60 protein-coding genes, 1 riboswitch and 1 other annotated feature (2 of these 62 running past the window's edge) are annotated in these 57671 nt (G+C 41.1%); of the genes, 10 read left to right on the top strand and 50 right to left on the bottom strand.

Annotated features, from left to right (window positions below):
* Positions 1-65, bottom strand: the beginning of a protein-coding gene (locus ACPUYX_RS00820; protein ID WP_426377858.1) for a urocanate hydratase. The gene continues 1981 nt to the left of window position 1, outside the view; only the first 65 of its 2046 coding nucleotides appear in the window; the start codon lies at positions 63-65; its stop codon lies off the left edge, out of view.
* A complete protein-coding gene (locus ACPUYX_RS00815) occupies positions 55-195 on the bottom strand; it encodes a hypothetical protein (protein WP_426377857.1) in 141 nt (46 codons plus the stop codon). The genes ACPUYX_RS00820 and ACPUYX_RS00815 overlap by 11 nt, the downstream gene beginning before the upstream one ends.
* 271 nt (positions 196-466) lie before the next feature.
* Between ACPUYX_RS00815 and ACPUYX_RS00810 the strand changes: the two genes are divergently transcribed.
* Positions 467-1201: an SGNH/GDSL hydrolase family protein gene (locus ACPUYX_RS00810; RefSeq protein ID WP_426377855.1), complete on the top strand. Its 735-nt coding sequence runs from the start codon at positions 467-469 to the stop codon at positions 1199-1201.
* An 89-nt stretch (positions 1202-1290) separates the two neighbouring features.
* Here the strand turns inward: ACPUYX_RS00810 and yhbY are convergent, their stop codons facing one another.
* From yhbY to ACPUYX_RS00700, 22 genes are all read right to left on the bottom strand, one after another.
* Entirely contained in the window at positions 1291-1584 is a 294-nt protein-coding gene (gene yhbY / locus ACPUYX_RS00805; protein WP_426377854.1) for a ribosome assembly RNA-binding protein YhbY, read from the bottom strand.
* Positions 1585-1709: 125 nt separating this feature from the next.
* Positions 1710-2909, bottom strand: a complete 1200-nt coding sequence (locus ACPUYX_RS00800) for an ABC transporter permease (protein ID WP_426377853.1) — start codon at positions 2907-2909, stop codon at positions 1710-1712.
* Complete coding sequence (locus ACPUYX_RS00795) at positions 2906-4159, bottom strand: efflux RND transporter periplasmic adaptor subunit (protein ID WP_426377851.1); 1254 nt, start codon at positions 4157-4159, stop codon at positions 2906-2908. Before ACPUYX_RS00795 ends, ACPUYX_RS00800 begins: the two co-directional genes overlap by 4 nt.
* Positions 4160-4195: 36 nt before the next feature.
* Entirely contained in the window at positions 4196-5470 is a 1275-nt protein-coding gene (gene obgE / locus ACPUYX_RS00790) for a GTPase ObgE (RefSeq protein WP_426377850.1), read from the bottom strand.
* Positions 5471-5472: 2 nt separating this feature from the next.
* Positions 5473-5979, bottom strand: coding sequence for a Spo0B domain-containing protein (locus ACPUYX_RS00785; protein ID WP_426377849.1), 507 nt, complete (start codon positions 5977-5979; stop codon positions 5473-5475).
* 340 nt (positions 5980-6319) lie between these two features.
* On the bottom strand, positions 6320-6625 hold the full coding sequence (rpmA, locus tag ACPUYX_RS00780) for a 50S ribosomal protein L27 (protein ID WP_088228859.1): 306 nt from the start codon (positions 6623-6625) through the stop codon (positions 6320-6322).
* Complete coding sequence (locus ACPUYX_RS00775) at positions 6619-7065, bottom strand: ribosomal-processing cysteine protease Prp (protein WP_426377848.1); 447 nt, start codon at positions 7063-7065, stop codon at positions 6619-6621. Before ACPUYX_RS00775 ends, rpmA begins: the two co-directional genes overlap by 7 nt.
* A complete protein-coding gene (gene rplU / locus ACPUYX_RS00770; protein ID WP_426377847.1) occupies positions 6971-7282 on the bottom strand; it encodes a 50S ribosomal protein L21 in 312 nt (103 codons plus the stop codon). Before rplU ends, ACPUYX_RS00775 begins: the two co-directional genes overlap by 95 nt.
* Before the next feature lie 15 nt (positions 7283-7297).
* Positions 7298-7380, bottom strand: a sequence feature (ribosomal protein L21 leader region).
* A gap of 736 nt (positions 7381-8116) precedes the next feature.
* Positions 8117-8596 (bottom strand): MarR family winged helix-turn-helix transcriptional regulator, encoded by a 480-nt coding sequence (locus ACPUYX_RS00765; protein WP_426377846.1) that lies wholly within the window; start codon positions 8594-8596, stop codon positions 8117-8119.
* Entirely contained in the window at positions 8559-10187 is a 1629-nt protein-coding gene (locus ACPUYX_RS00760) for a DHA2 family efflux MFS transporter permease subunit (protein WP_426377845.1), read from the bottom strand. The genes ACPUYX_RS00765 and ACPUYX_RS00760 overlap by 38 nt, the downstream gene beginning before the upstream one ends.
* 15 nt (positions 10188-10202) lie before the next feature.
* On the bottom strand, positions 10203-10856 hold the full coding sequence (locus ACPUYX_RS00755; protein ID WP_426377844.1) for an HlyD family secretion protein: 654 nt from the start codon (positions 10854-10856) through the stop codon (positions 10203-10205).
* A 17-nt stretch (positions 10857-10873) separates the two neighbouring features.
* Positions 10874-11857: an efflux RND transporter periplasmic adaptor subunit gene (locus ACPUYX_RS00750; RefSeq protein WP_426377843.1), complete on the bottom strand. Its 984-nt coding sequence runs from the start codon at positions 11855-11857 to the stop codon at positions 10874-10876.
* Between the two features lie 235 nt (positions 11858-12092).
* Complete coding sequence (locus ACPUYX_RS00745; RefSeq protein WP_426377842.1) at positions 12093-12281, bottom strand: hypothetical protein; 189 nt, start codon at positions 12279-12281, stop codon at positions 12093-12095.
* The gene (locus ACPUYX_RS00740; RefSeq protein WP_426377841.1) at positions 12274-14142 is read right to left on the bottom strand and encodes a hypothetical protein; all 1869 of its coding nucleotides are present in this window, start codon (positions 14140-14142) and stop codon (positions 12274-12276) included. The genes ACPUYX_RS00745 and ACPUYX_RS00740 overlap by 8 nt, the downstream gene beginning before the upstream one ends.
* A 236-nt stretch (positions 14143-14378) precedes the next feature.
* On the bottom strand, positions 14379-15926 hold the full coding sequence (locus tag ACPUYX_RS00735; RefSeq protein WP_426377840.1) for a cell wall-binding repeat-containing protein: 1548 nt from the start codon (positions 15924-15926) through the stop codon (positions 14379-14381).
* Positions 15927-16054: 128 nt separating this feature from the next.
* Positions 16055-16582, bottom strand: coding sequence for a hypothetical protein (locus ACPUYX_RS00730; protein ID WP_426377839.1), 528 nt, complete (start codon positions 16580-16582; stop codon positions 16055-16057).
* Between the two features lie 328 nt (positions 16583-16910).
* Positions 16911-17954, bottom strand: coding sequence for a hypothetical protein (locus ACPUYX_RS00725; RefSeq protein WP_426377838.1), 1044 nt, complete (start codon positions 17952-17954; stop codon positions 16911-16913).
* Positions 17955-18053: 99 nt separating this feature from the next.
* Positions 18054-18722 carry a TasA family protein gene (locus tag ACPUYX_RS00720; RefSeq protein WP_426377837.1) on the bottom strand — a complete coding sequence of 223 codons (669 nt, stop codon included), beginning with the start codon at positions 18720-18722 and terminating at the stop codon, positions 18054-18056.
* Between the two features lie 110 nt (positions 18723-18832).
* The gene (locus ACPUYX_RS00715; protein ID WP_426377836.1) at positions 18833-19354 is read right to left on the bottom strand and encodes a TasA family protein; all 522 of its coding nucleotides are present in this window, start codon (positions 19352-19354) and stop codon (positions 18833-18835) included.
* 133 nt (positions 19355-19487) lie between these two features.
* Entirely contained in the window at positions 19488-20090 is a 603-nt protein-coding gene (locus ACPUYX_RS00710) for a signal peptidase I (RefSeq protein ID WP_426377835.1), read from the bottom strand.
* 454 nt (positions 20091-20544) lie between these two features.
* Complete coding sequence (locus tag ACPUYX_RS00705) at positions 20545-21165, bottom strand: response regulator (protein WP_426377834.1); 621 nt, start codon at positions 21163-21165, stop codon at positions 20545-20547.
* Complete coding sequence (locus ACPUYX_RS00700) at positions 21162-22922, bottom strand: sensor histidine kinase (RefSeq protein WP_426377833.1); 1761 nt, start codon at positions 22920-22922, stop codon at positions 21162-21164. Before ACPUYX_RS00700 ends, ACPUYX_RS00705 begins: the two co-directional genes overlap by 4 nt.
* 662 nt (positions 22923-23584) lie before the next feature.
* Between ACPUYX_RS00700 and ACPUYX_RS00695 the strand changes: the two genes are divergently transcribed.
* The 3 genes from ACPUYX_RS00695 to ACPUYX_RS00685 all read left to right on the top strand — a co-directional run bounded on the left by ACPUYX_RS00695 (position 23585) and on the right by ACPUYX_RS00685 (position 24492).
* Positions 23585-23800, top strand: coding sequence for a helix-turn-helix domain-containing protein (locus tag ACPUYX_RS00695; protein WP_426377832.1), 216 nt, complete (start codon positions 23585-23587; stop codon positions 23798-23800).
* Positions 23801-23942: 142 nt separating this feature from the next.
* Positions 23943-24197 (top strand): DUF1659 domain-containing protein, encoded by a 255-nt coding sequence (locus ACPUYX_RS00690; protein WP_426377831.1) that lies wholly within the window; start codon positions 23943-23945, stop codon positions 24195-24197.
* 67 nt (positions 24198-24264) lie between these two features.
* Positions 24265-24492, top strand: coding sequence for a DUF2922 domain-containing protein (locus ACPUYX_RS00685; protein WP_426378292.1), 228 nt, complete (start codon positions 24265-24267; stop codon positions 24490-24492).
* Between the two features lie 55 nt (positions 24493-24547).
* On the opposite strand, the gene ACPUYX_RS00680 is transcribed toward ACPUYX_RS00685, so the two are convergent.
* Complete coding sequence (locus tag ACPUYX_RS00680; protein ID WP_426377830.1) at positions 24548-24991, bottom strand: DUF134 domain-containing protein; 444 nt, start codon at positions 24989-24991, stop codon at positions 24548-24550.
* A gap of 152 nt (positions 24992-25143) precedes the next feature.
* Here ACPUYX_RS00680 and ACPUYX_RS00675 point away from each other — a divergent pair, with 152 nt between their 5' ends.
* Positions 25144-26796 carry an FAD-dependent oxidoreductase gene (locus ACPUYX_RS00675; protein ID WP_426377829.1) on the top strand — a complete coding sequence of 551 codons (1653 nt, stop codon included), beginning with the start codon at positions 25144-25146 and terminating at the stop codon, positions 26794-26796.
* 276 nt (positions 26797-27072) lie between these two features.
* On the opposite strand, the gene ACPUYX_RS00670 is transcribed toward ACPUYX_RS00675, so the two are convergent.
* A complete protein-coding gene (locus ACPUYX_RS00670) occupies positions 27073-27639 on the bottom strand; it encodes a hypothetical protein (RefSeq protein ID WP_426377828.1) in 567 nt (188 codons plus the stop codon).
* Positions 27640-27744: 105 nt separating this feature from the next.
* Positions 27745-27966, bottom strand: a complete 222-nt coding sequence (locus ACPUYX_RS00665) for a helix-turn-helix domain-containing protein (RefSeq protein ID WP_426377827.1) — start codon at positions 27964-27966, stop codon at positions 27745-27747.
* Positions 27967-28155: 189 nt separating this feature from the next.
* Here ACPUYX_RS00665 and ACPUYX_RS00660 point away from each other — a divergent pair, with 189 nt between their 5' ends.
* Positions 28156-28572 carry a helix-turn-helix domain-containing protein gene (locus ACPUYX_RS00660; protein ID WP_426377826.1) on the top strand — a complete coding sequence of 139 codons (417 nt, stop codon included), beginning with the start codon at positions 28156-28158 and terminating at the stop codon, positions 28570-28572.
* Positions 28573-28852: 280 nt separating this feature from the next.
* Here ACPUYX_RS00660 and ACPUYX_RS00655 read toward each other — a convergent pair whose 3' ends face one another.
* The 10 genes from ACPUYX_RS00655 to ACPUYX_RS00610 form a co-directional block, all read right to left on the bottom strand.
* Positions 28853-29017 (bottom strand): hypothetical protein, encoded by a 165-nt coding sequence (locus ACPUYX_RS00655; RefSeq protein ID WP_426377825.1) that lies wholly within the window; start codon positions 29015-29017, stop codon positions 28853-28855.
* Positions 29018-29109: 92 nt separating this feature from the next.
* Positions 29110-29194, bottom strand: a riboswitch (cyclic di-GMP riboswitch).
* Between the two features lie 718 nt (positions 29195-29912).
* Positions 29913-30083 carry a 4Fe-4S dicluster domain-containing protein gene (locus ACPUYX_RS00650; RefSeq protein ID WP_426377824.1) on the bottom strand — a complete coding sequence of 57 codons (171 nt, stop codon included), beginning with the start codon at positions 30081-30083 and terminating at the stop codon, positions 29913-29915.
* The gene (locus ACPUYX_RS00645; RefSeq protein WP_426377823.1) at positions 30080-31498 is read right to left on the bottom strand and encodes a lipopolysaccharide biosynthesis protein; all 1419 of its coding nucleotides are present in this window, start codon (positions 31496-31498) and stop codon (positions 30080-30082) included. Before ACPUYX_RS00645 ends, ACPUYX_RS00650 begins: the two co-directional genes overlap by 4 nt.
* A gap of 42 nt (positions 31499-31540) precedes the next feature.
* The gene (locus ACPUYX_RS00640) at positions 31541-32275 is read right to left on the bottom strand and encodes an acyltransferase (protein ID WP_426377822.1); all 735 of its coding nucleotides are present in this window, start codon (positions 32273-32275) and stop codon (positions 31541-31543) included.
* On the bottom strand, positions 32266-33462 hold the full coding sequence (locus ACPUYX_RS00635; protein ID WP_426377821.1) for an O-antigen ligase family protein: 1197 nt from the start codon (positions 33460-33462) through the stop codon (positions 32266-32268). Before ACPUYX_RS00635 ends, ACPUYX_RS00640 begins: the two co-directional genes overlap by 10 nt.
* A gap of 127 nt (positions 33463-33589) precedes the next feature.
* A complete protein-coding gene (locus ACPUYX_RS00630) occupies positions 33590-34810 on the bottom strand; it encodes a polysaccharide pyruvyl transferase family protein (protein ID WP_426377820.1) in 1221 nt (406 codons plus the stop codon).
* Positions 34807-36021, bottom strand: coding sequence for a glycosyltransferase family 4 protein (locus tag ACPUYX_RS00625; protein WP_426377819.1), 1215 nt, complete (start codon positions 36019-36021; stop codon positions 34807-34809). The genes ACPUYX_RS00630 and ACPUYX_RS00625 overlap by 4 nt, the downstream gene beginning before the upstream one ends.
* Before the next feature lie 6 nt (positions 36022-36027).
* On the bottom strand, positions 36028-37083 hold the full coding sequence (locus ACPUYX_RS00620) for a glycosyltransferase family 4 protein (protein WP_426377818.1): 1056 nt from the start codon (positions 37081-37083) through the stop codon (positions 36028-36030).
* 17 nt (positions 37084-37100) lie between these two features.
* Positions 37101-38165 carry a glycosyltransferase family 4 protein gene (locus tag ACPUYX_RS00615; protein ID WP_426377817.1) on the bottom strand — a complete coding sequence of 355 codons (1065 nt, stop codon included), beginning with the start codon at positions 38163-38165 and terminating at the stop codon, positions 37101-37103.
* 13 nt (positions 38166-38178) lie between these two features.
* Positions 38179-39336: a glycosyltransferase gene (locus ACPUYX_RS00610; protein WP_426377816.1), complete on the bottom strand. Its 1158-nt coding sequence runs from the start codon at positions 39334-39336 to the stop codon at positions 38179-38181.
* A gap of 233 nt (positions 39337-39569) precedes the next feature.
* On the opposite strand from ACPUYX_RS00610, the gene ACPUYX_RS00605 reads away from it, so the two are divergent.
* Positions 39570-39773 carry a hypothetical protein gene (locus ACPUYX_RS00605; RefSeq protein ID WP_426377815.1) on the top strand — a complete coding sequence of 68 codons (204 nt, stop codon included), beginning with the start codon at positions 39570-39572 and terminating at the stop codon, positions 39771-39773.
* Positions 39774-40365: 592 nt separating this feature from the next.
* On the opposite strand, the gene ACPUYX_RS00600 is transcribed toward ACPUYX_RS00605, so the two are convergent.
* The 9 genes from ACPUYX_RS00600 to ACPUYX_RS00560 form a co-directional block, all read right to left on the bottom strand.
* Entirely contained in the window at positions 40366-41295 is a 930-nt protein-coding gene (locus ACPUYX_RS00600; protein WP_426377814.1) for a GDP-mannose 4,6-dehydratase, read from the bottom strand.
* Between the two features lie 103 nt (positions 41296-41398).
* A complete protein-coding gene (gmd, locus tag ACPUYX_RS00595) occupies positions 41399-42439 on the bottom strand; it encodes a GDP-mannose 4,6-dehydratase (RefSeq protein WP_426377813.1) in 1041 nt (346 codons plus the stop codon).
* Between the two features lie 70 nt (positions 42440-42509).
* Positions 42510-43472 (bottom strand): type I phosphomannose isomerase catalytic subunit, encoded by a 963-nt coding sequence (locus tag ACPUYX_RS00590; RefSeq protein ID WP_426377812.1) that lies wholly within the window; start codon positions 43470-43472, stop codon positions 42510-42512.
* Between the two features lie 15 nt (positions 43473-43487).
* Positions 43488-44807, bottom strand: coding sequence for a sugar phosphate nucleotidyltransferase (locus tag ACPUYX_RS00585; RefSeq protein WP_426378291.1), 1320 nt, complete (start codon positions 44805-44807; stop codon positions 43488-43490).
* A gap of 548 nt (positions 44808-45355) precedes the next feature.
* On the bottom strand, positions 45356-46024 hold the full coding sequence (locus tag ACPUYX_RS00580) for a sugar transferase (RefSeq protein WP_426377811.1): 669 nt from the start codon (positions 46022-46024) through the stop codon (positions 45356-45358).
* A gap of 719 nt (positions 46025-46743) precedes the next feature.
* Positions 46744-47553: a tyrosine-protein phosphatase gene (locus ACPUYX_RS00575; protein ID WP_426377810.1), complete on the bottom strand. Its 810-nt coding sequence runs from the start codon at positions 47551-47553 to the stop codon at positions 46744-46746.
* 179 nt (positions 47554-47732) lie between these two features.
* Entirely contained in the window at positions 47733-48449 is a 717-nt protein-coding gene (locus ACPUYX_RS00570) for a CpsD/CapB family tyrosine-protein kinase (protein WP_426377809.1), read from the bottom strand.
* 15 nt (positions 48450-48464) lie between these two features.
* A complete protein-coding gene (locus tag ACPUYX_RS00565; protein ID WP_426377808.1) occupies positions 48465-49163 on the bottom strand; it encodes a YveK family protein in 699 nt (232 codons plus the stop codon).
* 370 nt (positions 49164-49533) lie between these two features.
* On the bottom strand, positions 49534-52182 hold the full coding sequence (locus tag ACPUYX_RS00560) for a cell wall-binding repeat-containing protein (RefSeq protein ID WP_426377807.1): 2649 nt from the start codon (positions 52180-52182) through the stop codon (positions 49534-49536).
* Positions 52183-52657: 475 nt separating this feature from the next.
* Here ACPUYX_RS00560 and ACPUYX_RS00555 point away from each other — a divergent pair, with 475 nt between their 5' ends.
* The gene (locus ACPUYX_RS00555) at positions 52658-53410 is read left to right on the top strand and encodes a hypothetical protein (protein ID WP_426377805.1); all 753 of its coding nucleotides are present in this window, start codon (positions 52658-52660) and stop codon (positions 53408-53410) included.
* Positions 53411-53513: 103 nt separating this feature from the next.
* Here ACPUYX_RS00555 and ACPUYX_RS00550 read toward each other — a convergent pair whose 3' ends face one another.
* Together ACPUYX_RS00550 and ACPUYX_RS00545 are read right to left on the bottom strand one after the other, a co-directional pair.
* Complete coding sequence (locus ACPUYX_RS00550) at positions 53514-53942, bottom strand: hypothetical protein (protein ID WP_426377804.1); 429 nt, start codon at positions 53940-53942, stop codon at positions 53514-53516.
* A 115-nt stretch (positions 53943-54057) separates the two neighbouring features.
* Entirely contained in the window at positions 54058-54825 is a 768-nt protein-coding gene (locus ACPUYX_RS00545) for a hypothetical protein (RefSeq protein ID WP_426377803.1), read from the bottom strand.
* Positions 54826-55129: 304 nt separating this feature from the next.
* Here ACPUYX_RS00545 and ACPUYX_RS00540 point away from each other — a divergent pair, with 304 nt between their 5' ends.
* Together ACPUYX_RS00540 and ACPUYX_RS00535 are read left to right on the top strand one after the other, a co-directional pair.
* Positions 55130-55642 (top strand): RNA polymerase sigma factor, encoded by a 513-nt coding sequence (locus ACPUYX_RS00540; protein ID WP_426377802.1) that lies wholly within the window; start codon positions 55130-55132, stop codon positions 55640-55642.
* An 8-nt stretch (positions 55643-55650) separates the two neighbouring features.
* A complete protein-coding gene (locus tag ACPUYX_RS00535; RefSeq protein ID WP_426377801.1) occupies positions 55651-56412 on the top strand; it encodes a DUF4367 domain-containing protein in 762 nt (253 codons plus the stop codon).
* A 53-nt stretch (positions 56413-56465) separates the two neighbouring features.
* Here ACPUYX_RS00535 and ACPUYX_RS00530 read toward each other — a convergent pair whose 3' ends face one another.
* Both ACPUYX_RS00530 and ACPUYX_RS00525 read right to left on the bottom strand, forming a co-directional pair.
* The gene (locus ACPUYX_RS00530; protein ID WP_426377800.1) at positions 56466-56900 is read right to left on the bottom strand and encodes a hypothetical protein; all 435 of its coding nucleotides are present in this window, start codon (positions 56898-56900) and stop codon (positions 56466-56468) included.
* Between the two features lie 235 nt (positions 56901-57135).
* Positions 57136-57671, bottom strand: the final stretch of a protein-coding gene (locus tag ACPUYX_RS00525) for an Rne/Rng family ribonuclease (protein WP_426377799.1). It continues 751 nt past the right edge of the window; 536 of the gene's 1287 nt are visible here — the last part of the coding sequence; its start codon lies beyond the right edge, outside the window; the stop codon is at positions 57136-57138.

Genomic DNA, 57671 nt, shown 5'->3' with positions numbered 1-57671 from the left:
GGCTCAGGCAATACAGCATCTAATTTAATGGTCATAGCTTGTGAGATATCCTGGTTACTGATCATTATTACCCTCCTTTTTTAGGCCGCTCGGAATTCCCACCTTCATGTCTACTACCGCAGCAGCGAAAACACATCCGCGAGTCCGTTCCGAGCGAATGGCTTTTTCGGCTCCATAGGGTTCATCAACTAACAACTATCCCCATTTTCTTTCATTATTATTTGCCAAACTTTCCCCTCTTACTATACCAGTTAATGCATCGATATCAAGATCTTTTGTCAAGTCATTAGCAAACTTTAAATACAGCCATAACTTCTTTTATTAATTAGGAATCCTTCATAAAGAGGGACTGTTTTTGTTTTTTGGACAAATTTCCCCTTACTTCGCAGAAAAATTGTGGGATCATTATGGTAGAATGGTATGAGGTAGACCGGTTCTAGTACCAGAAAGAGAGAGAAACGACTTAATGAACATTAAAAATAGAACAGCAATGGTTTTGTCCCTGGCAATACTAATCACCATATCAAGTATTATCGCTCCAAATAAAGTTCAAGCAACAGAGAATACCGCAGTTAATTCAACGACTGCTGCAGCTCCTGCCTTAACCGGAATTAAAAAGCTAAAAACCAGTAACATTAACGTTGTTATACTTGGAGATTCCATCGCAGTAAATCAAGGGGCTTCCGATCCTTCAACAACAGGATGGGAGTCAATTCTTTTCACCTCTCTGACCTCAATGTATTCACATAATATATTATGGTACAACAAAGGTTCTTCCGGTACCCTTGTTGATTATTGTTTGCAAAGAGCAGATGAAATAGCAGAAAATACAGATGCTGTTTTTATTTGTGTAGGAAGAAATGATCGAAACTATTATACGCCTGATCAATTTTGCCTAAAATACATTCAGTTAATCCAGCTCATTAAAAATAAAGCACCAAATGCTGATATTTTCTGTATAGTTGAACCCCCAATGGTATCCTCTGATGAATCCTTATTTAAAGCAATAAGATCGCAAATAAGCCTAGCTTCAAAAAGTTATGGAGCAAACTTATTGGATGTCTGGAGCGCTTTCCCAACGAATCAAACTGATTTGGCTGCCGTATTATCTGACGGGCTTCACCCTAAAGACAAGGGATATAAGCTAATGTCCAATTACATATACAAGCAATTAATAACTAAGATTAATGAAGTAAAATGAAAATGCCAATAAAAAAAGGTTTCGGGGCTAATCCCCAGAAACCTTTTTTCACGTCTTTAGCAGCCTTCAGAACAGCTATGCAATAAGCTCTAATCAGGCAAAACAATGAGCGGCTTTTCTTTTGACTGCCTGTAAAGCAAAAAATTTCTGCCGATGACTTGAACTAGTTCGGACCCGGTTTGTTCAGCCAGATCAGCTGCCACACCCTTAGGGTCTTCCAAACAATTTTGCAAGACTCGTCCCTTGATCAGTTCACGAGCCTCCAAGGCCTCATCGGTCTGAGTGACGACGTTTTCCCCAATTCCTCCCTTACCGACTTGAAGAATTGGGTCCATTTCATTACCCATAGCCCTTAAATAACGTTTTTGCTTACCTTTTAACACAAAGTTTCCTCCTTAATTAACAAAACGCCTTTATTCCTTCTTCATTTAGCAAATAAAATCAGAAAAACCTATTGACATATCTAAAATTCAAGTAATTCTGGATCTTCCCTGAAAGGACTCAAGCGTCATTCATATCGCAAAGCTGTAATCGGTTCAAGTTTTGCTGCTTGTAACGCCGGATAATAGCCGAAGAAAAGTCCGACTGCCAAGGAAAACGTCACGGCAAAGAGAATCGCCCATCCGGATAACAAAGGCGGCCAGTTTAAAAGATTCGCCGCCGTCAGTGCACTTCCCACACCCAGGGCAATCCCCACAATGCCTCCCGTCAGCGCTAAAACAATCGCCTCCAAGAGAAATTGCAGCAAAATATCGCGCTCTTTGGCCCCGACAGCTTTCCGCAAGCCTATTTCATGCGTCCGTTCCGTCACCGACACCAGCATAATATTCATGATTCCAATCCCGCCGACCAGCAGCGAAATCCCGGCGACCAAGCCAATGATACTCGTTAAAATTTGCGTAATTTTATCGGCAGACTTTACTAACTGCTGGACATTATAGGCCTCATACTGATCAGTCGTTCCATGGCGCACATTCAGAATGCCTTTCGCTCTGGAAATTACGCTGTCCAGATCAGATTCCTGATATGTTGCACCCTCTAATTGGTCAACCCGAGTCGATTGGAAAATATCCGTCCAAGTCCCCCAGGGAACATAGGCATAGGAATTCTGAGGACCTACTTCAAACTGGGAAAAGGCCGAGGTATCTTTAGCCAGAACACCGATAACTCTGCAAGGAACGTTTTGGATCATCACCTGCTGTCCCAAAGGGTTACCGGCTCCAAACAACGTATCAGCCAAACTTTGATCTATGACCACAACGCGGCGTTCCGCTTCATATTCCTCCCCGGAGAAAAAACGTCCCAAGGCCACATCCCGACTGCGCAAACCGGCGAATTCCGAGGTTGTTCCCACGATCATGGCCGAGGAATTTTTTTGATTGACTTCCAAAGCAGCATAGTTAACACTTGCCGGAAGCAGCGTCTTTACTTGGGGTAAAGACCTTTTTAAAGTTTCACAGTCCTGCAGGGTCAAGCCGTTATCCTCAGATTGTGCCGTTTGGCTAACAGATTTCGGGTACAAGACAAAGAGATTGACGCCGCTCTTTTCCATTTCCTGCATTATGGCCGCCTTGCCGCCCAAACCGATGGTCACCACCGCAATAACAGCAGCAATTCCTATGACAATACCCAACATAGTCAGACCTGACCTCAGCTTGTTGGTCCGCAAACTAAACAGGGCTCCCCGCAAGGCCTCATACAGACTCATGCTCCTTCACTCCCCCAATCGGGAGTTACAGCCTGGCCTTCGGAAAGTTGATTCGTAGGATTGAGAACAATCAGATCCCCGGATTTAAGCCCAGCGGTAATCTCCTGATCGGTATCATTGCCGATCCCCACCTTGACCTCCGTCTTTTGAAGGAGCCCGTTCTGAATACGATAGACGTAATTCTTGCTTCCCTCCTGAAATAAAGATTCCAGAGGAACCGCCAGAACATTCTTTTTCGTGGCCACAATAGCCTGGACTGTTACGGAATAACCCGGCTTCATCATAGCAGGCGCTTGATCCAAACGGACCGTCACCGCCACGGTCGGAGAATTGTTTCCCTGAGCAGATGGCTGAATGACCGCCTCAGGTGCGATTTTAGCAACAACTCCCGTCAGAGAAGTGCTTCCCAAAGTCTTGCTGGTTACTGTCACTTTCCCGCCGACCTTGAGCTTAGCGGCGTCCATTTCATTGAGCTGCAATTGCACATTCATATGCTTCAGATCCGCTACTACCACTAAGGGCTGCTGGACCGGTGCCGGATTCCCGGCCTGAGCATTGACCTCAAGAGCTGTCCCGTCAAGGGTCGACTTGTAGGTTAATTGGTCTCTTTGGACCTGAGCAACCTGCAAGGCTTCCCGGGCCTGCTTTAATCCGGCCTGGCTCTGGGCCAGAGCCCCTTCAGCCTGGTGAACAGAACCTCCCAGGCCGCTGCTTGACAAAGCACTTGGAACCACTGAACCCGCTGCTGCCGGATTGCTGCCGGCATTCACAGTATCACCGCTAATATTTCCGCCAACCGTTCCACTGATATTAACAGTACCGACACCCGCTTGTGCGGCTCCGGCAGTGGCTGCAGAGCTTTGAACAGCATTCTGAGCTTGCTTCAAATCTGTTACATTACCTTGGGCAGCATTGACAGCGGCCTGCGCCGCATCAACATTCGCTTGAGCCTGAGCGACTTGGGCATTGGCCAAAGTCTGATCAAGAGCGACCAGGTCCTGACCGGTTTTGACAGAGTCTCCAGCCTTAACTGCGACCTTGGCAACAAGACCGGGGTTTAAGGCATACACATCCTGGCGCGAATCAGGAACAACACTTCCCGTGGCATAAATGTCCTCCTGCATCGAAATCGGAGATACTTTGCCGGCACTGACTTTCAGTGGTGTCTGAGCATTTCGCCAAAACCACCAGCCGCCAGCCGTCAGAAGAACAACTACGATTCCTATTCCCCACCAGAGACGTCTCTTCACAGTATTACCTCCAAAGGTCCAAATTCTTGTTGCTGCCTACTCCCATTCAAAGGTTACTCCCGCAATCTCCACGCTGTCTCCCTCTTTAATACCCGCTTCACGCAGAGCATCGTCAACCCCCATGGCTTTTAAGATATTTTGAAAACGGTAAACACTCTCTTCATGGTCAAACAGCGTCATGGCCACATGTTTCTCGATTTCTTTTCCTGTGATCAGATAATGATCATTGTCTTTAATAATTTCGAAGCGTTTTTCCGGCTCAGCTTTCGTTACTAAATGTTCCTCATCATAGTTTGTAATTTCCGGCATCGGAATATCCGGCAAAAGTTGAGCAATCCGATAAATTAAGGCTTGCAGTCCTTCACCCGTTGCCGCGGAGATAGGGAAAACTTCCTGCCCTTCCTCCAGCTCATCTTTGAGACGCTGAAGATTTTCTTCCGCACCCGGAATATCCATTTTATTGGCTGCAATCAAAAGAGGACGTTCAGCCAGGGCCGGACTATACAGTCTAAGCTCCTTCTGAATAATACTAAAATCCTCCAGGGGGTCTCGTTCTTCCGACCCGGAAATATCCAGGACATGCAGAATCAGGCGAGTTCTCTCCGTATGCCGCAAAAATTCATGGCCCAATCCCGCTCCGGTATGGGCACCTTCAATCAGGCCCGGAATATCTGCCATAACAAAACTCAGTCCGTCTTCGAGCTCAACAACCCCGAGATTCGGCACAAGAGTTGTGAAATGGTAATCAGCAATCTTAGGCTTGGCGGCTGAAACTTTAGAAATCAAGGTAGATTTCCCCACATTGGGGAATCCCACCAATCCCACGTCTGCCAGGAGTTTTAATTCTAATCTCAGCCAGCGCTCCTCGCCCGGTTCGCCATTCTCTGCCAGGGTAGGAGCCTTGTTCGTATTGCTCATAAAGCGGGCATTTCCCCGGCCCCCTCTGCCGCCGGCAGCAACGATCACCCGTTGGCCATGTTCCGTAATATCGGCAATAACATTCCCGTTGTCATCATCCAAAACTACTGTGCCCACAGGAACACGCAGAACCACATCGTCAGCACTTTTTCCGGTCATATTCTTCGACTGTCCATGCTCGCCCCGATCCCCTTTATAATGGCGTTTATAGCGAAAATCCACCAGAGTACTCATACCCTCATCACCGACAAAAACAACATCGCCGCCCCGGCCACCGTCTCCGCCGCTGGGACCGCCTTCCGGCACATATTTCTCCCGGCGAAAGGCAACTGCACCTGCTCCGCCGTCGCCTCCCTTGACATAAATCTTTGCTCGATCATAAAATAACGACATGGCTATTCTCCTTGTATCCCAAAATAACTCATCTTCTCAAAGAGCACTTTTTCTTCATCCTCCAGAATAAACTGGCAAGAAAAGCCTTCGTTCTCTTCAAATAAATAGACCTCCGAATTCAAATCCGGCAATCCGTTATACTGCTGTACCTTCTCCAAACACTCTCTAGTGTACCCGAATAAGCTCTCTCCATATTCTTTTTGCCAATGATCCTGCCAAAAATCCTCCAGCCGCATCTCGTCCGGAAAACTCAAAGAGGTCGTAATATTAAGCTGCCTAAGGTGAATGACCCAGCTGAGCAGGATTGCCGAAAGCACCGGGACTGGAATTTGGCCAATCTTCTGCTCCTCTTGAGGCTTGATCACTTCGTGGATATAGGCAAGGGCCTTCTCCGGCTGCTGGAGCTGTATATTCCCCATCACGACCTGCCAGTGGTTAAAAAAATCATGCCGCTGCAGACGATACCACTGGACCATCTCCGCTAATAACTGATGTTCAAGTTCAGACATTATCATCCTTTCCTCTCATTGGTAACTTTTTGTTCCCAGTGAACTCATTCAGCGAATGCTGAACAAGGCATAGAAACCTCTCCCACTTTTTGAAACGGAAGTCTTACGATTGGATAAATCAGCGTTAAGTTTTACCATATATTTATGTATGTATAAAAAGACGTGACAGGCGGCTGCCTAGTTGCACTTATACTAGAAGACGAAGACACTGTCTTCGCACATATTAACTCTTCTTGCAGTATACAACTAGAGTTATACTTTTCGATAGTATAAAGAAAACTCGGCTTATGCCGAGCATAGAAAGCCCCTGGGGAAATCCCAGGGGCGTAAGGGAAACAGCTTATTTTGCAGCAACCACCGGTGTTTTGCGTTCCGCATAAACGCTCACTTGTTTGTGCACCCTGTCTTTATGCTCAAATTTAACATAACCATCAATGAGTGCAAATAAGGTATCATCTTTACCAATGCCGCAATTTTTAGCGGGATGGAACTTCGTTCCCCGTTGGCGAACGATAATTGTTCCGGCTGTAACGAATTGTCCGTCGCCTCGTTTTAACCCAAGACGTTGGGCATTACTGTCCCGGCCGTTTCTGGAACTACCTACCCCTTTTTTATGGGCAAAGAGCTGCAGATTCATGTTTAACATGGAGTCCACCTCCTTTGATCAATTAATATATATGCCGGCCCGTAGACCGCTTCTATTTGTTCGATACCAAGCTTTAAGGTTTGCAGTATCCACTGCGCCTGATCCAGTTCCTGCTCAGAAATTCCTTTCAGCTGACAAGAAAGAAAACCTTCGTCTTCCTGCACCTGAGGAGCCTGAGAAAGAAAATGTTCCAAACCATTGGCAGCAGCAATACTCAGAGCGGAAACCCCTGCACAGACAATATCTTGACCTGCTTCGGCGTATCCGGAATGACCGGAGATCTCAAAACCGCGAATCCGCTTCTGCTCATCCAGCCAAACCAGGAAACGAATTCCCTCTTCTCCTTTAGGCTTGGAGTGCTTCGACGAGAACTTTTGTGTAAGGTTGACGATGTCCTTGTTTACGACGATAGTTTTTCTTCGCCTTATATTTGAAAACAATAACTTTCGCCCCTTTGCCGTGCTCTACAACTTTAAGCACTGCGCTAGCACCTGCTACAACAGGAGTACCAACTTTGACAACACCCTCTTTTTCCAAGAGCAGAACTTTGTCAATGGTCACCGTATCTCCAACATTCGCTTCCAATTTCTCAACGAGAATCTCGTCGCCTTCTTGGACTTTAAACTGTTTGCCGCCGGTTTCAATTACTGCGTACATAATTACATTACACCTCCCATACCCTAGACTCGCCATTGCAGGCCGGCTTCGAATCTTAAAAGCCTGTTAATACCTGATTTGAGCGGTTGCGGTGAGAAGTCACCACATTTAGTTATTTTAGCATCCGATCATGTCATTTGTCAAATAAAGATTAAGCAAGAAATTGAAACCTCTCCCACTTATAGAAGCGGCAGTCTCACGATTTGATAACGTTATAGCAGATGAGTAGAAGATGATTAATTGTTACAATAAATTATACCAAAATAAGATGTAAACTAATAGACTTTAGAAATAATTCCAAGATATGTTATGGATGTAAAAGGAAAATTTATCACGGCGTGGAATATATACCTATCCATTTATACGGAGGAGTGAAAAAAATGCCCTGGAAGCACCTTAATGATTCTCCCTTCCATCTGCCATCCCGCCAGGACTTAGTAATTATTGCGGGGACCGTGGTTATATGCCTTCTGATTATTGCATTTTTTATCTGGCGCTCTTAACTTAGTTTCCCCAAGCGCAGAAAGCCAAACAACGGTAATGCCCTCTCCCATCAACATTTAAATGTTCAAATGAACATAATGAAAGCGCCTTGGCCATAACAAATACTATCGCACTGAAGGATGACTCTGCCCTCACCGAAGCAAGGTATGGTAACTCCTCCCACTTGTCGAAGCGGGAGTTTTACGATTGGATAAACGCTAAAAAGGCTCAGTTGAGTGAAGATGATATGCCCCCTTATGAACAGAGGGCAGCTCAAAATCTCAGCTGAGCCTTTTAATTTTGGAAAACAGTTCTTCAGTTCTTCAAGCGTTGTATCTGGGATAAGGCGTTCTAGGAGGGATCTTTGCCTTTAGTCAATAAGTTATAAAGGACCTCCAGCCCGCCAATTATCTTCTCGAGTTCTTCTTCACTGGCACCCTTGAGCGAATCCGAAATGTAATTGTTGAACAGTTCTTTAATGACGTTGTTTTTTTCAAATTCCGGGGACAGAGATAAGCGCACAATCCGGCGATTATTCTCGGGAATCTCGCGAATAACAACTCCCTGACCAACCAAGCGGTTAACAATTCCGGAAACCGTACTCTTAGATAATCCTATACAATCGCTCAGCTCATTTAAGGTAGAATAAGGGTGCTTGCTCAGGCCAAAGATCAAACCTAATTGCGGACCAGTAAACCCATATTGCTGCGACTTTTCGAAAATCTGGTCCCGATAGATTTTCTGAACCGCTTTGAATAAAAATACGATTCGCTCAGAAGGGCTCTCGGGAGGATTACTCCATAATTGCTGCGACTCCTGTTTCTGGTTCATGAGTCACCTTCTCTCCTTCCTGAGTTGGGCCCTTCTTCTGCCCAGTTGCTTTTTTAGGACTCATCATGAGAACCAACACGATCGCCACGAAAACTATCGGCACAGTGAGAGCAATCGCATGATTCATGGCGTCCAAATAAGCTTGACCATAAATCACCTTGCCAAGGGTCGCATAAGCATTTTCCATAGCATTCATTTGAGATAACCCGTAACTCCAATAGACACCTTTCAACATGGAAATGACCGAAGAGGCTGTCCGATTAAAGGGAGTTATCTGTTCAGCCAGTCTGGCATAGTTAACATTGGTGGACCCAGAAATGATCGTCGTCATAAAGGTTACAGATACAGCTGACAAAATACTGCGGATTGTCGTGGAAAGGGCGGTTGCTTTCCCGTATAAATGCCTGGGAACAGCGTTCATCGCCGCCGTGTTGACAGGCATCATAGCCAGACCAAGGCCGATTCCCCGGATTGCCGCAATAATCGTAATATAGGTTGAAGGTGTATTCATATTAAAAAGCGACATTTTATAGGTGGCAAAGGCAAGGATCAGAAGACCGGGAAGGGTAACCACCTTGGCCCCGAACTTATCAAAAATCGCACCGCTGACAGGCATCATCAACCCTGAGGCAATGGCCGAGGGAAAAAGAATCAAGCCTGTTTGCATCGCTGTATAGCCTCTTAAATTTTGCAGGAATAAAGGAAGCACATAGACTCCGCCCATCAGAGCTAAGGTCGTAATCCCCGTAATAAATTGGCTGAGGGTAAAATCATAGATCTTAAGGACACGCAATTCCAGCATAGGGTTAGGATGGTTTAATTCATTAACCACAAAGATCATGAGGCCAAAAACACCAAGGGCTATCAGCAGCGGGAATTTTACATTTCCCCAATCAATAGTATCTGCTTCGCCAAGCACATACAGAAGGCTCACAATACCCACAATCGAAGATACTAAACCAATAAAGTCAAAATCGCCTTTATAGGGCACTAAGGGCGTGTCTTTAAGTAAAATACTCGCAAAGATAACCCCGAAGATGCCGATAGGAACATTAACATAGAAAATAAAGCGCCAATCCATGTATTGAATGATATATCCTCCCAAGGTAGGACCAATGGCCGGAGCAGCCATAGAGGCAATTCCCCAGAAGCCTAAAGCTTTTCCCCGCTCTTGAAGAGGGAAAATCTGCATAATATAGGACATTCCGACGGGCATAATAGCTCCGCCGCCTATCGCCTGAACAACTCGGAAGATAACCATCACATTATTGCTCCAGGAAAAACCACATAAGAAAGAACCGATAGTAAATAAACCCAGAGCACCAATAAACAGTTTTTTGATACCAAACGTATCACTTAAAAAACCAGTAATAGGAACGACGGCACCCATGGCCAAAGTATAACCCGTCAGTACCCACTTAATAGAGTCCAAATCCGTGCCGAAAACATTCATCATTTTAGGAATCGCAATATTAACAATACTGCTGTCCAACATAACCATAAAGGTACCTATGACAACCACAAATAAGGCTAACCACTTATAAGAGTTGTCACCTGCACCTTCCGGTTCAGGATGGTGATGTTCAGTCATACTTATCTCACCTCATCACTTGATGTGAATATGGACCACAGCATTTGTCCCTGGCAGAATTGAAGCATCGTTTTTATCAAGATTAATTTTTACAGGTATTTTTTGAATAACCTTGGTAAACGTTCCACTTGTCGAGGTTGGCAGCAGAGAAAAAGCAGAGTTTGCAGCTTGACCGACATATTTGACCGTGCCGGTAAATTGTTTGCCGCCAAATTGGTCAATCGTAAGATCGACTTTTTGGCCTGCTTTAACTGAACCAAGTTTTGTTTCTTCAATATTCGCCGAAACATAGAGCTTTGAAGGATCAATGAGGTAAGCAATGGTTTGACCCGGGGAAACAACCTCTCCCACAGTTGCTTGTTTCTTAACCACAATTCCGTTGACTGGTGCTCTGAGAACCGTTTCATCGATGTTGGTGTCCGAAGGATTATCAATGCCCTGGCGGCCGATAATTTGGCCCTGAATCACTGTATCTCCTTCTTCTACATCTAACTCTACCAGTTTACCGGAGATCTGGGGACTGACGGCAACCAGGTCACCCGTTACGGTGGCATCCTCAGTGGAAACGTAATACGTATTTTGATACCAGTAATATCCTCCGATCCCGGCAAAGACCGCGATCATAACTACAAGAATTGCTAAAATCATTTTTTTGCGCTTTTCGTTCATCTTATCGTATCGCCTCCTTACTTTTTAAGGCCTATTTCCGCCAGCATACCGGGTTTTAAGGCGGGATCCGGATTATTAATCTGTATTTTCACTAATACGCTTGTGTTTTGGGAATCAACCACAGAGTTGACCATCGAAACAGTCCCTGTGAAATTTTTATCAGGAATCTCGGAAACTTTAACATCAACGCCTTGGCCGACCTTAATACTGCCAGCAAGTCCTGCCGGCAAAGAGGCATTGACAAATAAAGAAGTATTGTTCGTGATCGTAAGTAAAGTTACTCCCGGGGAAGCCAATTCTCCGATATTGATACTTTTGGCACTAATTGTTCCCGCAATAGGAGCCACAATGGTTCCATTAGCCAACATGGTTTTAGCATAATCCACGGCCGACTGAGCTTGTTGAACTTGAGCCTGCAGGGCATCGATGGCTTCCTTGGTTTGCCCCTTCTTTAACAAATCCAACTGATCCTGGGCCGAGTTATACTGTGCTTGAGCAGCTGTGAGCTGAGTCTGAGCAGCGTCTAACTGCGCTTGCGGAAGAGCTCCTGCTTGAAAGAGCTGTTGATCACGGTTATAAGTCGTTTGAGCATTCGTATAGGCGCTTTTCGCCGCGTCTACCGCCGCCTGAGCCTGAGAAATCTGTTCGGGCCGCGCTCCGGCTTGAGCATTGGCCAAGTTAGCCTGAGCAGTTGCTACTGCTGCTTGGGCTTGGTTCACTTGAGCCTGAATATCATTCGTATCTAAGGTAACTAAAGTGTCTCCTTGTTTGACGACAGAACCAACGTCGACCGAAACCCCTGTAACCTTGGCGGCAATCTTTGTCGTGATATTCGCCTTATCATTGGCATTAATAATTCCTGCCATGACATAGACAGGTTTCGTCGTTTGAACATTGGTACTTGCTTTAGCAGCTGATTGACCTGCAGCCGGTTGACTCGTTGTACCACAGCCCGTCAGAACAACAGCCATGGCCAGCACGATTAAAGCAACTCTTTTCATTCCAATCCCCCTTATGTTTGCACTGCAACCGTTCGTGTGCATATTGTTTGCTAGCATGACTAATTTTCTTCCAAACTGCCGTTCTTGTCAAGACCTAAAATTCGATGTTATAGACTAAATTTCTAAATAACTATAAAAAAAGAGAACCAGTTACTGAAGAACTAGATCTCTTTTTAAAGCCGTAATATACGTAATATCCGTAATATCAATATTTTTATCGGATTGAACAGTTACCTTACGCTTTTGGCAATAAATCTATTAATTCCTGTGTCTTCTCTTCAAGTGCATTCGTTAAATTGGCCCATAGATTTTGATCATTGCAAACCTCACTCATGTCTTTACCACAGTATGGGCAATCCCATTTCCCTTTATCACTGGAGGAATATGATCTTCCTCCGCAATCGGGACAAGTCCTTCTATTCATCCATACTCCCTCCTGTCGGATCACTCGTTCCGGAGTTTTCTGAAATACCTGCACTTAAATTTTCGTCAGTTGGACTCGGAGCTTCTTGACGACCATTTGCTGCATTGTCTATCGCGCAGTCATCTGTGACCTCTTGATCTGAATTGACCTCTTGATCTGAATTTGATTCCGGCCGCCTGACTTGCCCCAGCCGTCTTGGTAGTTCCGGACTCTGTTGTGTTACTTCACCCCCTTGGTTTCCATCATCCTTACTAGTTTCTTTCATATTTATATCTGATGCTTTTTCCATTGAATCCTTAGTTGATCCTGTAACTGTCCTTTCAGATGATGATGCGGAATCTGCTGCAGGAGCAATTTGTCCTTTTTCTGTTTCTGTCGATGTATTCGCGCTGGCTTCCGTTTCTGTCTGTGCATTCGTACTGACTTCTGTTCCTGTCGGCGAACTCGCGCTGGCTTCCGTTCCTACAGATGTACTCGTGCCCGTTTCTGTTCCTGCCGGTGTACTCGTACCTGCCTCCGTTTCTGTTGGTGTACCTGAACCCGCTTCTATTCCAGTCGCCGTGCCCGTGCCCGTCTCCGTTCCAGTCGGCGTACCTGCACCCGCTCCCGTTCCTGTCGGCGTACCCGTGCCCGTCTCCGTTCCTGTCGGTGCACCTGAACCCGCTTCGCTTCCTGTCGGCGTACCCGCTCCCGTCTCCGTTCCAGTCGGCGTACCTGCACCCGCTCCCGTTCCTGTCGGCGTACCCGTGCCCGTCTCCGTTCCTGTCGGTGCACCTGAACCCGCTTCGCTTCCTGTCGGCGTACCCGCTCCCGTCTCCGTTCCTGTCGGTGCACCTGAACCCGCTTGGCTTCCTGTCGGTGTACCCGTGCCCGTCTCCGTTCCTGACGGTGTACCTGCACCCGCTCCTGTTCCTGTCGATGTACCCGTGCCCGTCTCCATTCCTGTCGGTGTACCTGCACCCGCTCCTGTTCCTGTCGATGTACCCGTGCCCGTCTCCGTTCCTGTCGGTGTACCTGCACCCGCTCCTGTTCCTGTCGGTGTACCCGTGCCCGTCTCCGTTCCTGTCGGCGTACCAGCACCCGCTCCTGTTCCTGTCGGTGTACCCGTGCCCGTCTCCGTTCCTGTCGGCGTACCAGCACCCGCTCCTGTTCCTGTCGATGTACCCGTGCCCGTCTCCGTTCCTGTCGGCGTACCAGCACCCGCTCCTGTTCCTGTCGGTGTACCTGCACTTGCCTCCGTTCCTGTCGGCGTACCAGCACTTGCCTCCGTTCCTGTCGGTGTACCCGCTCCCGTCTCCGTTCCTGTCGACGTACCTGCACCCGCCCCTGTTCCCGTCGGCGTACCCGCTCCCGTCTCCGTTCCTGTCGGTGTACCTGAACCCGCTCCTGTATTCAGTTCAGGGTCTTGGGGGGGTGGGGTTGCATCCACCGGTGTTGTCCCTGGTGCTGCACCCACCTGAACCTCATTAGGGTTTGCTGGATTTACGGCTACCAACTGTGGAGGTATAACTGGGATAATGGGTACAGGTACAGGGAAGGTATCCGCAGCATGAAACTGCAACGGCACTGAAGATTGGGCACTCATAAAAGCATATGTATTAGGAATCATTGCACAATTAGCTATGCTTAATCCGATTCCGAAAAACAAGGCAAGGGGTTTACTTGCCAATATAGAAGTATTCCTCGTAGAAGGCCGCATATGTTTGCACTTCGGTTGGGTTTGACTAATCGATTTTCTCCAGGGCTTCTTCTCATTCGGAACCATATCTAAGTTATTTCCACAATAAGGGCATTCCCAGCTTACAACACTATCAGAGAAATAAGACCTGTTTTTACAATTAGGACAGGTTTTTCTATTCACAACCCTTTTCTCCTTCCATCTTGCCTTAATCCCTATATTAAAGGTAAGAAAAACCCATTAATAATTACCTATTTAATAACCTATTTTCTTGGTGTCTTATTAGTAATTATCTCTTTTTCGGAGAAATTCATCTGCATACATATAAGTAATATTTTCAATCTAACGGAACCATCTTAATTTCTCTATACGTATATCTCTTGGTATACTATAGTGGTAAATCACTTGACCTCCAGGCACTATTTATTCTTCACTAACTTGAAAGGAACGTTCACTGGCCCAACAATAGCAGTCTTATCATTATAAAAGGTAACCAGAACGATATCACCGGAATTCAGTTCTTGACTAATAGTCATGGGAAAACCAATTGGCATAATGAACGATTCAAGGCCGTTTACATACACCTGACATCGGGTAGCGCCCCGGTAAACAGATGGGTTTCTAAGGTTAATGGTTATAACTGAACTATTGTCATCTGTACTCTTGAGTGTGCAGGAGACTACATCGGTTTGTAAAGTTGTCGTTGTAGCCTTTAAAAGAACGTTAGTAATAGACCCAATCTGATCACCTTTGGCATTCGTGAACTTAACCTGAACTGTACTGCCAGAAGAAACTTGTTGGTTAACAGTAGTATCGGTGCCAATTGGCACTACGGAAGATACAGCACAATTTTTGATACAAACTTGGTACTGGGTTGCACCAATGTAAGTGGACGGGGTGCTGAGGCTGATGTTTACAACCGTACTATTGGCGTCAATACGTTGGATTACACCGGAGATTAAATCGCTTTTAGAAATTGATCCTGATGATTGTTCCTTTAAAAAATTTGAGATTTTCTGCATTAATATGTCAGGAACTGCTGCCGTCCCGCCTAAAGAAGTGAGCTGCGGTTGTACTCTGTCTGCTCTAAGCCGATGCAAATAAGCAACAATTGAAGATGGTAATTCATCAGAATTGGGATCTACCAGAAGGATGGGCCCCTTGAGTTTAGCGGCCAGCGGGCCGCCGGCTAAAGCATCAGCAAATCCTTCTCCCCTTGCCACATAAATACATTTGGCTGAAATTAGCTGCTTGAACTTATTATTAATGTTCACGTTTCGAACATATTTATCCGATCCAATGATTCGTTCTCCCCCAGGAAACTGACCTACAACATTATCGTTAATTAGATCTTTATCCCCTATTATGTAAGTCTTATTAATTGTATTTTCAGATATAAATTTCTTTATACTTTCTGGTAAATAATCGCTTGGAACGAAAAGAATCGGTGCTTGGGCTATTGATGCAATCGGGGCAACTGATAAGGCATCAGGATAATCCTCTCCAGTTACTACGAAAATCTCGTGAGGGGATGGCAGCTCTCTGGCGATCTGAACGGCTGTATCATATTGATCATGTCCAGATAGGCGGATAGTTTTAACTCCCATAGTTTGAAGCTCGGATTCAATTGCTTCGGAAATAACACCAGTTCCGCCTACAATAAATACATACTGGACTTTGAGAGCGGCCAATTCCTTTTTCGTTACGCTCGGAAGATCATTAAACGTTGTTAGTAAAATAGGCGCATTATATTTTTGGGCTAACGGGGCTGCGCATAAAGCATCGGGATAAGTTTCACCGTTTGCTAAAACAGCATAATCCGATTGCTCCCAACCATCTTGAGCGATTGCCACTGCAGTTTCATATTGGTTATTACCCGTTAATCTTTTAGGAACTGAGGCATAAGCGCTTGATTCCATTCCCAAAAGAAAAACAAGACTTAAGAGAAGAAGAATGATTTTTTTCATACTCTACCTCACTTTTAATTTAAGATTATTAAGCAAACTTTGTTCAGCACAATACTAATTTCTTTTTAATCCTTATACTGCTTATGGTCTGATCACATGTTATTTGAGAAAACAGTGTGATCAGACCTCTAATCTTTTGTATGGTTATTGTTACCAGACTGTGATATAGGGAACGGGGTAAGTACAAATTTCATCGAGGTATAAATTCCTTGATATTCGTTTCCAGCATCATTTGGCAGGCCAACCGCTATATTAAGCGTTTTATTTTTTGAAATATCGAGTATTCCGAGATCAAGATCCTTTAGTCCGCTTAATTTTCCGCTATACATTGGTGAGTTATCTTTCGGATCAGTAATTATTAAATCGAGTTTATTATATAACTTATCGCCTCTCTCCATCTCAGCACTAATGTCAAGGGAAAAGTCCTTCTTCCCTTTATTTATCACTGTCAACGGTGCACTTACCTTATCCCCAGGTGCCATATTTTTCACCCTTATGAGTTCTTTCCCCGGACTAATAGTTATTCCTAGGTTTTCATTCCGAGCTTCTACAGCGAAGACACTACTCGTAGGAATTAAAAAGAAAACCATAGTGAGGCCGACTGTGACAAATATAAATAACCCGAGAGTGAAAAATATTAGCTTCTTTTTCTGCACCGATTTCAACCTTCTTTTAAATATTGATTTCTTAAGGGTCGTCTATTGATTTTTTCTGTTGCATTTGAAGTAAAAGCCAACCACATAAGCGATTGGCCTTTTTTATTATCGGTTGGGATTATTATCCTGTTGTAATGTTGAGCCAATTGTAACCTTTGCATTTTTAATCTGCATTAATTTTAACAGTCTTTTTGGGAATCTATGTATATGGTAAACACTACGAAATCATGTTATATATAAACGCCAAGATCTATCTAGGTTATTTATTACGTATTAGTTAACCACCAAAGTGGTTGACTTTTACTCCAATCCTTTAATTAGCCCAATACTATCTTGAATTGGAGCGATTCCCTGGTTCTGTGGTGAACGTCTTTTGACCACAAATCTCGGAACCGTTGTAAACAGTGGCAGTATAGGTCAAACCATCAATGAACCGATTTTTATCACCATAAATATTTGCTTGATAGTGGCCGCCATTACAACTCAGACCATTACCCAAGATATACGTATTAGTAAAGCCTCCGCCGGAAATAACAAGCTTTACGTCTCTACTATTCCTTATAAAGCTCCCATCAGCATCAAAGCATTCGAATTTGATTGGGGTCATTGATCCGCATTTCATGGAATAGTCCCAATTACTAAAGGGCGGGTCAAAACAATTATGTCTCGTCTGTTCCGGAGATAATGTGAAGTCAAGAACTCCTTTAACCGCCTGAAGATTATTACCTGCATCCAAATCCATAGAAACTACAAATTTCGGTTTGTAACCTGTACAACCTTTTCCTAGATACATGATGGTATCTAAAGGCTGACTGCCGCCTAGGATTTCTTGAAATGTGCCGTTAAACACAGGCTTCGCATAACTGTCTTCCGGTGAATAGACTGCCACCTTCATGTGATTCAGAAAATCCTTATAAGTCTGTGTCCCTGGGGAGATAGTACCTTTTGGGCCAGTCAGAGAATCCAATTTTGCTGATATTTGCGTAAACTTAGCCTGGCTTCCCAAGTTATTTACTGACCAGTAGCGTGTAACAGTATCTCCCGGTGCCCACCTGCCTGGAATTTCACCGGAGGGCGGAGAAATAGTTTTGTCATAAGGGTGGGTACCAGTTGGATTAGAGTTGGTGTCATAAAACATAGTTAATAGGGAGGTTCGCCCGGAACAATTTGCCATTAGCGCTAGGGAGCGAAATGTTGTATTAGTACTCTCCGTTGGAGATGATTGGACATTAATTGTTTCGGCCTGGAATGTTGCAAATTGATTAGAGGTATTGGTTGTCGACGATGTCAACAATGCATAAGTCCCTCCGCCAATCAACAGACCATTCCCTATGAACATAGCCGAAATAAGGGCTATAAGCCGCTTTTTCAAATTACATCTCCCCTATGAATACCTCTCAATTAATAAACAACAGCATTTTAAACATACCCCAACCACATATAAAAATGTGGTTGGGAGTTGACTATTACTTTAGGGGTTATTTCTGGCTTGGGAAGCATGAACTGTGAAATCAAATACGAAAGATTGGCCTTGAATAAGATTATTGGCAGATGGATCCATTGTTGCCTTAAAGGTAATATTAGCTGGCGAGGCAGCAGATGGATTGGAAGGGTTAGGTGTTAGTGTTACATGGGGAATATTTACATAATCGTTTAACAAACCAGATAACGGTCCATCATATAGAACCTTATCTCCCGCTGGATACAAAACTTTAATATTCATTTTGCTAATAAATTCGTCGTAAGCAGCACCTGAAGATGTTGCCCCTGAATGAACAGTCGCCTTTAACTGATCTAAATTAGCCTTTAAGGTTCCACGGTTATAAACATTCATGGCTCTTGTTGCTTTATCGCCAGGAGCCCAGCCGCCAGTTGCCTCTCCGCCAGGCGGCTGATTTGGATCGTTTTTATTAGTATCATAGGGATATTGACCTGTTTCATCAGTATTTGCAGAATAGAACATAGGTCCCGGAACAGTATCAGATAAATCTCTTTGTTGATCTAATATGACTGTACCCGCTGTAAAGTTATTATTGGTGTTCGTCGCATTGTTAGTGAACAAGGCATATGTTCCTGCGCCAACAAGCAAGCTAACTGCCATAACACTCGTTGGGATTAACATTAGGAGTCTCTTTTTCATCTTATCCTCCTTTTCTGAAGGATTTTGCCTTCAGCGGTTATAGATTCAAGACTGCCTTATTATTCAAAAAGAGGGTGGTGTTATACCCACCCTCTCCTGATGCTAATCGATTATTCCCAAGCGTTAGGGCCTGTGCCGTCAGCGTTAGTGTTGTTGCGAGCTTGAACAGCATCGACTTTTACATTAAAGCTTCCGTCTGCACCTTGATATGAATCGTCTGCACCAAGCGGAAGGCTATAGTCAACATTAAATGTAGTTTCATCACCCGGTGCCAACTTAACTACGCTGCTGTCTAAAGTTAAAGTCATAGGAGTAGCACCTTCAAACAAGCCGCCATCTTTAGATGCGTTAGTTTCATCTTGGTCAATCTTAACCCACTCATCCAAAGTACCCTCGTTCTTAACTGTCATGGTTAATGTTTTGCCATCTCCAGGCGCCAGATTGCCAGCGTTGATTTCTTGAGAAGAAAGAGTTCCGCCAGTTTGGTCGGTAACAATGACAGTTCCGGCTGTGAATGTATTTCCTTCGTTCGTTACATTACTAGTGAACAATGCAAAGGATCCTGCTGCCATGATTGCAGCTCCTACTGTAGTGGTTGCGACCGCCATTACCATTTTAGTTTTAAGACTCATTTATAATTCCTCCCTAAATTTTTTCCCTTATGTAAAGGGTAATTTATTTGAAACCTCCCATGCCTTTACGAATGGACCTTCTCCTCCTCTTCGTCTGGTGAGAAGTATTCAAACCAAAGTTTAAAACGATGTTTTAGGCCTTCGTAGCATTCTCTGAGGTAGCATCTGATGAGGCATTTACTAAATCAGGCTTTTTGTCTTTCTCTATCTTCATGATCTCGCGGAACAAACTGATCATAGTTGTCAGAATAAGAAGCGCGCCAGGAACAATGATCAATAAGATAATTCCCATTTTTGACTTCATGAAATTAAGATAATAACCGACATAGGGAATTGTAATGTTTTTATATTGAGCTACTACGTTAGCTGCTGGTACAAGTCCAGAATCGGCTGCGTCGTTTGCATCACCTTTAGTCTGAAATGCCGGTGCCCCATCTTGAGTTTTAACCTGTACAATTCTGTGAGTAATTAGCATCTTTGGATTATCGATCGCTTTGAAGGTGATTACATCGCCAACTCTGAGGGTTTTGGCATCAACACCAGGCTTATCAAAAATCACCGACCCCGTATGAATCCCCGGTTCCATAGATCCTGAAAGGACTTCATACATCTGTAAGCCGCCAATTTCAGGTACCCCTTTGATCCTGGATGTAACTGCTGTATAGACTGTCACTATTAACGCTATCCCCAAAATCACCGTAACAACAGTACTGCCCCACTTTAGTACACGCTTCATTCAAAATGTCATCCCTTTCTGTTAATCAACATTTGTGTGGTTTATAGCACTTAACTAATCAAGTTGCCAGTCCCCACCACAACTTATAGAAAATCGAGTTTCTTAAACTATTCATTACTACAGTTAAGCCTTAAATCAGTTTTTTGTTCGGATCTATAATCTAGTTACATTATCATTTATCTCGATCTTCTTTTCTTCACTCTAACGTTCACCATTGACGATCTTCCAGAAGTGATTAACATCACACTTTTAATAATCCACGCCTATCTTGCAGTACCAATTGAATTTCCACCGCATCTTACACTTTAGTAGAATGATTTCGGTGCTAGATAGTAATTTTGTGGTTACTTTGGAACCGTCAGTTTTATTTTTATAAAAAAGGGCCGTTGCTTGCGAACTATGTTAGTTCGTTTTGCAACGGCCCCTGGGTTATCCCTAATTATCTCTTCTATCATTAGACAGTTATTCGCTTTTGCATAGCAGATAAAGCAGCTTGAGTACGATCAGAAAAGCCCAATTTAGAAAGCACCTGACTGACATGCTTCTTTACCGTATACTCAGTAATAAATAACCTTTTGGCAATTTCTTTGTTATTCAAACCTTCTCCAAGTGCACGGAAAACTTCCAATTCTCGGGGAGTCAGTTGTTCCATGAGAGTATCGTTTTCGCCTTTATTTATCATAAAATCAACCATGCCCGGATCGTAATATTTTCGTCCTCGATGCACAAGTCGGATGGCGGAGAGCAGTTCTTCCGGAAATGCTTCTTTTAGGACATATCCATCGACTCCGATTTCACATGCCCGGCGGAAATCCTCTCGATTACCTGATGAGGTCAAAATAATATATTTAGAGGTTGAAATCTTTTCCTTGCAAGCCTTCACTATGTCAAGTCCCGATGCATCCACTAGCCTTAAGTCAACAAGCGCTATGTCCGGCTGGGTGTTAATTATCAGATTAACGGCTTCATCCTCATTTGAAGCTTCACCAACAAGCTGCATATCCTCTTCATTTGAGATAATCGCAATTATACCTTGGCAGACTAAAGGATGATCATCGATGATGACTATGTTCATGCTACTCCTTCTTTCTTTGCTTTCAATTCCTGACTAGTCGTTAAAGGAATAAGAACCTCAATTTCACATCCCGTTCCTATAGTGCTTGAAATATTGAAACTACCTCCAAAGGCCTGAGTCAACAACAGCATATTTTTTAAACCAAGCCCATTATTCTTTTGATTTTCCAGGGCAAATACACTGTCAAATCCCTGCCCGTTATCCTTAATGCTTAGTTCTAAATTTTTAGGATCAACACTAATTTTGACCAGCATTTCTGATGATTTGCCATGCCTGACTGCATTACCTATTGCCTCCCTAATAATACGGTACAACGCTTGCTTTAATTTATAGGACACAATCTCTTCCTCGCCGTGAAAATCAAAGTTTACAGTCACATTATTAAGGTTTGCAAAATCTTGCAAATAGCTCATGATACTTTGTTTAAAGGCACTTTCTTCCTGCTTACTGGAACTTAAGCGATAAATAGAAGCTCTCAGTTCTTGGCTTGCTTCTTTGGCAAATTGTTCAATTAACTGAAGTTGTTTACCCACATCACTTTCATCCATCGTTCGTCTTTTTACATTTAGCGTATGAATCGCACAAAGAATACTAAATAACCTTTGCGAGACATTATCATGAATTTCATTACTGATACGATTTTGTTCGTCCAAGATTAAGAGTTTAGACGAAATCCTTTCGAAATACTCTCTCTCAAGGATTACAGCAATCAAATCCGCAAGGAAAATTAAAAGTTTTAGTTTTAGTAGATCCAGACCCAGATTATCGCCTTTCTTAATTTCTACTCCGATAAACCCGTATTTTCTCGCTGTTGAACGAACTGAGATAACTTCAAATGACGTATCCCGATAATTAAGTTCAAATCGATTCTTATCTGAATACGAAAAAACTTCTTTCTCCACATAAGTCTGAAACTGACAAACCTCTTCCGAGGGAAAATTATGTGTCATAAAATCTTCTGGTGTATCCTTATCTAAATTCACCCAAAGAAACGTGGCTTTATCCCCCATAATATCAACTGTTGATTCAAGCAATTGCTTCAGAATACCGGAAATTTCTCCTCGCAAAGAAATGGACTCGATTATTTGATATAAGGACATTAAATAATCCATTGATCGTTTCACATTTGAGTTCGCATCATTTAATTTATCATTCATCTCAACCAGTTGCTGTCTCTGTCTTTTTAAGGTTTGTGCTTGTAAATCCAGTTGATTAATCAGGCGGGATTGCAATATCATAGCAACTTGTATTTGAACATAAACAGCAATAATATAGGCCTTATTATGTAGAATTTGCAGCATATTTGGATTCGCTGCCTTGTAAAAAATAGAACTTGCAATAATAGCTGTCAGAAGATACAAAATTAAGTACAAATAATTATAAATCGCTTTAAGGTAGTTCGATGTAATAAAAACAGTAATAAATGCATACCAGATGAATGGACTTTCAAGACCACCTGTAGAGATTATCAATATAATTAGTCCTAATTTCTCAACAACAATTGTTATTTGTATACCTAATGTCGACTTACTTTTAAGGTACCTGTCCATTAAAAAGCAACTAGAAATTAATAATATCGAAATAACAATAATTTTTAATTTTAAATTGTCATATGGAGGTTCGCAGAAATAATATATCGACATAATCAACCATGATAAATAGCGAAAAGAAACAATAGCCTTTTGTTTTACATCGAGATTCTGGGGCAAAAATGATGAAACAATTCCCTTTGTTATATACGACCACGCTTTTGCCATAAACCAGCTCTCCTTTACCATTAAGCTCCTTTAAAGAACTTACTTTTGATCAACGGAATCAAATTGGTAGTTTTTGCAGTGGAATCTTTATATCACATAGGGTTAATCAACGTTTTGGGTTCGAGTCGTCCTCCTTTGCTCAAAAATAAAAGCACACCTTAAATTCAGGTGTGCCGGGTTCACCATTCGCTACCGTAACACAAGGTGACCATTTGAAAGATAGTTACGGATCATCGCTTTCACACTAAGACTATTTCGATTGCTGTATTTTTTTAATAATTATATTGTAAGATCGCCGGAATTTTCAACCATATTTATCCAACAATAATTATTATTATTCTTATTAATTCTCATTTATTCATTTTTATTCTTTTTGTTTCAACATTTCAAATGGATAGTCCTTAGGGTCCCTAATCGAGAATCGCAATGACGAGATACTTGTCCTAAAGAGTTTTTAAGGCAACCTTTAATAAAATTACTTAAATATGTTTTATCTTTATTTCGACATATGATCCTTTTAAAGAACTTTTTCTTCTTATTAGATATTTTAATTTGCGGCTCTGACCCCTCCATTACCCTTAATTTCTCAGAGTCATTCGAGCACCACCATTAGGACAGGCCCATATAATATTAAGATTTACAAATGAAGGAGGGCTCAAATTTTGGGTAAGCAAGGTCACGTTATCTATTACGGACAAAAATTAAGAAAAGCCCGCCTTGAAGCGGCTATTGGGACGCAAAAGGAATTATCTGTAAGGACAGGAATTCCTGCAAATATCATCAGTGATTTGGAACGAGGTAAACGCCGGATGAGCCCTTCCTGGGCTCAGAAAATTGCCGAGGTTTTAGGGGGAGAATGGACAGATTACACAGATTAACCAGGTGTGATTTAATTCCCGGTCTTTTCTGTAAAGGTGACAGTATTTCACGGACTCCAATATACTGAAATTAGGACAACCCCTCTTCATCTTTGAAAAACAGTCGGCAGTATCGGCTGTTTTAGCATCAAGAGTCGGGGGTGTGTCTAATTTACAAGGGAAAGGATGTGAAATTATGCCCGTCGTTGCCAGCACGAAAGACACCGTGATGGTCATAACCTACCAGATTGGTTTGACAGACCAGGGTTCTCCGAAGCTTACTACGCGCAGTTTTCCCAATATTAAATCGGCCAGCTCAGATCAAGATGTCTACGACGTTGCGACAGCCCTTTACAGCCTTCAAGAATATCCCTTAATCAGCGTAAGGAGAGATAACCGTGTCGATCTGACTCAGTAACAGATCGTGAAACAAGAATTAAGAATTAACAAAGCGAGAAACCCGAAAAGAAAGGAGGAGAATACCAATAGCCAGCACAACTAAAAAGGTCCTGAGAATGACCTTTAATAACGCAGCAGGAAAAGCCGTAACCATATCCCTGCCCCAACCAAAGGCCGAGTTGACAGCAGCCGACATCGAAGCCGTCATGGATCAGATCATCGCCAAGAATATCTTCCTTACCTCCGGGGGAGAACTCATCTCCAAGCGAGATGTGAAAATTATTGACACCACAACAGACGATTTATTCGATTAGGCGAAATTCATGCATTAAAGTCATTTTTAAAGGCACCGGGTTGCTATCCGGTGCCTTACTTTTCACAGGGGGTCTGACAACATTGTTTCCGATTGCACTCGACCCTCGTTGAGCCGCAGTATTGGCAAACCGTCCCGTGTTCCTCATAAGTTGCTGTGACCTCATTCCCGCAAACTAAGCATTTAAAGCAACAGACATTCTTCGTATAATGTCCGCCACCTATCTTAATCGCTCTGTCTTCCATAAGTGCCCTGACGACCTTCCTCCGTGCCTCGTCAATAATATTTTGGAAAGTTTGTCTGGAAATCTGCATCCTGGCTGCGCACTCTTCTTGCGAAAGCCCTTCCAGATCCTTTAACCGCATTGCTTCTAATTCTTCTATTTTCAGCTGAACTTCTTCAATTCCCTCAAGGCAGGAGCATTTCCCCTTGGGACAGGGTGCAAAAAACTTATTCTCAGGTATATATTCGACCCTTCTCCATTTAACTGGTCTAGGCATAGGTCTCTCCTTTCGGTTTGATCTGCTCTGTTGATACCTTACCTGAGAATAACACGATTATTGTCAAATGCCAATAATCGTGTTATTATTTTCATAAATTCAGTTACCCCTAAGGGGTGGGGTTTAATCTATAAGCCGAAGGAGACGTTGTGATGGGCAAGAAGGTAGTCATAGTCGGCGGAGTAGCTGGAGGAGCCAGCGCCGCAGCACGGTTACGTCGTCTGGATGAAGACATGGAAATCATCATCTTTGAACGTGGAGAACATATTTCCTACGCTAACTGCGGTTTACCCTATTATGTCAGTGGAGTCATCAACCAGAGAGATGCTCTGTTGGTTCAAACACCCGAAGGAATGAAAAAACGTTTTAATATTGATGTTCGAACCTTTAGCGAAGTCACTCGTATTTTACCCGCAGAAAAGGCTGTGGAGGTCCAAGAAGCTTACGGGAAGACCTATCGCGAAACCTATGACCAATTGATCCTTTCTCCCGGAGCAGCACCGCTTCGCCCGCCGATTCCCGGAATTGACGACATCGAAGCATTAGTCGTGCGCAACGTTACAGATATTGACCGTATTAAACAATATATTGATGAGAAGCAGCCTCGATCAGCTGCCGTCGTAGGCGGCGGATTTATCGGCCTGGAAATGGCAGAGAATCTGCAGCATAAAGGAGTAGACACCACGCTGATTGAAATGAGCAATCAGGTCATGGCCCCCTTGGACTATGAAATGGCTGCCATTCTGCATGAACATATTTTCAACAAAAACGTGGACCTGATCTTAGAAGACGGAGTAAAATCCTTCACCCAAGAAGGAGATAAGACTCTTATCACCCTGCAAAGCGGTAATCAGGTTGAGACAGAATTGATTATCCTGGCCATCGGTGTCAAACCCGAAATTAAACTCGCTAAGGAAGCCGGATTGGCTATTGGCGAATTGGGCGGAATCAAAGTCAATGAGAAGCTCCAAACCTCAGATCCTAACATTTTCGCCGTCGGCGATGCCATTGAAGTGAAACATTTTGTCACCGGAAAACCGGCTCTCATCCCTCTGGCTGGTCCCGCCAATAAACAAGGCCGCATCGTTGCCGACGTTATTGCCGGACGCGACAGCAAATATGAAGGAACCCAAGGAACCTCCATTGCCAAAGTTTTTGATATGGCAGCAGCTTCTACCGGTGCTAATGAAAAAATGCTTAAACGATACGGAATTCCTTACGAAGTCATCTTCACTCACTCCGGCTCCAATGCCGCTTATTACCCCGGAGCCACCCGCCTGTCCACGAAACTTCTCTTTGATAAAAGTAATGGCCGGGTCCTGGGAGCACAAATTGTCGGCATGAACGGTGTCGATAAACGAATCGACGATATTGCCGGCGTCATCCGCCGTCAAGGCACCGTCTATGACTTGCAGGAACTCGAATTAGCCTATGCCCCACCCTTCTCCTCCGCCAAGGACCCGGTCAACATGGCCGGCTATGTGGCTGAAAACGTTATTAACGGTGATGTCCGTATGGTTCAATGGTATGAAGTCAAAGATATGAACCCCAACGATGTCTGTATCATCGATGTCCGCACTATCGAGGAACGGCGAGGGAAATTCATCCCCGGGTCCATCCATATCCCTATCGATGAACTCCGCGACCACCTCTCCGAACTGCCTAAAGACAAAGACATCGTCGTCTACTGCGAAATCGGTTTGCGCGGCTACGTCGCCTATAGAGTTTTAACGCAACACGGCTTCACACGCGTAAGAGATTTGACCGGCGGTTGGCTGACCTATTTTCCTCCGGTGTTTGGCTAAGAATAAAGCATGTTTCACATTAATCCAGAGACATAAGACATGCTAATCATGTATTAGAATCTCTGAATCAACTATAATTGTTCAAAAAGGAGTCCCTGAAGGCAATTAGCTTACGCCTTTCAGGGATTCTCTGTCTGTTTATGTGTTTATCTGTTTATCCGGCTTATGTGTTAATGTGTATATGTTTGTGTGTTTATGTTTTTGTCTTTTTAGTTTATCTTCTTGTCTGTTAACTTTATATATAAATTAGAGCTTACTGCTTGGTCCGAAGATTTCCTACTTACATATCCCCCTGTATTTAGTTAACTCAGCAGTATACTGCTCTCGATCTTTTGTCATCTTTTTGGTCATTTCAACAGGATCAATATCCGTGGTCTGATTCGTCAATGTCAATTGTTTGTAAATAAGCAATGCCCTGAAGTCTAGATTGTACGCCGATAAATACGATTGTAACTCGTATGGATTGATGGCTCCAGTTGGATCGTTAGGTACTTTTAAAGCATATAGCCGATCATTAATAATTGATACTTTGTTCAAGCCCGCCTTCACAGAATCAAGATTACTTGGGTCGGTTGAATTGGTAAGGTCATCTATTTCGTGTAAAAGAACCTCTGTATCGTCAAAGAACTTAGTAAATGCTGCTTTATCCAATTTCTCAGTGTTATTAACAGGATTATTAGTATCTTTAGTCGTAGTAACGGACTGATTAGTCTCTTTAGATTGAGTCGACTGGACAGCATCTGACGTTGTTTGTGGAGATACCTCAGCATTTTGGGCTTTCGAACTTCCACATCCAACTAAAAACACTGAAACCATGATCATTGCAACGAAAAACTTCTTCATTCTTACACCCCTCCGATAGTATTATACTACATTGAGGGTAATGTGGATTGTTCTTAAGATGATTAGGAAGATAAATCAGTTAATATTCAAAAAGCGTTTTAGTACTTAACTCTGCGATTTCCTGCGAGGTAACTGTTCCTCGCCAAGGGAAACATTTAATGCCTTTAACAGCCTTATCCATTGATTTGGTGTCCCTTTATTTAATCCCTGTTCGATACGAGTGAGATAGTGTTTCTTCAAGCCTGTTTTAAGTTCTAAATCCTGCAGAGTCATTCCCCTATATAACCGCCACTCCTTTAAATTTCGGCCAAAAAGATTCCCATCCATTTCTCCAGTCTCCTTTTATACTCAAGCGAATTAAATTCACAATATTAGTCATTATACCATATATGTCCTATTTTGCGAACCGGAAAGGGTTTTATTTCTAAAAAAAGAACTTCACTTTATAATCAGTTTTAGCAACTTCTTATGAATTTTAGAATAAATGGCAAGCATCTAAGAAAGGAGGGTAACCTTGTGCCAGAACTCGGAAAAAAGCTTAAAGAAATTCGGCTGACTAAAGGCCTCAGTGCTAAAGAATTATCAAAACGGTCTGGGGTAGCACGTAGCCTTATTAGTCAATTGGAGACTGGAAAACGACAATCAACCGGCATAGATACCATTAGTCGCTTAGCACTGGCCTTAGAGGTTCCCCCTACCGTCTTTCTCAGCAGCGAATCTATCCAAGCACCGCTCTCAAACTTAAGAACTTCTGAAGGCTCTTACGGTAACGAGGATCTCATTAATTTTACGATTAAGGAAGAAAGCCGGCCTTTCCTTCGTCTAGCTCAAAAAGCAGAAGAAGCCGGTCTCTCACCGGACCTTCTGGAAGATTTGCTGGATATTATCGTTAAACTTCGTTCGGAATCTCGTTACCCGAAAAAATCCAACTAAATAGTTCAGAAAAGAAATAATCCCTGAAAACCAGCGACGATCTGGATTTCAGGGATTGTTTATTATCCTATTTTTTTCCCTAGGCACAATAGATATTTTTATTTATCAATACTTTTCACTCCGATTTAAGAGCTATAAATTTTGGTTCAACCCCACCTTTTCCATCTATATCATACGATTAGTACAAATATGCAGAAAGGATTCCCCTGAAAAACCAAACGAATCATGTCTTTCAAGGGAATCCTTATTAAACTGTAATTGCCATTTCTACTTGTTTTCTCTAAATTTTACAGCAAGTCGCTTTAAACTTTTTTGAATCAGAATTCTGAGACTGATTTTCTTGTTGTTCCAATAATTCGCGGGCAATTCTCTCCTTAGAATGAGCACTGTAATTAAATAATAATAAAACAGTCAAAGCTAAGAGATAAAGAATAATAAATTTCATCTGTAAACCCTCCGGATTTTCAAAAGAGTGTCTTGTGAAAAATAAAAATCGCTTACCTATAAAGAAAGGTACAGCGACAATAGCAACAACTTTTCGGCGGCCTGGCAGTCATCAGCGTTATCCGGAAGACCCATAGCTTTGCGTCCTTAGTTTTCACTAAGTTTGCCTTTATCGCTAGTAATAAGTATCAATATGTAAATTAATCAAATTATACCACGAAGATAGCAAATTATGTGTCGAAATAAGTAATATGGAATAAATAGTTAAAAACTTCCCGGTTTTAATAGTCAACAGGCATAATGAAAGAATGAATACAAGAGCATACTCGATATGGTTTTATTTTTAGCTTTCATTAAACAATGTTATTCCTTATTCTCTGGTTGCTACATATTTTTGAACGAATTCAATAGAAAAACTTCACTTTCCTTACTGTGAATTTACTTTCCTCCGTCTGGTGCTGTATCTGCTGGATTCTGTTTTATTAAGAGAATAATGTCCTTCCTTTGTTACAATGTCCCTATGCCAACTCCATATTACGAATAAATTCAACGCGTGTATAAGACAGGAAATCGATAATAGTATCGTAAATTCCACTTATCTTCTTTTTCTATTATTCAAGCAGTTTACATATCTTCAATTATGCAGAATGCTTTTAGGTGTATGAACGTGCCGCTTCTTCCATAGAGTAAATATTGCCCATCTACTTTACAAATAGTCCATACTCTTTAGAAGGTTCCCGAGGGCGCTCTATTCGTGGATTTTTATAAGCAAGTTCTTCATAGTCTTCATTTCCAAATAAGCATATTTTTCATTGATATAGGATGCTAACTCCTGCCCCTTATCGTTGTGAATAATCATAATAAAAGCTCCACTTTCGTTATAATGATACTTTTCCTTAACTAGAGAAGACGGGACATTTTTTGAAACATAAACCACAGCTTACGCATAATTCTTTTTGCAAGACCCGATAACGAAAACCTACGTCAATTTCTTTCATTGTAATAGCATGAAAGAGGCAAACATTTACGCATGCTTCACAACAACTTAAAAAAACAGGTATATTCATAGGGGTTGTCCCTTTAATTTATGTATAATCATATTCTTCGCTGAAAATATCATATTCTTGTTGGCAATAAAACAATAAACAACTGTTATCGCCAGTGAGATTAACTGAAAAATCTTGTTTCCGGTATAGTATGATGTTATTACTATTATACCCATAATAAGAGTTGCAACTATTGTATACTTAAATATTATAATTCTAACATAACGTTGAACTGTATAATACCGATAAATTGCCATGCTGCTATAAGCTACAAGTGATGACAGTGCGACTGCATAAAGACCAGCTTTCCGAATGAACAAAATATTTAATACAACATTCATTAACGCTGCTATAAAGGCTGTCTTTGCATTTTCCTTAGTATTTTTTTTTGCAAGGAAGACAACGCTAAACAATCCGCATATTATCTGCATAAACACAGCCACCATTAAAATTGGAATGATAGAATAGGCTGCATGATATTTATTATTGACAAAAAACGGAAACGCAAACGGCATTACAGCAATGATTCCAACACAAACGCAAAAAAAGAGGTTGAATAGATAGCTAACTGTCTCGCTTAAAAATTCATCCCTATCGTCATCGTCAATATGCTGACTCACAGTCTCAGTCCATGCCATATTGAATATGCCATAGAACGTATTGACTAGTCCAGAAAATTTGCTAGCCACTGAATAAATGCCATTCGCTGCAACATTGAGTATATATGTTATAATAGATCGATCTGAAGCGCTAATTACCCACCAAGAAAGATTCGTGGGGACGAGCGGCAAAGAGTACTGGTAAACCTCCTTCAGAACGGTTTTATCATAGAATTTAATTCCTACAAATCGCCATATACGTTGTGAGATAATCAAATAAGTTATTGCGACCAACTGTCCGACAATAAAGGACCAGAACATACCGACTGCTCCGACTCGAATCACTGCTACAAGCAATACATTCAAAAGTATAGTAATTGCCGCAGAGAGAAAACTTGCTACCGTGTAAGCAATATTATCTTCCCTTCCTCGTGCAAACTGCAATAGCGTACTTAAGAACACATTCAGCACCACAAGTATCAGCAGATAGATTTTATACTCCATCTGTATCCACTGTTGCGCAATGCAAAATACCAAAATGTAAACTAGACAATGTTTTAAGTTACTTGCCATAACACTCGTCAATAAAACACTTTGATGTTTTACGTTATGCCTACAGTCAAGCATAAATCGGAACAATCCAAGATCAACCTGAAAGTTGACGATGGGCAACAACAAAGTAATATATGTATTGATTAGGTCGACAATACCATACTCTTCCGGCGCTAAGATAGATGTATACAGTGGTAGCATAAAAAAGCTGACAAACTGTGTACAGAGCTTTCCAATCAACAAAATTGCCGTTCTACCTGCTAATTGTTTTCTTCTGCTTTCCATTTTTTCTCCTTACTGTCGCGAAGCTAACTGAAAAGCATCTGCTCAATAAAAATGCCAGGTCGGTTTTCCAGTAAGAACATATGGAAGATCACGGTTCCTCTCTTTGATCTTACGAGCCGGAATGCCTGCATATACCCCGAATGGCTCGGCATCCTTTGTTAAACAGGCTCGTGATGCCACTACAGCTCCCTCACCCACAATTACACCTGGTAATAGTGTGGAATCGGAACAAACCCATGCGTGAGACTTCATAACGACAGGTGCTCGATTCTCATTCTGCACACCAAACAACGGATCGTTTAATCCATGCTCTTCTGTCCAGATATGTACACCACTGCCCAACACAACATTATCACCAAATTCGATACCATTTCGCCCATCAAGAATGCAATAAGTTGAAATAACACAGTTACCTGCCTTAATATTCCACGGTGATCGAATTTCGCATCCGCCATAGATAACTGTTCTAGTTGTGATTTGCATGCAAAAAACAAAACGATAAAGAAAATTGCGTATTCTATGGCTAGGAATGTGCCCGATTACAATAATCGAGTACCGCATCCAACCATAAAAATATGGCTCCAACCAACTATAAATTCGTTTTATCAGAGGCAACTTTTTAGGTTGCTGGTTGTTTATTTGATTTTGATTCATTTCTTCCTTTGCCCTATGTCTTTGATCCAATATTCTTGCTAGCCTGCAATAGAGACTCAGGAACAATAAATTCAGAATATGTAAAATTAGAAAAAGAAAAATTATCATTTCAGCTATGCCCATATCTTTTTTCTCCCATCTTTAGCCTTTAGAGCATCATAGTCAACTTTCCGTATTTTGGAATTTCTATAAATATATTGTGTCATTGCGCAAGATGCTATATAGGGAAACATCGCTTCTGGATTGAAAAAAGCAGTTCCCTCAAAAATAAAAATTAAATAGTATGTTTGGTAAATTATACAAAACAATAAAATACCATAGTTTATGCTATTACCGTCTTGGAAAATTTCCCTTCGCCAAGCCTTTGTCAGTTTCACTGTTCTATAGTAGTTAACAAAGATAAATACATAAAAGGTAATGCTTCCCAAGATTCCCGTTTCTACCAGGAACTGCAAATAGACATTATGAATATCAAAATTAGCAAATACTTGAGTATCATTGTAGTAAAACCATCGCCAGCCACGGCCAATAAGTGGGCTCTGGAGGAAATCACGCCATCCTGCTGCCCAAAGATCAAAGCGACCAGTGGAAACGTCATCTGTGTTCATCATCTGAAACATTCTCATAAAGGGATTTGCTAACGCTGGGACAATTAGTATAGCCAAGTAAAGGATTATCATTGCTAAGAGGGAAATTAGTACCAATTTAAAGAAACGCCCCTTTGGTTTATTTATATGATACAAAAAGTATGCAACATAAAGAGCAATGATAACACAGAGCAATGGTCCACGCTTACCTGAAATTAATAATGCAGCCGCTTGAAAACTAATTGCAATTATATAAAGTTTTCTACTTTTCGTAGCATTTTTATCGCTAAGTAGCCATTTACACAATGTCGCAATTACGCCATTAGCGAGATACATACCGTTTGTGCTATAGTGTGCTGTTAACCCAGCTTCTGGATTTATATCATAACTAATTTGAGGATAAAGGCTCTGCATTAGCGACGCAATATGCTGGTAATAAATCGTCGGATAGGCGAGACAAATAATTGTCCAGAATGCATAGAAAATACCAAATACCATCATTATTGTTAGCAATTCTATGTGCCAGTCTGAATTTCTCCAGCAAACAATGAAAAAAAAGACTGGCAACAGTAATCCATACATACCAACAATACCTACATCCTTGATTGTATAGTTGTTCCAGAACAGCATGACAATAATCATACCAATCGCTGACAACACTACTATATCTACGATTACTTTACGTTTAATACAAATCCCAAAAATCAACCCTAAAAAAGCCATAGCAACAGGCATTCCAAGAAGAAATATAATATATATGGACGTGGGTATCATCTTTTGTAGGCTTAAAATGGTACTGCAATACAATCCTAGAAAAAGTGTAAATAATTTACAAATTAAGCTAATGCTATTAATTCTCACGGTGATCTCCCTTTTCTACATCGCCAAGAGCCTGCGACAAGAATTGCTGACTTTCAGCGCACAGAATTTCAAGCCTTTTAGCTATATGATCATAATCTGGCATCGGTGTTCCTATTGGTAAAATATTATTAGCGGCCAAACAATTGCCAAGTTCAAGCTTGTTGAGTAATTCTGTCATGCGCTGAGCAGTACCATCTTTCGGAATACTAAGAAAAGGCCTACGATAAATAATGGAAAATGCTGTTCCGTGGAAGGAATTTGTAACGACAAAAGCTGCGTTTCTGAAATAGGTTAAAAATTGCCCCGGTGTAATACCAAAACGTTTCGTAACAGGGATATCCCAAGCAATTTTCTCGAATGAAATGTCGATTACGCGAAGCTTCATCCGCTGTTGCATCTCGTGTACAATGCCAATAATTCTGTTCCCCCCCGTTGTCTCTTTAAACGCATACACCAAAACATACTGGTCGCAGTCCTCTATTTTCTCCTCAAAGGAATAATAATCATCCGCATGCAGTAAAAGTGTTGGGTCAAGGCAAATTGAAATTGATTTATTGCTATGCTCCTCCAATTCGGCCTTTTTTTCAGCTTCACGAAGCGAAATTGCATCAAAACGACCCAATAAACGAGAAAGAAGCAATCTATGATACTTGGTATCCAGTGCCTGACAGGGACTGACTGCATAAGCTATTCGATAGTGATTGTCACTACCAAAATCGAGGTAATATGCAGGATCAACACCAGATGTCACTAGGGGATTCCACACCTGATCACTACCACAAATATACACATCAGATTTCGGTGGATGTTTTTGTAATTCTTTGAGACTGTTGTACCTTTTGGTTAAACACAGATTCCGTCGTACGAACGGATCAAAGGCTTCTTCCAACTGGCCTCGACGTCCAGCTTGACGATAGCCACATATAACACAAGCTCCCCATCTCACAGATTGGAAAATTCTCTTTGATTTTTTCTCCCCCCATAGTAGTTTATATCTCCAATACATACAACGAAATGGATTGGCATATCTAGTATAGTATTGTTGCTGATAGTAAGGGCGATAATCGATTACATGCAGATCATATCCTCTTTTTTGTAGCAATGTTTGCAATGCGAGGCACTGCAATACTGCTCCATAATTATGTGCAAAATGGAAATTAATTAATGAGACAGTTATATTCAGCTTTTCCTTTTTGATCTCATTTATCATAATGAGGCTTCTACTTTCTTTATTAAATTATCCATAATAACATCCCAATCATAATATTTTACTGCAATGTTATAAGCTTCCTCTGTCATCAGGTTACAGCATCCATTATCTTGAATTGCTTTAATCACTCCCTTGGCAAAAGAATCCGCATTATCAGCAATAATTAATTCTCTACCATTCTCAACAGGAAGTCCTTCAGCACCAATAGATGTAGATACAACAGGCAGTTTAAATGAGAAAGCTTCCACAATTTTCAATCTTGTACCGCTTCCACTGAGTAACGGAACAATGATGCAGGTTGCTTTCTGATACAGTTCGTTTACGTCATCCACGTAACCAAGAAAATTCACATGGGGTGAACTGCATAGTTCTTCCTTCAATTTAGTTGTTGATTTCCCCGAACCCGCAATATCTAACTGAGCATCAGGACAAGCTACAAGAATTTTTTCCCATACCTCCTTGACAAACCATAAAATTCCGTGACGATTGCACGGATTGTCCAGGCCACCTACAAAAAGTACTTTCGATTTCGCTCTCTCCTTATGTTGAGCATTTCTTGCAACACTCAAATCAACTCCATTATTGGCACTAAACCACTTATCTGTACAAAATGGAAACTTCTCTTGATATAGCTTCCGATCACGCTCGGATACCGCAATGATGCGATGAACTGAGCGAATTGCATACTCTTCTAAACGAAGAACGCGCTTGTATTCCTCTCGATAATACATTCGTTTTAAATAACTTAGGTCAACTTGAGAGAAAAATTGGACTGCTTCGTGGTCGACATCATGCATATTCAGAATAACCGGTGGGTTATTTCCATTCTTCTTTAATCGTCTATTAAAATAAGGAAGACAAAACAGACGTTCCACCCAAAGAAAATGATATTGGTTTTCTGCAAGGAGCTGATCGATGGCCGCTTGCATACTCTTGGAATATATACAACATGCAATACCACTTTTTCCTGTGATAAAATGCCGAAGATGCTTTCTCTTACTAGGAATACCTTCAGGAAAGACCATTATTTTCCGGCAATATCTCTGAACCTGCTCCAATTGCTTTTCCGATACTGTGTCAATTGAATACATGACGAAGTCAATTGTATAGTACTTGGATAAGTGTTTCAGCGTATTTGCTGTACGTAATTTTCCACCGTTATCGGCCGGAAACGGTACTCTTTCTGAAACCATTAGTATAGTAGGCTTCATGACTTATTACCTCCAGGTTGATTTCTGAATTATTGTCAACCATTGCTGTGCTGCATGATTCCATGTATATTTCCGCAATACCATCCGTGGATTTTCTACTACTTCGGATATTATTATATCAAGATTAATGTCGGAATTTTTCGTATTCATGTAGTGCACAGAATCTCCGTATATTTCCCGCAACACCGGTATGTCGGATACGATTACAGGAATGCCGCATGCCAGAGCTTCCAATGGCGGTATACCAAATCCTTCGTACAGTGAGGGAAAAATCAGGCCCTTAGATTCAAGCAACAGCGCTTTCATTCGTTCGTCTTCCTGATACCCTACATAGATAATATTTCCGGTAAAATCTTCTGTTTTATCTTGCCACAAGGAAATATCTGTCTTTCCCATAATCACATACTGACAGGATGGATTATGCCTAGCATTTTCGACGATCCATTTAAAGTTCTTGTGTGGTGCTATACTGCTTACGGCCAGATAATATTCTTTTTTCTGGATCAGTGGAAATTCCTCAAAAATTGAATTATCTTTTTCCATGCGGTAAATATGCTCCCAGCCTGCACCAATCACATCTATTTTTGAGCACTCAATTCCTGAGTAAATTGACATTTCATGACGTGTAAACTCTGAGTCAGCAATCAATTTTCCTGCATAGGAAACCGCCAATTGATACGAAATCCAAAATTTCATCTTCGTCAAAATTGTTCGCCAAGAACGTTTACCATCACCCAACCTCAAAATTCGAATATCATGTACAACTATAAGACTTTTACGATAAAGGACACCCTTTCCAGCTAAATTGACATAGATAGCTTGACACTTCCTGGCATACATCTCCGCTTTAAAATAATCCCATGCAAATCCCTGTGGTAATTGAACAACGCGAATGTGCTTAAAGTGAAATTCTTTCTTAGCATTTTCAGGAATAACAAGGTCAATTGATAATGAGGTATCGGCATGTTCATCGAGTCGGTTAATAATCTCGTAAGCATATCTCGGTATGCCATTGATCGGATACATCAACACACGACCATTGATCACTACATCTGCATGCATTAATACTATTTCCTCCCTTAATTCGAATGTATTGCATATTTCTGCATAACTTCTAGTAACATGCTGGCAGACATATCCCAACTGAAACGACATAGAGTATTCTGCTTATCCTCAACAGGCTCTTCCAGGATCTGGTCTAAATTCACATTTGCATTGTCCGGTGAAATATAATGAACACTGTTTCCCAGCACCTCCGGTAATGAAGTTGCATTGGAAGAGATTACGTTGGCCCCTAAAGCCAACGCTTCCAGCGGCGGCAAGCCAAACCCTTCATAGATAGAAGGAAACAAGAACGCACGACAATTTTTAATTAAAGAACATGCGTCCTCATCCGAAATAAACCCCAATATATGGACGTTTTGCGGAATCTCTATGACATTGTCTGTTTCGTAATGCTTACCAGCTATCACAAATGTAAGATCCGGATTTTTGTGTGCAGCTTCAAGGATCCAACGACCATTCTTGTTCTTAGCTAGAGTTGCAAGTGAGAAGAAATAACTCCCAGGAGATAAAAAAGGATAGCGTTGCTGCCAATCCAGGCTGTCATTATAATTCAATACATGTTGCCATGCATTTGGTATTACTTTAACTTTTTCTTTAGCTGCAGGGTAATAGCGAATAATTTCACCTTTACTATAATCACTAACTGTCAAGACCACAATCTCACGATGAGTAGTAAACCAGTACTGAAATATATGCCAATATCTAGATAGTTTGTTTCGTAGAGTCGTATAGTGTAAAGGATTAGCCTTATACATTATGTCATGAATCGTCGTTATCCCTGGCCGTGAGAAGAATGGCGCTACATTACACAGATTGAGACAAATAGCTTCCTTATGCCTGTTCATGTAACGGGCTAAATCAACTTGTTCCCAAAGCATTCCAGAATGGATTCCATATTTTTCGATATGAATGTTCATATAGTTCGGTACATCTTTAGCATTGGGCGGAAGTAATAATGTAACGTATTCATCATTAGTTAAATACTTGTCCAATGTCCGTACTAATTCACTCGCATATCTTACAATTCCCATCATGCGATCTGCCATGAATTTTCCATTTATAACATAAGTGTACTTCATATACTCCGTTTCCTTACCTTAATGAATTAATTAGGCTTTTAATTTTCTTAGAAAATTGTTCTCTCATAAATTGTTCGTTAACTCTCTGTCGCGCATTTTTCCCAAGTTTTTTTCTCAGTTCTGTATCAGATGCCAACTTTCGAAGGGCTCCTGCATAGGCTTCCACGTTTCCGTTAGGGCACTCAATTCCCGTGACCCCATTAATGTTTACATAATTCACTCCGCTTCCCACTATTTTAAAAGTTACTGCGGGCTTTCCAAAGTACATACCTTCGGCAAGCGCAATTCCAAATGCCTCATTTTTTGTGATTGACGGGAAACAGAAAATATCACAGGCAAGATAATATGCAACCATTTCTTCATTACTAATACGCCCTAAAAACGCAATTTTTGCATCTCCTTGTGCTTCAGTCTGCAGCCGCTCAGTTAATGGACCTTTCCCTCCAATACAAATTCGAAAATTATCATCTAACAACTTACTTGCTTTGATCAAGTAAGTAAATCCTTTATATGGAATGTGCCTACCGAGCCCAAAACATAGCATTTTTCCTTCATACTTTTTTCTCAATTGATCAGCTTTTATACTAATTTCTTCGGTGATCTGCATTCTTCTTGTTCCGATACAATTAGGTACTACGATACACTTATTTTTATACCGATTAAGATATGGGCTTCCTTCTATATAGTTCGGGCTAGTGGCTACAACCACGTCCGCCCACTCTAGCAATCGAATTGTTTGTCCATGAAACAGTTTCCCTAGAAGTTTTTGCTGTGTAATATCCAAATGCCAGTAAAGAATTAATCTAAGATTTCTCTTCATGTATTTTGATAATAAAGATGCCACAAATGGATTTGGATAATGAAAAATCACAACCTCCGGTTGAAAATCATTTATTAACTTCGACAATTCCTGAGCATATGTAAGAGAAAGTGATTGAGACTGTATCTTTGCAATACATCCGCAGCGGATAACATCAACTCCATCTACTTGATCGTGAACTGTTTCTTTTCTCTTGCAAATGTAATCACCATCAGAGGCATGTTCGTTGAAGCAAATAATTTTTTGTTCTATATCGGACTCGCCCTGAAGTACGTTAACGATATCACGTCCAACCTGCTCAACACCTCCAATATTAGGATACATATAATTAGGAATTTGTAATATCTTCATAATTAGCGAGTTCCTTTCACAATCCGAAGTTAATTGTTACTCAAGCCCTTTTTTACCACAGTCATCAAACCAGTCTTTCAAAGTTTCCTCAAAGAACTTGTAGCCACTGGCTAACAGTTTATTCCCACTGATATTGGTTGAGATCATTAGCTTCTTCACTCACGCTGAATTAAGTCCAAGTTTATTCACTCAATGGGACCACGCTGCAGTCAATCAGCATCAAGCAGGGACTAATGGACATACCGCTTCAAATCGGTGGCTCTCTGAATCTCGTTGCAAATCTGCTCTATGGTATAAGACGGCTCAAAGTTACAGTCATAAATATCGGAACCTGGAAAGTTGTTATTGATCATCCGGTATTTCATAAAGCGTTTATGCTCTTCAACACAAATAAAAAGGCCTTGATTATATCCTTTCGACCCGGATTGAAGAAATAGTGATGCTTACGCTGGCCAAAATACAGGTGAGTAAAGTTGCCGTTTTCGCCCTTACCGTACACAACACCTGAGCGTTAAATAGTCAATTTACGATTTGCAACTTTTCCCTGCCACCCCTGATAAATTTTCTCTCCCACCAGCTTGCTAATGCCGTAGGGAGTTTTAGGGGTTGGAAGGGTGGTTTCTTCCTTTAGTTCTTCAGTCGAGCCAGGGCGCAATGGAACATGTAAAAAGTATCATTTTGTTGCCGCACTTTTCAGCAAAAACTGTTACACTCCGCGGATATTGACTCGAAATTCCCATAATTAGGATATCCAAGGGAAACTGTAGCCAAATTGAAAACGATATATCCTTATCAGTGGGCCGAAAATCAAACTCGTTGGGCTGCGTACATGCAAACGGATTAAACTAAACACATTCAATTTGTTCCGGCTACTCCAGGTACTACGCCTTGCTCACTCGGCATTGCAATGTCTGAAACATTTACCTTGTCATTTGGAGTAATTACCTCTGTTTTAAGCAGTTTAATGAAAATGTGTTCCTATAAATCCAGATCCACCCAAAATAATGTAATTCATAACTTAGTATCTCTTTACAGTTCTATGAGATAGGAATAATACAGTTCTTTTAAAGTTTCAAAAATACTATATTCCGGTTCCCAACCAAGTTCTGCCTTTATATAACTATAATCACAACAAATCGTCGATGTATCTACCGGTCTGAACCGTTCCGGGTCAACCTCAACAGTAATCTGTTGCGAACTCAGGGAAACAATGTAATCTAATATTTCCCTCAGGCTATATGCTTTTCCAGAGCCTACATTAAACACCTTTGTGCAGTCATCACTTTCTACAATCATTCGATAAGCTCTGACAACATCTTTCACATTACTAAAGTCTCGTTTAGCAGCTAGATTCCCAACCTTAATCACACCTGGTTTTCCAGACTTTTCAATCTCGGCTACCTGCTTACAAAAACTTGGTAATACGAAAGAGTCTCTCTGACCGGTACCTGTATGATTGAATGGTCTGACGCAGTAAATCTTTATACCATATCGTTCACGGTAGACCTCAGCGAACTTCTCCTGTGCCATTTTGGAAATGCCGTATGGATTGTTGGCATTTAAAGAAGTCTTTTCGCTTATTGGCTTATCTGATATCTCATACTCCTCACTGGAACCGATAAACATGACCTTCGCCTTTAGATTGCACTTTCTGATAGCCTCCAGCATATTCAATCCACCAATAACATTCACAGAAATAGTCGTTTGTGGAGTCCCCCAAGAAGCACTTACACTGCTAATAGCTGCAAGGTTAATGATGATGTCGGGCGAAACTTTCGCAACAAGTCTTGCTACTTCATCGGAATCCATTAAATCTGCTTCAAAGTACTGAACTTCTTCCTGTAATCCTTCTTTTTTGTCTATACCGCTCCCGCAAACAGAATAACCATTATCCAGAAATTCCCGTGCCAGATAACGGCCAACGAACCCCCCTATCCCAAATATCAAAACTTTTTTCATCTTCGCCACCCTATCCGTAAGAAATAAATACAGTCATAGACATGAAGCGTTTAAGAACAGCTGAAACCATGCTCTACAAACTCCTCGCCGGTAACCTGATTTATTAAATCAATCCAGCTTCCTTCTTTGCAAGCCGCAGATCATGTTCGGCCATGATCGCGCACAACTCCTCGTAACTGGTCTTCTGCGGATTCCATCCAAGCACCGTCTTTGCTTTGTCCGGGTTACCCCACAGGTTAACAACATCTGTTGGACGGAACCACTGAGAATTCACGCAAACAACCATCTTTCCTGTAGCCTTGTCGTAACCCTTTTCTTCAATGCCTTGGCCCTTCCACTCAATCTCAATTCCATCATTGGCAAATGCAAGGGTAGTGAATTCACGAACAGTATGCTGAACACCAGTAGCAATAATGAAATCATCTGGAACATCCTGCTGTAGAATCAGCCACATACACTCTACATAGTCTTTTGCATAACCCCAATCACGTAATGAATCCAAGTTACCTAGTTCAAGATGATCTTGAAGACCACATGCGATACGCCCTGCTGCAAGAGTAATCTTACGGGTAACAAAATTAGCTCCGCGGCGCTCGGACTCATGATTGAACAGGATACCATTGCAGGCAAACATGCCATAGGCTTCACGATATTGCTTCACCATCCAGAAACCATACTGTTTCGCAACAGCATAAGGACTGTATGGATGAAATGGGGTATTCTCATTCTGAGGGCACTCCTCAACTTTGCCATATAGCTCTGAAGTAGATGCCTGATAGATTCTACAAGTTTTATCCAGACCCGGGATGTGAACAGCCTCCAGAATACGTAAGACACCCAGTGCATCCACATCGCCAGTATACTCAGCAGCGTCAAAGCTGACTCCAACATGGCTCTGCGCCGCCAAATTATAGATTTCATCCGGCTTCACTTCATTCACAATGCGGATGATGCTGGAAGAATCAGATAAATCGCCGTCATGAAGCTTGATTACGTTCAGAGCGGTCAAATGGTCAATTCTCTCAGTTGTAGAAACGGAAGCACGGCGGATAATTCCATGAACCTCATAGCCCTTCTCCAGAAGGAACTCTGCCAAGTAGGAACCGTCCTGACCGGTGATACCAGTAATAAGTGCCCTTTTCATAATCGTTAAATCTCCTTTAAAACAATAATTTTGGACCTATCGAAAAACCCTAGTTACAGCCGCAGAATCTTTAGCAGCGTATCTTCAAAAGTTCTGCTTCCCCAATCACATGGCATCTACCAATACCTGCAGGAATAAATAGGCAGTCTCCCTTTGAAAAGCGAGTAGGTCTTCTATGTTCGACTTCAACTCCCCCGTCACCCGATAAACAGAGTAACACCTGGAATGAAGTCTCCATTACAGAAAATGAAAATCCTTGCTTAACCTGAATACGCTCCGTTTCAAAATACTTGCATCTACAGAGAATCTCCCTAGAACACCCAGGATAATAGTGGACTAACTTCGGTTTTTGACCCACATCTGGGGCCACACCCATGTTCATAACTTCAACCGCCTTATCAAAATGAAGTTCTCGCTTGTTGCCATTTTTATCAACACGTCCGTAGTCATACACACGGTATGTTACATTGGAGCTCTCCTGAATCTCTGCAACCAATGTTCCAGCTCCAATTCCATGAACCGTACCAGCCGGTACATAGTAAAGGTCTCCTTTATGCACCTTAATTTTCTGAAGACGCTTATCCAATGTTCCTTCTGCAACAGCATCTCTTAGCAGTTCAGCTGTGACAGTATGGGCAAACCCGTAGATAAGACTTGCATCGTCATCCGCATCAACGACATACCACATCTCTGTCTTTCCGTTTTGATATTCATGCTCTCTAGCATACTCATCATCTGGGTGAACCTGCACTGATAGGTCCTTTTTTGCATCAATGAACTTTACGAGAATCGGCAGTTTCTTGCTATTATCCACTTTACTCCCAAGAAACTCAGGATGTTTGTGTAGAACTTCAGCAAGTGTTTTTCCTACATATCTCCCATTAGCCACAACACTCAAACCTTCAGGATGAACAGAGCATTCCCATGTTTCAGCTAGTGGGTCTAAGTTGATTTTCTTCCCATATTCCTCACGAAGCCTTGTACCTCCCCAAAGATAATCCTTGCCCGTTGGCAAGAGCTTCATTATTTCCATTTCCGAACCTCCGAACTACTTATTCTCAGAGGGATACTTTCTCTTATCATCCGCACTTATACTTTCACCTAATTGGACTTCAATAATGTCCAGATTTGTTTCAGCTCTGACCGTGTGCTTGCATCCCGCTGCAATTGTTAGGACATCACCCACACGAAGTACCTGCTCCATATCGTCCACAATAGCCTTGCCGCTGCCTGCAACCACTGTCCATACTTCTTCACGATAATCGTGGCTGTGATAACTCATCTGCTGACCAGCCTGCATAGAAACCTTTACTGTCATAGAACCAGGCTGAACATCCATGACGGTGTACGTTCCCCAAGACTTTTCGGCAAACATCGCATCGCTACATACTTTATCCACAAAAGGCTTCATATAACCGCTACGCTCTTTATCAGAAATAAGGATGCCGTCTCCACTGGCCGCAATCACCATATCCTTGCATCCCATGCAAATAATCGGGATATTCAGTTCATTTACGACATGCGTATTTTCACAAGTATTATCCATAACAGCCTTACCCATTATGTCATCAGCCATGACCTCGGACATCATATTCCATGTGCCGACATCCTTCCAATCTCCGTTATAACGCATTACCTGAATGCTTGGCTCGTTCTCAACGACAGAATAATCAAAACTAATTTTGGTCAGAGTCTCGTACTTTGCATATAGAGCGCGATAATCTCTAAATTCGACTATGCTATGCGCCTTTTCAAGCAAGTAGCCCAAACGGAAAGCAAACACTCCTGCATTCCAAAGTGCATTTTGAGTAAGATAGATTTTAGCGGTTTCCGTATCAGGCTTTTCCTTAAACTCCTTCACCATGCTGACAGTATCGGAAGTTTCTGGAATGATGTACCCATACTTTTCACTCGGGTAAGTCGGTTCAATTCCCATGAGAGTGAGATTAGTGTTCTTCTGTTCTACCAACTTTTCAAGTTGCTGAACCGCTTCATAATAGGTGTTGTCTACATATGGATCAACCGGGCAGACAACAACACTTTCATCCTCTGCAACCCCAAGTTCATCATGGAGATAAGTCGCTGCAAGTAGGATTGCTGGAAAAGTGTCTCTTCTGCAAGGTTCGACACAAATTGACGCTATATCTCCCAACTGGTTCTTGATTGCACTCGCTTGTGACTTACTGGTTGCAATTGTTATCTTGGCATCTCTATCTACTGATGTAATCTGACGATATACACGCTGAACCATGGATTCATACTCACCATCATCATCCTTAAATAGCTTAATAAATTGTTTGCTTCTAACATCATTTGACAGCGGCCAAAGACGTTTTCCACTGCCACCGGATAATAAAATGATATTCATTAGATCATTTCTCCCTTTTATTTCAGGCCAACCTTCGTCTGGATTATATGCCATATTGACTTGCTGATTCTTTTCAACTGCATCTTGGTTTTTGACCTTTATGCTATAATAAATTTCAATTTTCAACTCTGAACCGAAGGTGTAACGCAACCCAAGAATATTCTTAAATACATTAGACATACCTTGGACTACACTCCGATTTCCACATAGTTGTAAAGGAAGGCAAACGAGGATATGTATACCTAAGGTAAAAACAAGAACGACAGTTTCAAAACATAAAACACAAAGGGGCTATTGATAGACCTTGGAGCATACAAATCGAACGTTATACAAAGCGCAAACGCGAAAAAGTGGTATTGACCATTTGTCCAAGCTCCCTCAATAAATACATGAAACGCGAGACCCATAGTCCCCAATATACATTCGCCCTAAGAAACCTTAAAAGAACATATACTAAAAAGAACAAAAAGTAATTAAGTACAATATGTGAATTAACAATTATATTTTCAACCTCATAAAAATACTTTCACCCGCCCTAAGCTAAATAATCAGAATGCACCTTTACGTTTAACTACACAAAAAACGGTTCTAAACAACACAGCTATATCAAACGCCATCCCTTGTTTCTCTAAATAACTCAATTCCACATCTGCTCTCTCTGGATATTTTAAACCACTACGACCTGAAACCTGCCACACCCCTGTTATTCCTGGTTTCATGCTTAGAAAAAGATGTTTTTTACTACCATATTCATTCAACTCATCCCAAACAATTGGCCGAGGTCCAACCAAAGACATATCACCTATTAACACATTCCAAAATTGTGGAATCTCATCTAAGCTTGTTTTTCTTAAAAAAAGTCCAATCTTCGTAATTCGCGGATCTTCTCCCTCTGGTAACTTATAATCATTTGAAACATATAGGTCATAAATAACTGGGTCTATTCGTAAAATTTCTTCTGCATCTTTTCGCATTGATCGAAATTTAAATATCCTAAAGGTTTCACCACCGATTCCTAATCTTTCTTGTGAAAAGAATATTGGCCGACCATCAGTAATTAAAATTAAAAATAATATAATAGAAAAAATGGGAAAAAGTATAACAAGTCCGATTAAAGCACCTACTAAATCAACAGATCGTTTCCATATCGGGAATTTCCTTTGATCAAATTGTATGTGGGCTTCCTCTCTAAAAACTTCCGAAGCTCGCATATTCATGTTTAAAAATCACTCCTTCATCCTAGTAAAGAATATCTTCACCGGACCTTATTTGTACTATCGGCCTGCTTTTAAGGAATTTATGATCTAATGTCACATGAGCGATGTAATAATAACAATAAAAAATTAGGGTTCCTTTATAGAGCCCCCCTTAATTTCTTGACTCTCTAAATTAAACTTAATACGTTTCGAAATACGCCCAACTCAATCGTTTAAACATCTCAATGAGGGCTTCAAGTCTCATCTCTTACTATTTCTAATTATCTATTTAACGTAAAATTTTTTGCCAGCTCAATCATATCAAGGCATCCTTATTTTAAACGCAAACACAAGCGAACCATTAAGTGAAAATTCAACGTTAATCTTGATTACCCATGAACTGTTACCGGAGACATTTTCTTGCTCTACCCGAGATCATGATTAATCACATAAAGCCTCCTCATCTCCAACTGATAGCTTGCCAACGATCTAAACGTATGCTCATAACTAAGACCGTAGACCTAAATATACGAATCTACGGTCCTATGGTTTAATGCTTCGTTGCACTTTTTATTTATTCTCTATATCCCTTTATTTTCCTTTAAAAAAAATAACTGTTAATCTTTTAAGAAATTACATTTTATGTACATGGTTTTATTTAAATCCATAAAATAAAAGAAATTACCTAATTTTTTTAAGTAATTTCTTGTGTTATAACTCATTATTAATTATTAAATTTATTATTTCGACATTATTTTTCCTATGATCGACCAAAGACTTCGCTTTTTCTTCTTTATATCTACATCATTCAGCATATAATCCGAACTGCACTGTATAACCTTCCCTTCAAGGATACTTCGGGGATTCTTAATGGTGACTTCTTCAAACCTTTCTTCACCTAACATTTGCCGGAGAGTCTGAAGTGCCTCTTTATTTGTCGATTCGCTGCGAGAAATACGATGGGCATCAGAACCGACAAAGTGAATCAAACCACTGCTAATCATCCTTTCCGCAAGCCGCTTCGGCTGAGGTCCATATCTTCCGCTTAAGCTCCTGAAGTCAATCTGAAAGAGGATTCCTCGCTTTGCCCATTCTGTTATACGTTGGGGCTCACGGAACAATCCCTGATATCTCTCCGGGTGGGCCAATACCGGCGTTAACCCCTCAACTTGCAATTCGAAGAAGACCTGATCCGTATAGCGAGGGATTTCCATCATTGGCAGCTCAACAAGGATGTAAGTACCTGTGTTACCCAGGGTCATTAATTTCCCATCCCGCGCCCATTTAGCCATCTCCGGGAAAATATAGTTCTCTGCTCCAGGAAAGACCTCTACGGTTATTCCTGCCTCGATCGCCCTTTGACGCACACTCTCGGTTGCCGTGAGTATTTCTTGCGGCTGCAGATAGTCAGTCCCTTCCATAACATGGGGAGTTGCCAGGATAGTATTGAACCCTTCTCCCTGCAGTTGACGCAGAATTCCTAATGACTCTTCCATACTTTTTGATCCGTCGTCCACGCTGGGAAGTATATGGCTGTGAATATCAATCATCTGAACTCTCCTAAAAACTATAGTTTAATATTGATCAGATACTCTTAGGTTGCATAATACTGTTATAAAACCTGATAAATCAAAACCGACCCTTTCAAAGCATGGAAAGAATCGGCCTTCGTTTGTTATTTCTGTTACTGTCCGCATTACTGTTTGTGTTGTCATTTGATTTGTCATTGTCATGCTTTTTGCCGTTTACGCCTTTTCTTGGAACCTTTGGAATTATCCGACCCATGGTAATAGTAATAATAGTAATATTCACTCGTCTTCAGATCTGCTTTATTAAGAACTACACCTAATATCTTAGCTCCTACTTTATCTAATTGTTCCTTCGCCCGTTGGGCATAATCCTTGTTGACTTCACCGGAGGCCACAACTAAAATAGCCCCATCAACTTCCTGGGCCAAAATACAAGCATCTGTTACTGCCACAACGGGAGGGGTATCAATCAGAAGAATGTCAAAATGCTCACTGAGCTCTTCAATTAACCGCTTCATGCGATTTGAGCCGACAAGCTCAGCAGGATTCGGCGGGATAGGTCCGCCGGTCATGACCATTAAGCCGGACACACTTGTTTCCCGGATATAACTCCAGTAGTCTTGATCTTGAACCAAAGCAACGGATAAACCTTCAAAATTCGGCAGCCGAAAAAGCTTGTGCTGAGTAGGATTGCGCAAATCAGCATCCATGACCAAAACTGTCTTTCCTGTCTGAGCGATGCTTACGGCTAGGTTGGCAACCGTTGAAGATTTTCCTTCCCGCGGACCTGCACTCGTCACCATAATCTTTTTCGTCTGAGAATCTACGCTCGTAAACTGAACATTGGTGCGTAGAGTTCTAAAGGCTTCTGAGATCGGTGATTTCGATTGCTCCAAAGTAATTAATGAATACTCCACTGAAATTTTCCTCTCTTATGCCTGTTTTCCGATCTTATAGTTTGGTATAACTCCTAAAACGGGAACCCCCAACAGTTTTTCCACGTCGTTAGAAGTTTTCACAGTGTTATCCAAATACTCCAATAGAAAGGCAATCCCTACTGCAACCATTAAGCCCACAACAAAAGCAATTAAGATATTGAGAATCTTGTTCGGTTTGACGGGGGCGTTCGGGAACTCGGCTTTATCAACAATACTGACACTGTCTACCTTTTTGATCTCAATCACTGCTTTGGAAAACTCTTGGGCCATAGTATTGGCGATAGATGCTGCCAGTTTAGGGTCTGTATTGCTGACTTTGATTTCTAATATCTCGGTTGTCTTCACCTGATCAACAGAGATGAGCTTATCGAGGTCCTCGGCAGTCAAAGGCAGGTCTAAATCCTTAATGACGTTTTCCTCCACAGTTCTGCTTTGAGCAATGGTGGCATAAGTTTTGGCCAATTGCTGATTGGCCAGCAGAACATTGTTGTCCAGCATTTGGGCGGCAGCTTGTCCTTCCTCAGTCGCCTTTTTTCCGACAATCAGGGTTGTAGACGCTTCATATGAGGGTTTAAGAATAAAAAAGCTGATAGCTCCGCTCGTAATGGCTGCAATGAGAGGTATCGCTGCTATGATTAACCATCGTTTTCTTAGCACTTCCAGGTACTGCCGTAAATCAATTTCTTCTTCCATTGTCGCCCTCCCATATGACCCCGTATTATGGCCGTTGAAGATTATTTATTCGAGGTGAGAAAGAATTTTCCTTCTAACTATTCTTAAACATTCTTTTACTAAAAAATTAATTATTCTCGCTTTTTTTATTTATTAAGCTAAAATTTGATTCATTTTAACTTAAAGGCCTATTTATTTTACAATCCATTAGAACAATATGTTTATGTCTCTATCTTAGCTGTAATAAGTATATAAAAGTCCCTTTTGTAATTATAACTTTCTCAGATGTGGAGGCTGTAAAAAACTAAAAACAGTTTTTTACAGCCTCCTAGTGGTTTTTAACTTTAATTTTTTAACTTAACCCAAATAACATTGTTTAACCATATACTTCTTAACGACAAGTTAATGTCCAGGTAACACTGCTCTGATCTTTGAAGAAAATTGATTTATTAACAAGCTGAGATAACGTTGCAGAATCCCATGAAGTGCTGCCTGCCAAAGCTGCGATGGCATCTTTGATTTGCTGGCTTTGAGTGATAGGGCTAAACCATTGGCTTCCGTCCGTACTTACTGATGTTGGAAGGGTGCCTACTGATGTCATGAGAAGATTATTAATACCCATAGTGCTAAGTTTCGTGCTTTCTTTACCAGCTTTTATATTGGCTGTAATAACGTGAGTTGAGCTGTTAACATCCATGGTAGCCCAATCATTATTCAGAACTGTAGTTGTGGAACTTCCCAACTTAAGTGTTAGGGATACGCTGCTTGCGGCATATCCGGACTTGGATAAAGTACCATTAAATGTAACTGTATCTCCAAATAATGCTCTAAGTGTCCCCAGACTTACATCTCCGCCGCTGATGGCGTTTCCAAGCAGGTCTGCCATGGTTATTGGATTACTTAATGAGAAGGTTTTATTGGTGAAGCTTAGCGTCCCGATCGAAGGAGAGGTCAAACTTGTAAGCGCCAGAGTGCTGTCGGCCGGATTGGCTGTAATTTTAATAGAAGTTATTCTTTGGTCATTGTTCGTGAATCCGACGAGATTTGCATTACCACTGGTTCCATTTACTGTAGAACTTGTTAATTCACTAGTACCATTTAAAATGTCAAAACTAACAATCTTCGTTGAATCGGTGGGTCCGCTATTGCCGCCACCGCCGCCTCCACCTGAACTACCGCCGCTTGTCCCGCCCGTCGAGGATGGCGGTGCGCTGGGCGTGGATGTGGTTGGTTTACCGTTAACATTACCTCCGCCGCTAACTAGAGTACCCGTTGAGCCAGACTCTAAGCTGCCGATACTTGAACTGCTGGGAATAGTAATGTCAGCTTTAGCTGAGGTCTTCATGCTTTCAATGACTGTATTGGCAGCTAAATCCACTTTAGCTGGGGATTGTACGTCTATTGCTTTGAATTTCCCATTAAAGGTTACTTTTTGATTTGGACTCGGTGTATTAACAATTACAGATGAAACAACGGCGCCTGCTGCTGCTTTCAGCGATACCTGGCCCTCAACAACAACCGGTTGATTAAAGGTCCCGCGCAGCTCGACAACCGGAGTCTCACCGGGTGAACTTGTGATTGTAACGTTACCCATGGAATTGCCATTGGCATCAATAATCGCATACGTACGAACGATTGTATTACCAAATTTGGAGGTTCCTGTGGCTTCGACATGTACGTCGCTGCTGTCACTATCGACTGAGAGGGTATCTGCACTGGTATTGGTAAGATGGATACTGTCAGATGCTCCGGAAAGTATAACGATGTTGGCAGCGGTTACACTGTCTAAGGTCGCTGTCCCCTTATCTCCCGGATCAACAAAGACAGTCCCTTTTACTGTAAGGTTTTTGAGTGTAATATTGTTGCCTTTTACATAAACACTGTAATCTGCTTTGGCATTCTGCAACGTCACATTATTTCCTGTTATCAGAACATTATCCGTCAGTTCTGCAGGCTTTGCCGTATCGGTTGAGCCTTCTTTGGCATTATCAGTCCCATACGAGACCATCGACGACAACGAACTCAAACCACTTGAAGGAACAACTGCTTCTCCTCCTAAAGCAACCATGTCAGCGGTCGACATAAATAATTTAACAAAATCCTTTGTGGAACTATCAATTTGCTGATTAACCAAAACAACCGGGGATTGGGTTTCAGCTGCCAAAGGTACTCCGGCTAAGGCATCGACTAAGGTTTCCCCATTGGCAAAATAGACTTTTTTATTCGTATAGTCTTTAGCGAGACCCTTCAAGATCTGAACGTTCGTATCATATTTCGTCTGCCCGGAGAAGCGTGTTGATTTGCCAGGTAATACGTTTTTAACAGAATCTGAGACAACGACACTTCCACCAACGACATAGGAATTTGTGATCTGACTTTTTACGCTGTCAAGATATGAACTAACCACAGATGGAAGGTTATTCTGAGTTGTCGTTAAAATAGGCATGCCCTGAGCAGCCGCAATTGGTGCAACGGAAAGAGCATCTGCCGGACTTAACCATCCTGCAGCTACAACAACACGAGAAATATCAGCGCCCTGTTTTGCCATTTCTTTTGCGATATTTACTGAAGTTTCATATTGGTCATACCCGCCAAGCTGAACGGGAGTAATGCCCATTGCTTTGATTTCATCAAGAACCGATTGTTTAATGACTGCCGTACCGCTTGTTATGTAAACTTTTTGAGGTTTTAAGCGGATTAACTCGTCCTTTGCCCGTGAATTTAAAGTTTCTCCGTTATTGGTCAAAAGAATAGGAGCTTTTAGATTTGTTGCCAATGGACCGGCTGCAAGGGCGTCAACGAGTGCATAATTCATGCCGGATGCAAGCACCACACTATTACACGTTCCAGTCCAGCCCTTTTCAGCCATTAAGGCTGCGGTATCATACTGATCTAAGCCGCCGATTCTGGACACTGAACTTGAAACCCCAGATGTACTTGATGTACTTGCGTTAGCTACAAAAGGAGTTAGGGTTGTCGTCAAAGCAACGGCAGCAACCATACAACCATTCAATAGCTTATGTTTCATTATTTTTTTCACAAATAGTGGCCTCCTCTTTCGTTTTTTAAAAGAATTCATGCTGGATTGGGTTTAAAGATTACCTTTATGTGGATAAGATGGTCCGTCATAACAATTATGCATTCTGATTCTAGTTCGCCGTCCAGAAAAATATTCCTGCTAAAATTACCCTTTTAATTATAATTTTTACTAAAATAAATATTATTTCTTCTATCTAAATAATTTTCAAGTTTTTTTAATATGAACCAATCAAAAAGGCATGCCCTATTGGGGCACGCCTTTAAGAACACCACTGTAATTATTATCAAATGTATTGATATAACCAATTGAGGATTATTTATACATTTTATATATTTTTTTCTATTTTGTTGTAACCTTTTTCCGTTTTAAAGACTCTATATATTGAAACACAAAAAATAACAGAAGGAGGAAAGTACATTATTTCTTAAGTGTATACGTCGTCAACATTCATTAAATTGAAAAAGGAGAGTTATGTATGCGAAGAATTAAAGGTTTATCAAAAGTTCTAGTCCTGATGACCGTAATGGTTCTATTTCTATCCACCATATTTACTCCAAAGGCTTTTGCTGCTTCAGCTCCCGAATTAAAAGATGGACAACCTATTAGTACAGTGATGAATTCAAATGTTACGGTATTCAGTATCACCGTTCCAGATCTGAACAAGAGATTTATCAGTGTCGATTCGGATTATCCCGTGAGAACTGAATTAGTTACCGCAAATTCATTCTATTCAAATATGATTCATTTTGATTCCGGCGCTTATAGAATGAATAGTAGAATCGCACGATACCTTATACCAAATACGGAATACCTTTTGTACGTTTATTCTAAACAAACTTCTGGGGCGAAAATAACAATAAACATGTCGACGAGTGGTCTTGATTCAAATTGGATTTATAAAGATGGCACTAATTCGTTAGTCGAAAAAAATGAACTATTAAGTGGACAAACTGAGTTCTACGGTTTGGCAAATCAAACAGCTGGTAGATATTTAATTACCGTAACTACGAATATTCCTAATCTTAGAATGATTGATGAAAGCACAACAAGAGTTATCAACAATAGTTTCTCCGAATTTAAATCTCTAAATGCGACTTGGAGTGACCAGCCAGGCACAGGCGGTATCTACGGCCCGAGTCAAACAACTTATGGAATTTGGTTTCAAAATCCCAGTACTAATCCTGCTGGACAGGGTGGAACATACTCAATTACAATTACAAAAGCATAATCATACAATCCCTTGATAGGAAAAATCGGTTGCCCATCGCTAATCGGCTAGGGCAGCCGATTTCTCTTTTAAGACAGAATAAAATAAACTGTTCAAAATCAAATTAAAGCTTTTCATCTAATGTGCTTTCTTTCGAGTTTGTACGTTTGAGAGATGATATTAAAACATAACCACAAACAATTCCGCTAATATCAAAAATTCTAGTGCTGCTTATCATTAATCGAAACCACTCAAATTGGTACAGTGAGAAGCTTTTATTCAATAAAATATTAATATTAATTATAAATGTCGGGACTCCAATCGGTATAAGCAATTGCCAGTCAATAGTCCATTTTCCCTTTTGTCGAATTCGTAAAAACAATCCGGGAAGTGCTAAGAGGATACCTATTACAATTGGATAAATAGAAATAAACATATATAGTGGATATAAATGGAACGTTTCGCTTTTTATGTGTTGCCCATACATTTCCCCCCAATACGTAATAACACCTACAAATAGAACATATAAGAAATTTCCAACAAACCTTTTCACTGAATAGCCTCCCTTTCCCATAATTATGATAGACGCGGGGACGTTATCTTTAAGAAGAGATGAAACATTTTTTCCATGTTTCATCTCTTTAGTTAATTTTCAAATACGTTCTTTTCTAATGACATACATAGTTATCAAACGTCAGATTCCAGCTGCTCCCTCCACGGACTAGTGTTGCATATGAATGCATACCTACCGAAGAAAGTCCGCCATTGACATATTGAACCGGTGTCCAAGTGCTTGGTACATAATAACTGTAAGTAAGGCTTGAGGGATATTGATTTCCTGATTCATTATCTTGAAACCAGGTATAGCCCGGACCAGATTGTCCAACTGTGAAATATCGATTGCTAACAGACACCGTGCTATCACTAACAGCCCAGCCTCCAGTTAAAGATTGACCTGCCATGTTACAAAATGTAAGACCTCCGTAGGATGAGTAAGTCCAGTAAACCGTAGAATAAGCTCTAACTGATATAGATCCATCCCATTTGCTATTATAATTAGACCCATCATAAGATTGAGTTGTGCTTGTGCCGAGAGTATCATTTGGAGTTGCTACAGCAAACGTCGTTGTAGCATATGTGTTCACTACCTCACCATTTGCTTCCTCCGTAACTTTATTAAGTTGAGTTGTAGAGTATATTTTAGCATCTAACTTTTTCCCGGTTTCTTTACTAACAATGCTTGCTCGAGAAACAATGTTTTGATCTTTTAGGTCGGTTACTCCCTTCTCAGCTCTATCGAATAGTACATTGACGTCTGTTATAAGAGGTTTCTGAAATTTTACGTGTGGCCCAGATGCAGGAGTTGCTACCACTGGTGTTGCCAGAAGCATGACACTTACTAGAGATGAAAGGACAACTTTAAGCATTTTGAACATTTGATTTACCCCCTAATAAATTTTAGTTTCGAACTTAATTGATGAAAAAGCAAGAGCGTATTTTCACCACCTTTCTATTTCATATACTAGAGGGTTAAAGTCTTGTAAAAGGTTACATCTTTGCCTTATAAAATATTTTATTAATAAAATGCATTTACAACCTAAATCCCTATTCATTCTTTTAACAACTATAATGGACTACTTCCCCAACGTCTTGAATATTATTGTTATATTTCTAAAATTTTTGTTCCCAAGCAGGTTTTGTTTTATCTACCTCGAATTGACAATTAGGCGGTGATAATAATTGTTGAATAATGACCGAAATTTGGATATATTCGAAGTGCTTGTTAAGCAGAATTATCAAAAAGTCTACCAAATGGTATTTTGCTATACCAAAGATAAGTTTATATCTGAGGATGCGGTTCAACAGGCATTTGTTATAGCTTATAACAAGTTAAATCAGTTAAATTCTAAGGACAAATTTGCTTCATGGGTCATTTCAATAGCCCTAAATGAGGCGAAACGAATGCTAAAAGAACAACATAATCCTAAGGTTACCTCGATGTTAGACCTTAATAGGTATCCGGATAGAATAGAAACCGTTATAGAACTTAAGGAAGATATTAATAACGCTCTTAGTAAACTAAAGCAAAAAGATACGGAAATTTTATTGCTCAAATATTATGCTGACTTAACACTAAAACAAATTGCAAATTTATTAGACCTTAATATTTCTAGTACAAAAGTTCGCTTACATAGGGCAAAAGAAAAATTCCGTGAATTGATTGAAAATGATTTTAAAAATATAGGAGGTTGAGACTCAAAATGGCTTTATCAGAAGAAGAGCTTGAACAATTAATAGTCAGCCAATTATCCAAAGAGTTAACTTCCGACATTGATATTCCCGACATAGAAGAGCAATGGCAGAACATCAAGCAAAAAATTGTTGTCGATAACAAGATTACTCATAAAGGGAACACGAGGCTAACCCGTAAAAGAGTGGTTTTTGCGGCTGCAGCTATTCTCTTATCAATTGCTTCGTTGAACTTTCTTTCATACAACGCAAATGCTTTCGGAAATAAAATTGCCGAGTATTATAATCATATCGTTGGAAAGACTACCCAAGATAAAACTGAAACATTTAGGCAGCCTAATGACCCGGCACCGCCAAAGGTACAGAATTTAAGTGCGAATGAGGAAAAAGAAGTTACACTTGAACAAGCACAATCTTCGGTTCCCTTTAAGTTAGTTATTCCAAACTATCTTCCAGAAGGCACAAAAACTAAACGGGTATTGCTTACCCCATTAGGGTCAGATGTTTATCAAGTTTCTATTGAATATAATATTAGTAATCAACTCATTATTTTTAGTCAACAAAACAGCGCAAACGGCGTATCCCGTGGCTCTTTATATGATACTGATGATACTACTGTAAAGAATCTTACGATAAATGGGTACCCAGCTACATTATTTATGAGTAAAAATAGTGTTAACACTATAGAGTGGCAAGATCGCGGCCTTATTCTTCAGATACGAGGAATAATAACTGAGGAAAACATGACAAAAATTGCAAATTCTATAAAATAATAAACACCATAGACCTAAAATCTATGGTGTTCTCCTCCATTTATATCTTTATCTTATTGAACATACAAGTCTTCAGAATATGATAAACCACTTTCGCTTAAGGAACCATTTAAGGACGAGTGTTTTGCTACTACTCTATAATAATATCCTTTTGATACCGCCAATAACTGCCCCCCATACACATACGACGCATTAGGTTTGTAATAACTGTAAGTGTTCAATGTATACCATTGGCCGCCAGATAGATATTGTAAATTTAATTGTAATCCTATTTGAGTAACCGCTGAGTAAGTTGACGTCCATCCAGAGATGTTGATAGTTCCATCACCATTATTTACAATTGTGCATTGACCACCAGAGATTGTTTGGTAGACATTGGGTATCGCTACCGCCTTCGTGTTAAGAGTGATTGACGTGTCTCCCAGGGCTGCTTGAGCCCCCATTAGCATAAAAACGACTACAAGTATGGGTATTAGCTTTTTCATCATGAAATTCTCCTTTCATTATTCTAAATTATAGAGTATATAAGTAAGCTAAAAGGTTACAAAAATAAAAAAAATTTCTTCGATTTTTGATTAGTGCAATAACTATATAGATCTATAAAATTCCCAACATTAATCGTTAAGAAAAGGGGTACCCCCCAAAGTCGGACAGGTACCCCTAAAACTTATACTCTTAAATAAAAAAAGAACTCTCAATTCTCTAATCAACTTGCAAAGCATATTATACCCTTCCGCTTCCGTCACAGGTCGGACAGGGTGCCGTATATCGCACGGCTAAGGTCTGGCCGACTTTCTTGCGGGTCATTTCCACCAAGCCAAGCTGCGTCAGTCCTAAAACCTGAGACTTTGTTTTATCCACGGCACAAGCCGCCTCTAAGGCTTCAATTACCTGCTGCTGATTCTCTTTCGCTGCCATATCAATAAAATCAATAATGATGATTCCACCCAGGTTTCTCAGCCGCAGCTGCCGGGCAATCTCCCCAGCCGCTTCCAAATTTGTATGAACGACAGTCTCCTCCAGAGAACGCTGCCCAACATATTTTCCCGTATTCACATCAATAACACTTAAGGCCTCTGTTTGCTGAATGATCAAGTATCCGCCGCTCTTTAACCATACTTTCGAACGCAGGGCTTTACGAATTTCATCGTCTACCCCATAACGGCCAAACAAGTCCTCACCCGGCATAACAAAAATCCGCTTAACTGCCGGATGCTCTATTTCCCGTAAAGCCTGACGCAAGGTCTCAGCCGTTTCTT

This window comes from Desulfosporosinus sp. SYSU MS00001 (assembly GCF_049943955.1).
Classification (GTDB): Bacteria; Bacillota; Desulfitobacteriia; order Desulfitobacteriales; family Desulfitobacteriaceae; genus Desulfosporosinus.
The sequence above is the reverse complement of the archived record's forward strand: the minus strand, read 5'-3'. Positions and strand labels throughout refer to the sequence as shown.

Coding starts and splice junctions, on each gene's coding strand:
- ACPUYX_RS00810 (WP_426377855.1), top strand. CDS start 467: ATGAACATTAAAAATAGAACAGCAATGGTTTTGTCCCTGGCAATACTA.
- ACPUYX_RS00800 (WP_426377853.1), bottom strand. CDS start 2,909: ATGAGTCTGTATGAGGCCTTGCGGGGAGCCCTGTTTAGTTTGCGGACC.
- obgE (WP_426377850.1), bottom strand. CDS start 5,470: ATGTCGTTATTTTATGATCGAGCAAAGATTTATGTCAAGGGAGGCGAC.
- ACPUYX_RS00785 (WP_426377849.1), bottom strand. CDS start 5,979: ATGTCTGAACTTGAACATCAGTTATTAGCGGAGATGGTCCAGTGGTAT.
- rpmA (WP_088228859.1), bottom strand. CDS start 6,625: ATGTTAAACATGAATCTGCAGCTCTTTGCCCATAAAAAAGGGGTAGGT.
- rplU (WP_426377847.1), bottom strand. CDS start 7,282: ATGTACGCAGTAATTGAAACCGGCGGCAAACAGTTTAAAGTCCAAGAA.
- ACPUYX_RS00765 (WP_426377846.1), bottom strand. CDS start 8,596: ATGAACCAGAAACAGGAGTCGCAGCAATTATGGAGTAATCCTCCCGAG.
- ACPUYX_RS00760 (WP_426377845.1), bottom strand. CDS start 10,187: ATGACTGAACATCACCATCCTGAACCGGAAGGTGCAGGTGACAACTCT.
- ACPUYX_RS00755 (WP_426377844.1), bottom strand. CDS start 10,856: ATGAACGAAAAGCGCAAAAAAATGATTTTAGCAATTCTTGTAGTTATG.
- ACPUYX_RS00750 (WP_426377843.1), bottom strand. CDS start 11,857: ATGAAAAGAGTTGCTTTAATCGTGCTGGCCATGGCTGTTGTTCTGACG.
- ACPUYX_RS00745 (WP_426377842.1), bottom strand. CDS start 12,281: ATGAATAGAAGGACTTGTCCCGATTGCGGAGGAAGATCATATTCCTCC.
- ACPUYX_RS00735 (WP_426377840.1), bottom strand. CDS start 15,926: ATGAAAAAAATCATTCTTCTTCTCTTAAGTCTTGTTTTTCTTTTGGGA.
- ACPUYX_RS00720 (WP_426377837.1), bottom strand. CDS start 18,722: ATGAAAAAGAGACTCCTAATGTTAATCCCAACGAGTGTTATGGCAGTT.
- ACPUYX_RS00715 (WP_426377836.1), bottom strand. CDS start 19,354: ATGAGTCTTAAAACTAAAATGGTAATGGCGGTCGCAACCACTACAGTA.
- ACPUYX_RS00710 (WP_426377835.1), bottom strand. CDS start 20,090: ATGAAGCGTGTACTAAAGTGGGGCAGTACTGTTGTTACGGTGATTTTG.
- ACPUYX_RS00705 (WP_426377834.1), bottom strand. CDS start 21,165: ATGAACATAGTCATCATCGATGATCATCCTTTAGTCTGCCAAGGTATA.
- ACPUYX_RS00700 (WP_426377833.1), bottom strand. CDS start 22,922: ATGGCAAAAGCGTGGTCGTATATAACAAAGGGAATTGTTTCATCATTT.
- ACPUYX_RS00680 (WP_426377830.1), bottom strand. CDS start 24,991: ATGCCTAGACCAGTTAAATGGAGAAGGGTCGAATATATACCTGAGAAT.
- ACPUYX_RS00675 (WP_426377829.1), top strand. CDS start 25,144: ATGGGCAAGAAGGTAGTCATAGTCGGCGGAGTAGCTGGAGGAGCCAGC.
- ACPUYX_RS00670 (WP_426377828.1), bottom strand. CDS start 27,639: ATGAAGAAGTTTTTCGTTGCAATGATCATGGTTTCAGTGTTTTTAGTT.
- ACPUYX_RS00665 (WP_426377827.1), bottom strand. CDS start 27,966: ATGGATGGGAATCTTTTTGGCCGAAATTTAAAGGAGTGGCGGTTATAT.
- ACPUYX_RS00655 (WP_426377825.1), bottom strand. CDS start 29,017: ATGAAATTTATTATTCTTTATCTCTTAGCTTTGACTGTTTTATTATTA.
- ACPUYX_RS00650 (WP_426377824.1), bottom strand. CDS start 30,083: ATGAATATACCTGTTTTTTTAAGTTGTTGTGAAGCATGCGTAAATGTT.
- ACPUYX_RS00645 (WP_426377823.1), bottom strand. CDS start 31,498: ATGGAAAGCAGAAGAAAACAATTAGCAGGTAGAACGGCAATTTTGTTG.
- ACPUYX_RS00640 (WP_426377822.1), bottom strand. CDS start 32,275: ATGGGCATAGCTGAAATGATAATTTTTCTTTTTCTAATTTTACATATT.
- ACPUYX_RS00635 (WP_426377821.1), bottom strand. CDS start 33,462: ATGGCTTTTTTAGGGTTGATTTTTGGGATTTGTATTAAACGTAAAGTA.
- ACPUYX_RS00630 (WP_426377820.1), bottom strand. CDS start 34,810: ATGATAAATGAGATCAAAAAGGAAAAGCTGAATATAACTGTCTCATTA.
- ACPUYX_RS00625 (WP_426377819.1), bottom strand. CDS start 36,021: ATGAAGCCTACTATACTAATGGTTTCAGAAAGAGTACCGTTTCCGGCC.
- ACPUYX_RS00620 (WP_426377818.1), bottom strand. CDS start 37,083: ATGCATGCAGATGTAGTGATCAATGGTCGTGTGTTGATGTATCCGATC.
- ACPUYX_RS00615 (WP_426377817.1), bottom strand. CDS start 38,165: ATGAAGTACACTTATGTTATAAATGGAAAATTCATGGCAGATCGCATG.
- ACPUYX_RS00610 (WP_426377816.1), bottom strand. CDS start 39,336: ATGAAGATATTACAAATTCCTAATTATATGTATCCTAATATTGGAGGT.
- ACPUYX_RS00605 (WP_426377815.1), top strand. CDS start 39,570: ATGGACATACCGCTTCAAATCGGTGGCTCTCTGAATCTCGTTGCAAAT.
- ACPUYX_RS00600 (WP_426377814.1), bottom strand. CDS start 41,295: ATGAAAAAAGTTTTGATATTTGGGATAGGGGGGTTCGTTGGCCGTTAT.
- gmd (WP_426377813.1), bottom strand. CDS start 42,439: ATGAAAAGGGCACTTATTACTGGTATCACCGGTCAGGACGGTTCCTAC.
- ACPUYX_RS00590 (WP_426377812.1), bottom strand. CDS start 43,472: ATGGAAATAATGAAGCTCTTGCCAACGGGCAAGGATTATCTTTGGGGA.
- ACPUYX_RS00585 (WP_426378291.1), bottom strand. CDS start 44,807: ATGAATATCATTTTATTATCCGGTGGCAGTGGAAAACGTCTTTGGCCG.
- ACPUYX_RS00580 (WP_426377811.1), bottom strand. CDS start 46,024: ATGAATATGCGAGCTTCGGAAGTTTTTAGAGAGGAAGCCCACATACAA.
- ACPUYX_RS00575 (WP_426377810.1), bottom strand. CDS start 47,553: ATGATTGATATTCACAGCCATATACTTCCCAGCGTGGACGACGGATCA.
- ACPUYX_RS00565 (WP_426377808.1), bottom strand. CDS start 49,163: ATGGAAGAAGAAATTGATTTACGGCAGTACCTGGAAGTGCTAAGAAAA.
- ACPUYX_RS00555 (WP_426377805.1), top strand. CDS start 52,658: ATGCGAAGAATTAAAGGTTTATCAAAAGTTCTAGTCCTGATGACCGTA.
- ACPUYX_RS00545 (WP_426377803.1), bottom strand. CDS start 54,825: ATGTTCAAAATGCTTAAAGTTGTCCTTTCATCTCTAGTAAGTGTCATG.
- ACPUYX_RS00535 (WP_426377801.1), top strand. CDS start 55,651: ATGGCTTTATCAGAAGAAGAGCTTGAACAATTAATAGTCAGCCAATTA.
- ACPUYX_RS00530 (WP_426377800.1), bottom strand. CDS start 56,900: ATGATGAAAAAGCTAATACCCATACTTGTAGTCGTTTTTATGCTAATG.